56 protein-coding genes, 1 other RNA gene and 2 riboswitches (1 of these 59 running past the window's edge) are annotated in these 57,671 nt (G+C 46.6%); of the genes, 40 read left to right on the top strand and 17 right to left on the bottom strand.

What is annotated here, in order from left to right:
• The coding region annotated (locus tag ASL11_RS38240) for a carboxypeptidase regulatory-like domain-containing protein (RefSeq protein ID WP_442953099.1) crosses the window boundary (this coding region is incomplete at its 3' end): on the bottom strand, window positions 1-428 show 428 of its 1,889 nt. 1,461 nt of the annotated region lie to the left of the window's left edge.
• Window positions 429-638: 210 nt separating this feature from the next.
• Window positions 639-2,837, bottom strand: coding sequence for a YhgE/Pip family protein (locus ASL11_RS27780; protein ID WP_235550599.1), 2,199 nt, complete (start codon window positions 2,835-2,837; stop codon window positions 639-641).
• Window positions 2,838-3,033: 196 nt separating this feature from the next.
• Between ASL11_RS27780 and ASL11_RS27775 the strand changes: the two genes are divergently transcribed.
• Entirely contained in the window at window positions 3,034-3,924 is an 891-nt protein-coding gene (locus tag ASL11_RS27775) for a LysR family transcriptional regulator (protein ID WP_056622059.1), read from the top strand.
• Here the strand turns inward: ASL11_RS27775 and ASL11_RS27770 are convergent.
• Genes ASL11_RS27770 through ASL11_RS27760 form a run of 3 tightly spaced genes read right to left on the bottom strand, consistent with a single transcriptional unit; the run spans window position 3,884 to window position 5,599 of the window.
• The gene (locus ASL11_RS27770) at window positions 3,884-4,897 is read right to left on the bottom strand and encodes an NAD(P)-dependent alcohol dehydrogenase (RefSeq protein ID WP_056622056.1); all 1,014 of its coding nucleotides are present in this window, start codon (window positions 4,895-4,897) and stop codon (window positions 3,884-3,886) included. The genes ASL11_RS27775 and ASL11_RS27770 overlap by 41 nt on opposite strands.
• A 32-nt stretch (window positions 4,898-4,929) precedes the next feature.
• Window positions 4,930-5,151, bottom strand: a complete 222-nt coding sequence (locus ASL11_RS27765) for a helix-turn-helix transcriptional regulator (protein ID WP_056622054.1) — start codon at window positions 5,149-5,151, stop codon at window positions 4,930-4,932.
• Between the two features lies 1 nt (window position 5,152).
• Window positions 5,153-5,599: a hypothetical protein gene (locus ASL11_RS27760; protein WP_056622052.1), complete on the bottom strand. Its 447-nt coding sequence runs from the start codon at window positions 5,597-5,599 to the stop codon at window positions 5,153-5,155.
• A 174-nt stretch (window positions 5,600-5,773) separates the two neighbouring features.
• Between ASL11_RS27760 and ASL11_RS27755 the strand changes: the two genes are divergently transcribed.
• From ASL11_RS27755 to ASL11_RS27725, 6 genes are all read left to right on the top strand, one after another.
• A complete protein-coding gene (locus ASL11_RS27755) occupies window positions 5,774-7,345 on the top strand; it encodes an ABC-F family ATP-binding cassette domain-containing protein (protein WP_056622049.1) in 1,572 nt (523 codons plus the stop codon).
• A gap of 14 nt (window positions 7,346-7,359) precedes the next feature.
• A complete protein-coding gene (locus tag ASL11_RS27750) occupies window positions 7,360-7,803 on the top strand; it encodes an SRPBCC family protein (protein WP_056622047.1) in 444 nt (147 codons plus the stop codon).
• A 561-nt stretch (window positions 7,804-8,364) separates the two neighbouring features.
• A complete protein-coding gene (locus ASL11_RS27740; protein ID WP_056622044.1) occupies window positions 8,365-8,952 on the top strand; it encodes a hypothetical protein in 588 nt (195 codons plus the stop codon).
• A gap of 42 nt (window positions 8,953-8,994) precedes the next feature.
• Window positions 8,995-11,433, top strand: coding sequence for an S-layer homology domain-containing protein (locus ASL11_RS27735; RefSeq protein WP_056622041.1), 2,439 nt, complete (start codon window positions 8,995-8,997; stop codon window positions 11,431-11,433).
• Window positions 11,434-11,507: 74 nt separating this feature from the next.
• The gene (locus tag ASL11_RS35490) at window positions 11,508-12,734 is read left to right on the top strand and encodes a redoxin domain-containing protein (protein ID WP_063795705.1); all 1,227 of its coding nucleotides are present in this window, start codon (window positions 11,508-11,510) and stop codon (window positions 12,732-12,734) included.
• 87 nt (window positions 12,735-12,821) lie between these two features.
• Window positions 12,822-13,214, top strand: a complete 393-nt coding sequence (locus tag ASL11_RS27725; protein WP_056622039.1) for a VOC family protein — start codon at window positions 12,822-12,824, stop codon at window positions 13,212-13,214.
• Between the two features lie 7 nt (window positions 13,215-13,221).
• Here ASL11_RS27725 and ASL11_RS27720 read toward each other — a convergent pair whose 3' ends face one another.
• The 3 genes from ASL11_RS27720 to ASL11_RS27710 all read right to left on the bottom strand — a co-directional run bounded on the left by ASL11_RS27720 (window position 13,222) and on the right by ASL11_RS27710 (window position 15,390).
• Window positions 13,222-13,746: a hypothetical protein gene (locus ASL11_RS27720; protein ID WP_056622037.1), complete on the bottom strand. Its 525-nt coding sequence runs from the start codon at window positions 13,744-13,746 to the stop codon at window positions 13,222-13,224.
• 93 nt (window positions 13,747-13,839) lie between these two features.
• Entirely contained in the window at window positions 13,840-14,496 is a 657-nt protein-coding gene (locus ASL11_RS27715; protein WP_056622035.1) for a DUF2306 domain-containing protein, read from the bottom strand.
• A gap of 135 nt (window positions 14,497-14,631) precedes the next feature.
• Window positions 14,632-15,390 (bottom strand): exodeoxyribonuclease III, encoded by a 759-nt coding sequence (locus ASL11_RS27710; RefSeq protein WP_056622034.1) that lies wholly within the window; start codon window positions 15,388-15,390, stop codon window positions 14,632-14,634.
• Between the two features lie 533 nt (window positions 15,391-15,923).
• On the opposite strand from ASL11_RS27710, the gene cysK reads away from it, so the two are divergent.
• The 6 genes from cysK (at window position 15,924) to ASL11_RS27680 (ending at window position 20,880) form a co-directional block, all read left to right on the top strand.
• Window positions 15,924-16,862, top strand: coding sequence for a cysteine synthase A (gene cysK, locus ASL11_RS27705; protein ID WP_056622032.1), 939 nt, complete (start codon window positions 15,924-15,926; stop codon window positions 16,860-16,862).
• A gap of 194 nt (window positions 16,863-17,056) precedes the next feature.
• Entirely contained in the window at window positions 17,057-18,049 is a 993-nt protein-coding gene (locus ASL11_RS27700; RefSeq protein WP_056622031.1) for a helical backbone metal receptor, read from the top strand.
• A gap of 18 nt (window positions 18,050-18,067) precedes the next feature.
• Window positions 18,068-19,069 (top strand): FecCD family ABC transporter permease, encoded by a 1,002-nt coding sequence (locus ASL11_RS27695; protein WP_056622029.1) that lies wholly within the window; start codon window positions 18,068-18,070, stop codon window positions 19,067-19,069.
• A complete protein-coding gene (locus ASL11_RS27690) occupies window positions 19,062-19,850 on the top strand; it encodes an ABC transporter ATP-binding protein (RefSeq protein WP_056622027.1) in 789 nt (262 codons plus the stop codon). Before ASL11_RS27695 ends, ASL11_RS27690 begins: the two co-directional genes overlap by 8 nt.
• Window positions 19,850-20,359, top strand: coding sequence for a HugZ family pyridoxamine 5'-phosphate oxidase (locus ASL11_RS27685; RefSeq protein ID WP_056622025.1), 510 nt, complete (start codon window positions 19,850-19,852; stop codon window positions 20,357-20,359). The genes ASL11_RS27690 and ASL11_RS27685 overlap by 1 nt, the downstream gene beginning before the upstream one ends.
• Window positions 20,360-20,391: 32 nt before the next feature.
• On the top strand, window positions 20,392-20,880 hold the full coding sequence (locus ASL11_RS27680) for a DinB family protein (RefSeq protein ID WP_056622023.1): 489 nt from the start codon (window positions 20,392-20,394) through the stop codon (window positions 20,878-20,880).
• 49 nt (window positions 20,881-20,929) lie between these two features.
• On the opposite strand, the gene ASL11_RS27675 is transcribed toward ASL11_RS27680, so the two are convergent.
• Window positions 20,930-21,712 carry a lipase family protein gene (locus tag ASL11_RS27675; RefSeq protein WP_056622021.1) on the bottom strand — a complete coding sequence of 261 codons (783 nt, stop codon included), beginning with the start codon at window positions 21,710-21,712 and terminating at the stop codon, window positions 20,930-20,932.
• Between the two features lie 175 nt (window positions 21,713-21,887).
• Here ASL11_RS27675 and ASL11_RS27670 point away from each other — a divergent pair, with 175 nt between their 5' ends.
• The 6 genes from ASL11_RS27670 to ASL11_RS27650 all read left to right on the top strand — a co-directional run bounded on the left by ASL11_RS27670 (window position 21,888) and on the right by ASL11_RS27650 (window position 28,163).
• Window positions 21,888-23,603, top strand: a complete 1,716-nt coding sequence (locus ASL11_RS27670; protein WP_056622019.1) for an ABC transporter ATP-binding protein — start codon at window positions 21,888-21,890, stop codon at window positions 23,601-23,603.
• 149 nt (window positions 23,604-23,752) lie between these two features.
• On the top strand, window positions 23,753-24,829 hold the full coding sequence (locus tag ASL11_RS27665) for an ABC transporter permease subunit (RefSeq protein ID WP_056622017.1): 1,077 nt from the start codon (window positions 23,753-23,755) through the stop codon (window positions 24,827-24,829).
• Window positions 24,826-25,782 carry an ABC transporter permease subunit gene (locus ASL11_RS27660; protein ID WP_056622015.1) on the top strand — a complete coding sequence of 319 codons (957 nt, stop codon included), beginning with the start codon at window positions 24,826-24,828 and terminating at the stop codon, window positions 25,780-25,782. Before ASL11_RS27665 ends, ASL11_RS27660 begins: the two co-directional genes overlap by 4 nt.
• A 79-nt stretch (window positions 25,783-25,861) precedes the next feature.
• Entirely contained in the window at window positions 25,862-26,008 is a 147-nt protein-coding gene (locus ASL11_RS36785) for a hypothetical protein (protein WP_157257079.1), read from the top strand.
• Window positions 26,009-26,770: 762 nt separating this feature from the next.
• Window positions 26,771-27,664 (top strand): methyltransferase domain-containing protein, encoded by an 894-nt coding sequence (locus ASL11_RS27655; RefSeq protein ID WP_056622013.1) that lies wholly within the window; start codon window positions 26,771-26,773, stop codon window positions 27,662-27,664.
• A gap of 49 nt (window positions 27,665-27,713) precedes the next feature.
• A complete protein-coding gene (locus tag ASL11_RS27650) occupies window positions 27,714-28,163 on the top strand; it encodes a YdeI/OmpD-associated family protein (protein WP_056622010.1) in 450 nt (149 codons plus the stop codon).
• A 14-nt stretch (window positions 28,164-28,177) separates the two neighbouring features.
• Here ASL11_RS27650 and sugE read toward each other — a convergent pair whose 3' ends face one another.
• From sugE to ASL11_RS27625, 5 genes are all read right to left on the bottom strand, one after another.
• A complete protein-coding gene (gene sugE / locus ASL11_RS27645) occupies window positions 28,178-28,498 on the bottom strand; it encodes a quaternary ammonium compound efflux SMR transporter SugE (RefSeq protein ID WP_056622008.1) in 321 nt (106 codons plus the stop codon).
• 87 nt (window positions 28,499-28,585) lie between these two features.
• Window positions 28,586-28,688, bottom strand: a riboswitch (guanidine-I (ykkC/yxkD leader).
• A 70-nt stretch (window positions 28,689-28,758) separates the two neighbouring features.
• Window positions 28,759-29,370 carry an MSMEG_1061 family FMN-dependent PPOX-type flavoprotein gene (locus ASL11_RS27640; RefSeq protein WP_056621999.1) on the bottom strand — a complete coding sequence of 204 codons (612 nt, stop codon included), beginning with the start codon at window positions 29,368-29,370 and terminating at the stop codon, window positions 28,759-28,761.
• A gap of 235 nt (window positions 29,371-29,605) precedes the next feature.
• Window positions 29,606-30,076, bottom strand: a complete 471-nt coding sequence (locus tag ASL11_RS27635; RefSeq protein WP_056621996.1) for a C40 family peptidase — start codon at window positions 30,074-30,076, stop codon at window positions 29,606-29,608.
• A 3-nt stretch (window positions 30,077-30,079) separates the two neighbouring features.
• A riboswitch (cyclic di-AMP (ydaO/yuaA leader) is annotated at window positions 30,080-30,218 on the bottom strand.
• Window positions 30,219-30,385: 167 nt separating this feature from the next.
• On the bottom strand, window positions 30,386-31,204 hold the full coding sequence (locus ASL11_RS27630) for a hypothetical protein (RefSeq protein WP_056621994.1): 819 nt from the start codon (window positions 31,202-31,204) through the stop codon (window positions 30,386-30,388).
• Between the two features lie 85 nt (window positions 31,205-31,289).
• Window positions 31,290-33,290 (bottom strand): M1 family metallopeptidase, encoded by a 2,001-nt coding sequence (locus ASL11_RS27625; RefSeq protein ID WP_235550598.1) that lies wholly within the window; start codon window positions 33,288-33,290, stop codon window positions 31,290-31,292.
• Between the two features lie 304 nt (window positions 33,291-33,594).
• Here ASL11_RS27625 and ASL11_RS27620 point away from each other — a divergent pair, with 304 nt between their 5' ends.
• Complete coding sequence (locus ASL11_RS27620) at window positions 33,595-34,086, top strand: YwhD family protein (RefSeq protein ID WP_056621992.1); 492 nt, start codon at window positions 33,595-33,597, stop codon at window positions 34,084-34,086.
• Between the two features lie 172 nt (window positions 34,087-34,258).
• On the opposite strand, the gene ASL11_RS27615 is transcribed toward ASL11_RS27620, so the two are convergent.
• Window positions 34,259-36,373: a transglycosylase domain-containing protein gene (locus tag ASL11_RS27615; RefSeq protein ID WP_056621987.1), complete on the bottom strand. Its 2,115-nt coding sequence runs from the start codon at window positions 36,371-36,373 to the stop codon at window positions 34,259-34,261.
• Between the two features lie 285 nt (window positions 36,374-36,658).
• On the opposite strand from ASL11_RS27615, the gene speE reads away from it, so the two are divergent.
• Window positions 36,659-37,486: a polyamine aminopropyltransferase gene (speE, locus tag ASL11_RS27610; RefSeq protein ID WP_056621986.1), complete on the top strand. Its 828-nt coding sequence runs from the start codon at window positions 36,659-36,661 to the stop codon at window positions 37,484-37,486.
• Here the strand turns inward: speE and ASL11_RS27605 are convergent.
• Window positions 37,479-37,661 (bottom strand): hypothetical protein, encoded by a 183-nt coding sequence (locus ASL11_RS27605; RefSeq protein ID WP_056621984.1) that lies wholly within the window; start codon window positions 37,659-37,661, stop codon window positions 37,479-37,481. The two genes, speE and ASL11_RS27605, sit on opposite strands and share 8 nt — an antisense overlap.
• 229 nt (window positions 37,662-37,890) lie before the next feature.
• Here ASL11_RS27605 and ASL11_RS27600 point away from each other — a divergent pair, with 229 nt between their 5' ends.
• From ASL11_RS27600 to argS, 3 genes are all read left to right on the top strand, one after another.
• A complete protein-coding gene (locus tag ASL11_RS27600) occupies window positions 37,891-38,394 on the top strand; it encodes a DinB family protein (protein ID WP_056621982.1) in 504 nt (167 codons plus the stop codon).
• 202 nt (window positions 38,395-38,596) lie between these two features.
• A complete protein-coding gene (locus ASL11_RS27595; RefSeq protein WP_056621981.1) occupies window positions 38,597-39,007 on the top strand; it encodes a DUF1934 domain-containing protein in 411 nt (136 codons plus the stop codon).
• Between the two features lie 5 nt (window positions 39,008-39,012).
• Window positions 39,013-40,686 (top strand): arginine--tRNA ligase, encoded by a 1,674-nt coding sequence (argS, locus tag ASL11_RS27590; protein ID WP_056621978.1) that lies wholly within the window; start codon window positions 39,013-39,015, stop codon window positions 40,684-40,686.
• Between the two features lie 121 nt (window positions 40,687-40,807).
• Here the strand turns inward: argS and ASL11_RS27585 are convergent, their stop codons facing one another.
• The gene (locus ASL11_RS27585) at window positions 40,808-41,974 is read right to left on the bottom strand and encodes a S8 family peptidase (protein WP_056621976.1); all 1,167 of its coding nucleotides are present in this window, start codon (window positions 41,972-41,974) and stop codon (window positions 40,808-40,810) included.
• Window positions 41,975-42,647: 673 nt separating this feature from the next.
• Here ASL11_RS27585 and rpoE point away from each other — a divergent pair.
• The 16 genes from rpoE to ASL11_RS27510 all read left to right on the top strand — a co-directional run bounded on the left by rpoE (window position 42,648) and on the right by ASL11_RS27510 (window position 57,389).
• Complete coding sequence (rpoE, locus tag ASL11_RS27580) at window positions 42,648-43,229, top strand: DNA-directed RNA polymerase subunit delta (RefSeq protein WP_056621973.1); 582 nt, start codon at window positions 42,648-42,650, stop codon at window positions 43,227-43,229.
• 331 nt (window positions 43,230-43,560) lie between these two features.
• Window positions 43,561-45,162 carry a CTP synthase gene (locus tag ASL11_RS27575; protein ID WP_056621971.1) on the top strand — a complete coding sequence of 534 codons (1,602 nt, stop codon included), beginning with the start codon at window positions 43,561-43,563 and terminating at the stop codon, window positions 45,160-45,162.
• Window positions 45,163-45,325: 163 nt separating this feature from the next.
• Window positions 45,326-45,718, top strand: coding sequence for a response regulator (locus tag ASL11_RS27570; RefSeq protein ID WP_056621969.1), 393 nt, complete (start codon window positions 45,326-45,328; stop codon window positions 45,716-45,718).
• A gap of 133 nt (window positions 45,719-45,851) precedes the next feature.
• Window positions 45,852-46,706 (top strand): class II fructose-1,6-bisphosphate aldolase, encoded by an 855-nt coding sequence (gene fba, locus ASL11_RS27565; RefSeq protein ID WP_056621967.1) that lies wholly within the window; start codon window positions 45,852-45,854, stop codon window positions 46,704-46,706.
• A gap of 234 nt (window positions 46,707-46,940) precedes the next feature.
• Window positions 46,941-48,200 (top strand): UDP-N-acetylglucosamine 1-carboxyvinyltransferase, encoded by a 1,260-nt coding sequence (locus ASL11_RS27560; protein WP_056622721.1) that lies wholly within the window; start codon window positions 46,941-46,943, stop codon window positions 48,198-48,200.
• A gap of 62 nt (window positions 48,201-48,262) precedes the next feature.
• Window positions 48,263-49,561, top strand: a complete 1,299-nt coding sequence (rho, locus tag ASL11_RS27555) for a transcription termination factor Rho (RefSeq protein WP_056621965.1) — start codon at window positions 48,263-48,265, stop codon at window positions 49,559-49,561.
• 73 nt (window positions 49,562-49,634) lie between these two features.
• Window positions 49,635-50,909 carry a radical SAM protein gene (locus tag ASL11_RS27550; protein ID WP_056621963.1) on the top strand — a complete coding sequence of 425 codons (1,275 nt, stop codon included), beginning with the start codon at window positions 49,635-49,637 and terminating at the stop codon, window positions 50,907-50,909.
• A gap of 129 nt (window positions 50,910-51,038) precedes the next feature.
• Complete coding sequence (rpmE, locus tag ASL11_RS27545) at window positions 51,039-51,236, top strand: 50S ribosomal protein L31 (RefSeq protein ID WP_056621960.1); 198 nt, start codon at window positions 51,039-51,041, stop codon at window positions 51,234-51,236.
• Window positions 51,237-51,327: 91 nt separating this feature from the next.
• The gene (locus ASL11_RS27540) at window positions 51,328-51,738 is read left to right on the top strand and encodes a hypothetical protein (RefSeq protein WP_056621958.1); all 411 of its coding nucleotides are present in this window, start codon (window positions 51,328-51,330) and stop codon (window positions 51,736-51,738) included.
• A gap of 164 nt (window positions 51,739-51,902) precedes the next feature.
• Window positions 51,903-52,166: signal recognition particle sRNA large type (gene ffs / locus ASL11_RS35485), an RNA gene on the top strand.
• Window positions 52,167-52,491: 325 nt separating this feature from the next.
• On the top strand, window positions 52,492-53,928 hold the full coding sequence (locus ASL11_RS27535) for an ATP-binding protein (RefSeq protein ID WP_157257078.1): 1,437 nt from the start codon (window positions 52,492-52,494) through the stop codon (window positions 53,926-53,928).
• A gap of 78 nt (window positions 53,929-54,006) precedes the next feature.
• The gene (gene dnaX / locus ASL11_RS27530; RefSeq protein ID WP_056621955.1) at window positions 54,007-55,734 is read left to right on the top strand and encodes a DNA polymerase III subunit gamma/tau; all 1,728 of its coding nucleotides are present in this window, start codon (window positions 54,007-54,009) and stop codon (window positions 55,732-55,734) included.
• Between the two features lie 20 nt (window positions 55,735-55,754).
• Window positions 55,755-56,066, top strand: coding sequence for a YbaB/EbfC family nucleoid-associated protein (locus ASL11_RS27525; RefSeq protein WP_028555044.1), 312 nt, complete (start codon window positions 55,755-55,757; stop codon window positions 56,064-56,066).
• Between the two features lie 45 nt (window positions 56,067-56,111).
• Window positions 56,112-56,708, top strand: coding sequence for a recombination mediator RecR (gene recR, locus ASL11_RS27520; RefSeq protein ID WP_056621953.1), 597 nt, complete (start codon window positions 56,112-56,114; stop codon window positions 56,706-56,708).
• A 123-nt stretch (window positions 56,709-56,831) separates the two neighbouring features.
• Complete coding sequence (locus ASL11_RS27515; RefSeq protein ID WP_063795704.1) at window positions 56,832-57,116, top strand: DUF2508 family protein; 285 nt, start codon at window positions 56,832-56,834, stop codon at window positions 57,114-57,116.
• A gap of 3 nt (window positions 57,117-57,119) precedes the next feature.
• On the top strand, window positions 57,120-57,389 hold the full coding sequence (locus ASL11_RS27510; protein WP_056621951.1) for a pro-sigmaK processing inhibitor BofA family protein: 270 nt from the start codon (window positions 57,120-57,122) through the stop codon (window positions 57,387-57,389).
• Window positions 57,390-57,671: the final 282 nt, after the last annotated feature.

The following is a 57,671-nucleotide window of genomic DNA, read 5'->3' as shown; positions in this document are numbered from 1 at the left end:
TTAAAAACCCCAGAAACAGTCGGGTCGTAACCTTCCTTTGTTACTTCAACTGTCATCTGAAAAGTAGTAGGGACATCGTAGAATTGAAAATGACCGGATGCATCTGTCAACATGCTCAAGTCGGTCCCAAGAAGCTTGATCTGAGCATCACTAACCGCGGCCCCAGTCTCATCCGTGACGTAGCCTGTGATTGTCCCAAGAACAGCCTTCTGGTTATCAGGCTGAATTTGGCTTAACAGATTTTGAATATCCGATGGAACGAATGTATTATTGCCAGTAATAGCGTTAGCTCCTTGGCTGATGGCTTTCACCACATCCTGAATATCAATTCCTTTATCACCTTGATCCAGTGTATAGCTGGCCAATACCGATGTTGGCAAAGTGCTAGACAGTAAACAAATACTTATAAAAATCTTTAACTTTCTCATTATGTACATCTCTCCTACAGAAATCTGTTCCAGACCCATTAATAGTTCATTAGATACACAAATCGTATCATATGTCGGGAGTTTTTTGTTGGTTTTTGGCGATTTTTATTAGAAACTAATGGAAAGTTGCTCCTCAATAGATTATGAGTATATATAAAAACAAAAAGGGCTAAGAATCACGCAAATGGTGACTCCTAGCCCTTTTATTATTTACACTGTAACAGGCATCAACTGCTCATGTTCATCGTCAGTACTTTCCGTCTTTTTACGAGAAAGAAAGTAAACACTTGTTAAGATCAAGGAAGCTACTAAGTAGATACTCAAGTAGCCCACTTGGTGCCACATCTCAGCGTACTGACCACTGGAAATCACATACCGGAATCCTTGAATCGCATAGGTCATTGGCAGCCAAGGATGAAGGGCTTGAGCCCAATTAGGCAGCAACTCCAGCGGATAGGTCCCAGCGCTTGAAGCTAATTGAAGGATCATTAGCAGCAGAACAACGAATCGACCTGGTTGATCCAGCCATGTGACGAACATTTGGATAATCAGCATGAAGGTTAAGCCGACGACGAAGGTAAAGACATAGAACAACGGAATACTCTGGACCTTCAAATCTAGCACATAGGTGAGGACGGTCGTTGCAATCAAAGCTTGGAAAGTACTCATTAGACTAAAAGTAAGCAGCTTGCTTACCAGTAATCGAAGCCCCCGTGCTCCTGGTGTGGATGTGCTTCTGGCTGCATAGATGGTTGTGAACACCAGCGAGCCTGCAAATAACGCCATGGATATGAAGTAAGGAGCAATGCCGTTCGCATAAATCGCAACCTTGCGGTCGTCATTAGCTGTAATCTTCACGGGCTCTGCCAGCATTTTGATCGTATTGTCATCCGCTTTGACGGCTGCGGTTTGCTTCGCGGCATCGTTCAATTTCGCAGCCAGTTGTCCGCTACCATCGACCAACTTCGGTGCACCAGTGTCAAGCGCAGTCGCTCCTTCATTTAGCTGCGCCGCGCCGCTGGCTACTTTGTGGATACCCGCGGTCATTTGCGTCATGCCGCTGGCCAGATCTCCAGCTCCGGTGCTGACTTGCGCCGCGCCGCTTTGCAGCTTGGTGCCACCAGCGGATAGCTGTGGCAAGTTCGAATTGAAGGTGTGCAAGCCATCAGCCAGTTGCTGCCCACCTGTCTGCAGTTGCGTTGCGCCGGCAACGAGTTGCTTGTTGCCGTCACGGAGCTTCTCGGCACCAGTGACAAGCTTTTCCGTGCCAGAAGCGACAGCCTGCCCTCCTGTGAGGAGTTTCTTCTCCGCGTCATGCAGCTTCTTGTTTCCTTCTGCGACATCCTTGCTGGCTGCAAGGAGCTTGGTTACTGTTGCATTCGAGGCGAGGTCAGGATGCGCCGCGACGAATGCTTCAAGACCTGAGGCGAGCTGTGCGGAGCCGTCTTCTAATTTATCGCTAGCGCTTAGGGCTGACGTAAGGCCTTCTACTAATTGTGTGCTTCCTTTGGAAGATGAGGCTAGACCGGAGGCCAATTGATCGGCTCCCGTTTGGGAAGCTTGCAATCCCGAGACTAGGGAAGATGCGCCTGCTGCTGATTTTTGAGCACCTTGTTCCAGCTGAGTGCCTGCGTTTTGCAATTGGTTCACCCCGCCAGCAAGGGTAGCGGCACCTTTGCTTACTTCTAATGCGCCTGCGCTTAGGCTGCCGGCCCCTTTTTGCAACAAGCCAGCACTGTCGTCCAATTGCTTGGTGCCATCTGCAAGAATAACCAAATTGGTTTTTACCTCATGAATCCCGTCACTTAAGGTCTGTGCGCCAGCCTGAAGATCGGAGGCACCTTTTCCTGCTTCGCTGAGCCCGTTCGAAATGGTTTCGAATTCGGAGAGAATACTCGTTGAATAGGCTTCTGTCAGCGTTTTGGATAATTTATTTTTTAACTCCTTCGTTGCGCTTTCTCCGATTTGACCGGCAACAAAGTTGTAATAACTGTTTGATTCGAAAATGATTTCCGCCTGTTTCGGTGTCGTGCTTGTAATCGATGCGGCATCTGTTGAAAAGGTTGGGGGAACCGTGATAGTCGCGTAATAATGGTTATTTCTCATTCCCTGTGCAGCTTCTTCTGCACTCATAAACCCCCACGAAAAGCTGTTGTTTTCCTTCAGCTCATCGATAAACTCATTGCCTACATTTCGTGACTCACCTTCAAAATCAGCACCCTGATCCAAATTGACGACGGCGATAGGGAGTTTCTCCAGTTGGCCGTAGGGGTCCCAAGTTCCTTTTAGCAAGAATCCACTATATAAAATAGGAACTAAGGCGACAGCTACGAAAGTAATGATCATCATAGGGTTCCTAATAAAGCGGCAAAATTCAGATGCAAATACGTTTAAAATGTTTTTTTTCAATTGCAATGCTCCTTTACGTGTGACAATCGTCGTTAATGATGTTCCCTTTTTCCAAGCAATTATTCGAAAGATGTAAGATTCCATCTAGGGTGACTCGGCAATGTGAATAGGATTATTGTATAATACCACTAACAAATGATAAAATATATTTAAGTTTAATTTATTTACCTAAACAAATAATTAAGGATGAGTGACATTGAATATTATACAGCTCCAATATTTCGTTGATTCGGCGGAGTCGGGCTCGTTTACAGAAACGTCCAAAAAGCACGGAATTACCGTACCCGCCGTTAGTCAATCCATCAGTCAGCTAGAGAATGAATTAGAAGCTACGCTTTTTACCCGTTCCAAAAAAGGGATTGCTCTTACACAGGATGGGTTTAAAGCTATGAAATATGCACGTACCATATTAACTAACGTCCGAAATATGAGAAATGAGCTCTCAAAGTCCAATCGAATCAACACAGGGAATATCGTAATCGCCACCATTCCTGGCATGGTTTCGTTGGTGACGGACACCACGATTACCTTTATGGGGATCTATCCTCATATTAATGTTCAACTTTTGGAGGGCGATAATACAGCGGTTATGAATCAGGTGATGAAGGGGGAAGCGGATATGGGGTTCGTCTCCTTGTCGCGCGAGAGTCAAGACGACTCCTTCACGTGGGAGCCTGTGATTCGCGGGGAAGCGGTCATTGTGGTGAATAAGCAATCCCCTTTGCGGTTTTTAACAGCGATAACAAGCTCCGAATTACACAATGAAGTATTGGTTATTTATAAAGATGCTTATATTGAGAGGATTGCAGCGGAATTGATTGCAGGAGATTCTGGCAACCGAATTGCATTGACGACCAATAACACCCAAGCCATCATGCAAATGGTTAGCCGCGGTAATGCGATCACCATCGCGACGGATTACATTGTGAATACGATGCCAGAGAAATTCAAAAACGGGGTCGTCTCGATACCGATTGGAAAATATAAAAAATATCCGAACTATCTATGGCGAATTACAAAGAAGGATGTTGAAGTGTCTGCGATCATTAAGGAGTATACGCAACATTTGTATGCGAATTTGGAGTGAATGGATGTCCCCCAAACGTAATAATCACATTCCCCTTCTTACGCCCTGTTTCCACATACCTATGAGCCTCAACCATCTGTTCTAGCGGATAGCGTTTATCAATCACGGCTTTCATCTGACCCGCCTCAAAAAGCTCCGCGAGAAACGCGAGATTTTCTTTCTTCTGCTGTAAACCCGAAGCTGTGAATTTGGCTTTTTTGCTGCCGATCTTAGATGTCCATAGCATCTGAAGCATAATGCCCAGCGATGGAACGGTCGTGAGATAGACGCCATTTGCAGAGAGCGAGCCTCTACATTGTGTGAATGAACGTTTGCCTACCGCATCGAAAATAACATCATAAGTCCGGCTGCTTTTTGTGAAATCTTCCTGCGTATAATCAATAACCCGATCTGCCCCCAGCGATTTCACGAATGAGGCATTCGTGGAACTGCACACACCCGTCACTTCTGCTCCGAAGTACTTCGCCAGTTGTACCGCGTAAGCCCCTACGGATCCGGAGGCGCCGTTGATCAAGATCTTGTGTCCCCGTTGAAGTCGTGCCGTATCTCGGAGAAATATCAATGCTGTTAAGCCGCCATCACAGAGACCAGCAGCCTCTTCATAGCTCGCGTGAACTGGAAGCTTAGCCAGTGTGCCAGCTTCAGGCAGACAGACGTACTCCGCATAGGCCCCGAAAGTAGTCGGACTTATTCCAGAAACGCGATCGCCAACTTGGAAGGCCGTGACGCTTTTACCCACTGCATCAATTTCACCTGCGAACTCCACGCCGAGTATCGTATGTTTGGGTCTGTGCAGACCATACATCAATCGGATGATGAAAGGGTCAGCCTTGCGAAAAGCACAATCCGAAGGGGTGACAATGGCCGCGTGCAGTTTAATCCTTACTTCATTGTCTTTGGGTTCAGGTTTATCTACCTCTTTCAGTTGAAGCACATCAGGTGACCCGTAGGTGGTACATACAATCGCTCTCATGGGAACCCCTCCTGGATAGAAATTGATCTTTCTCACACCTGCTCATCCTCGATAAAGAAAACATCCTCCAACGGTAACTTAAAGACTCGTGAAATACGAAATGCCAATTCCAAAGAAGGGGAGTATTTGCCCTGTTCGAGGGCGACGATGGTTTGTCTGGTTACCCCAACTTTATCTGCCAACTGCTGTTGCGTCATTTCATCCTGATTAAATCGTAATTTCCTTATGTGATTGCTGATCAGACTTTTGCCCATCTTAAACTCCTTTCCGATAATGATAGAGCGTTGTGAACACGCTGGCCATTTCTGACAAAAACCCTGAGAAGATCAGAATGATGAACATCGTGGTAGGCGTCATATCCAACACCAGTGATCCCATGGCCAGAAGAAAGCCAAGCGTAAACACATAGTGCGAATTTCTTGTCGCTTTCAAATCAATGAGTTTGTCGAGTTCATCGGAGAAAGAAGGCTCCACTTCTTTGGTCGTAATGCGATAAATGATATTGAAAATGATAGCAATAATGATTTTAGCTACAATGGATACCGGGATTAAGATTAAGATAGCTGCGGCCCAAAAGCGGAGAGTTTCCGTCGTATCCATATTCGTATCCTGAACCTTTTGAAAGACATACCAACAATAGAAACCAAAAATGAACACCGTGCTTATAAATGAGACGATATGCTTTTTCTCTTGATAGGACATTTCTTCTATGCCTCCTGTATGTTCATTTTTACCTTTTGTAAAATATTATATACACAATGTAACTTATACTATACATGAAGTCAACTGTACAATACACCATTTAATTAAAATGTCGTGATCCCAAACATGATATAATCAGCCTAGAATGAATGATGCAGGTCAAAGGGGATAGCCATGAGTGTAATTCGGTTGGAGAACGTTACGAAGAAATATGAGGACGCGATGATTTTTCGCGATATTTATTTTAAGGTGAGTCAAGGTGAGCGAATTGGCTTAATTGGGCGGAATGGTGCGGGGAAATCGACGGTTTTTAGACTGATCATGGGGAAAGAAGAGCCCACATCAGGCAAGGTAGAAGTTGATCCTCTGGTTAAAATAGGGTATTTCTCGCAATTCTCGGAAATGACCGGAAGCTTGTCCGTTCAGCAAGAGTTGGAAATGTGCTTTGAGCAGGTTGCGTTGATCGAACGCGAGTTGCAGGAAGTTGGTGAGAAGCTCGGTACGGTCACGGATGACGGCGAGATGGATAAGCTGCTGACGAGGCAAGCTGAGCTATTTGAGCAAATGGAACATTTGGACGGATGGAACGTTTCTGTAGAGATCAACACCGTTCTAACGAAGCTTGGGTTTAATGAGCGGTCGCGGCATCAGCCTGTCGATGAATTGTCCGGGGGGTGGAGAAATCGTGCGGCGCTTGCCAAAATGCTCATAGAGCAACCTGACGTTGTCCTGCTGGACGAGCCGACCAATTACTTAGATATCGAAGGGATCGCTTGGTTGGAGCAGTGGCTGTATCGGTTTAAAGGCGCGATGATTCTGATTTCTCATGACCGGGAATTTATTGACAAGGTCGTCACGCAAGTGATCGAGATCGAGAACTATCGCTTTCAGGATTATGAGGGGAATTATACCGACTATATCCGCAAAAAGAAGATGCGCAAAAAGGAGCTCGACCGCCAATTTGAGTGGGAAGAAGAGCTGCTCCTCATGGAGTCGGAGGCTATCGAAAGCCGCGCCAGCAAGAAAATGTCCAAGGACCGTCTCTCGCGTCAGCTCGCAGATAACAAGAAACGGATCGAACCGCACCCCGTCAACGTACTGATCACGGATATTTACGAGCGTCTACGGTTCCCGGATAAGCTGTGTGAAGTGAAAGGGATCGGTCAGACCTACGAGGATCGGACGATCTTTCAGAATGTTAGCTTCGATATTCAAAAGGAAGACCGACTAGTCATCGTAGGCCCGAACGGAAGCGGGAAATCCACGCTCATTAAGGTGCTTACGGGACAGGAGAAGCCGGAGTCCGGCGAGGTGATCTGGGAGAAAGGCGTCAGCTACGCGTACTTTAACCGAATGTGGGAGGAGCTTAATCCTAAGGATACCGTTAGCCATGCGGTGAATACGTACGGCCTCGGACTGGATGCGCCGCGGAAAAAGGTGAACAAATTCCTCGCCATGCTGCAATTTTCGGAGATGGACCTCAGCAAGTTTATTGGCAACTTGTCCGGTGGTCAGAAGGCGCGGGTCGCGCTAGCGAAGTGTCTCCTCTCCGGCGCCGCGGTCATCATCTTGGATGAGCCGACGAACCATCTCGATCTCATGAGTATTCAAGTCATGGAGCAGGCTCTGATTCATTTCCCTGGTGCAGTCATTACGGTCAGCCACGATCGGTTCTTTATTGATAAAATCGGCACGAAAATGCTGACGTTTGACCCGGCGACGGGGGTAACTGAGCAGAATTTATAGGAGGAGAGGTTGGTATGGAACAGTTTACAGTTGTCCAAAGTATTTGGATTCAGGCTTCGCTGGAGCGTGCATGGCAAGCCGTGACGGAAGGTGAGCAGCTTACGGAGTGGTACTCGCCAGGTTCGCCATGGGACGTCTTGGAGCTTGCGCCGGGGGCTGAGGTTTACTTTCACCATTCACCGAATGAGTACCACGCGGGGACGGAGGTTGTTAGCTTGCGAGCCATCATCGAGGAAGTTGAACCTCAGCAACGCTTCGCGTTGCGTTGGGAGTTTAGTGTACCAGATTCGGAGATGATCACGACATTTCTCACTGTGGAGGAAGGTGACGGCACACGTGTGACGATCACAGAGACGGGCTATGAGACCGAAGAGCAGGCGAAGCCGACCGAAGAGGGGTACGCGATGTCGTTGGACAATTTGAAGGCTTACTTAGAGGGGCATGAGTTGCCTTATTAGAAGCGAGATCCTCAGCATCGTGAGCTTGGGTTCACCTAACTGGCTCACATACAGTTAATTCCGCTCGATTTAAGCGCTTTTGTTTAATTAACTGGAAAAAGCGCAGTTAATTTCAAGGCTAGCTGCCATAAACGGAAGAATGCGAAAAATTAACTGTGCGTTTTCCATCTATCGCGGATAAATATCTGATTCACGTCAAAATAGATGGAGCTTTTCCAGTTAATGAGTTGGCGGAATTAGGTGGCCGCCGCCGCATTTACAGGCGAATTCATTAATCCCGATAAAACCTATAGGAATTATTTAAAAAATCATTGACATATATCGCCATGCCATTTAAGATAGGTTTACATTGAGATTCACACATGTCGTATGCATCTCAACAGATATCGAACATGATCTACTGGACAGCCAGAGATTCAACAGGAGCAGATGTAATTGCTCTTCGTTGTGTCTCTTTTTTTTATCTTCTAAACAACCACAAGGAGGGTGACAGCGAAGAAGCAAGTCGGCATGGTGGCAATTGCAAGGAATTAAACCTCAAATGGAAAGGGATGTTCAAACATGGCTAACATTGGACTATCAAAATTTAAATTATTGGCAATACTCGCAGCGATTGCTGTACTTATTGTCATCTATGCGGTCACTGTATCCGCTTCGAAGAGCACAGATAATAATGGAACGACGGCTGTTGTGACAACAACACAAGCTCCATCAGCAACACCGAAAGTGGAGACTCCACCTCAAGCTACGGTAGCCGCAGTTGCTGAAACTAAGCCGCAAGCAGCTGCAACACCAGCTGTGGAAGCGACACAGACGCAAACTGCTGCTGCAACACCAGCAGCCACAACTGCGCCTACAACGAACACTGCGCCAACCACTGCCGTGAATACGAAAGCACCAGAAGTTAAGACAGCGGCAGTAACTACTGCGACTGAAACGAAAAAAGCAGAAGTCGTCACAAAAGCGGAAGAGCCTAAACCAACAGCTGAACCAGTGAAGAAAGAAGAGCCCAAAGCTGCCGTGGCTGAGAATCCACAGCCTGCTCAAGTGAAGCCAGCAGCTACACCGGCGCCTGCCAAAGCGGCTGCAACTCCTGCGCCTGCTGCCCAAGATGAAGAGAACTGCGACATCGAAGAAGAGGGTTGCTAATCGGAGCAATAAGCTAACGAAACTAACACAGAGGAGAATACCATGACTAAATCATCGACTACGAATAAAGCATTAACGTTGCTCCTGGCTGCTACGCTAGTTTTACCTTTTTTACATACGAACCAAGCAAGCGCCGCAACGTCATCAGCCCCAATCAACAGCACTTATACCAGTTATTTCAACCAAAAATATGATAATCTCGTTGACGATAAGAACGTTTTTAAAACAACAACCTATCATGAACTTGATTATTTACTAGACTCCGAAGGAACTTATGTCTTCCTATTCGGTGGTGCTTGGAGTAAAGATACACAAGCCGTTGTAGGATACATTAATGAGGTAGCACAAGCGAAGGGAATTAAGTCCGTCTATAACTTTGATACGCGATTAGATGGTGCAAACCCAGCTACGGATATCGCAGATTCCGCCAACAATCCAATATCGAGACGTTATGTCGATCTGGTTAATAAGTATTTAACCAATCTCAGCACACAAATCAAGGGTTCGGAAAGTGTCACATACAGCAATGATGTAACGTCAGGCAAAGCGCCTAATCTCGTTACCAAAACCCTGACAGGTACAGCTCAAAAGATTCAAACCCCGTTCTTGTTCGTTTACAACAAAAATAACAAAAGTGGCGCTGCCAACGCACCGATTATTTCTTCGGTAGAGGGAATCGACGCACTTTTAACCAATGGTGTTGTGGATAAAGCCAAAGTGGATGCGTATAAAGCAAAAGTCAGCGCGGCATTTGATGCTGTTCCAGCTAATCTGAAAGCAGGCTTGCAAGCCGATCAAAATAACAACAACTATATTGCATCCTCCTATAACGAATTCGCGGGAGAAACGATTTTTGGCGAAGCGGATAAAGACATCGTGCTTGATCCAGTAACCTATGACGAGCTTAATGGTGTGTTGAAAAGCGAAGGGAACTATGTTTTCCTATTCGGATGCTCTTGGTGCCCTAATACACGGGCAGTTGCGAAGTATGTCAATGAATATGCCAAGAAATACAATGTAACCAAAGTGTACAACTGGGATACGAAGCTGGATGGAGGTATTGGCGGGACGCCAGATGTGCCTGTAGGAACGGATAGCAGCAATTTCCTTCAAATCCGTGCAACTGGTGCTCTATTTTCCGATCGTTACGTAGATCTGGTTAATACATATTTAACGAATATCGAAACTCTTTATGCGAAAGCAAGCAATAATGTCAGCTACAAGGATGCAAACGGGGTTGAACATGTAGCCAACAAGCTGCAGGTCCCTTACTTCTTTATTTACAACAAGGATCATAAAGATGCGCAAGGCAAACCAGCCCCAATTCTTGATCATGTTGAGTTAATGTACACGTGGAAGGATATTCAACCTGACTATGAACTGAATGGTAAAAAAGGTGTCAATTACAACAACTACATTGAGGCTCTAGATCGTGCTTTCTCAGAACTGCAGGGTGCGGCTGAGCAAGCGGCTCCAACAGGACTAACAGGGAAGGCTCCGAAGTCAGACACGAGCAAAGATGGTCAAATCAGCGGTACGTCTACAGCTCTTGAGTACAAACGTGCAGAAGACAAAGCTTATGCACCAGTAACAAGCACTTCCCTTACAGGACTTACGCAAGGTACTTATTACGTAAGGACTGCAGCTAAAGCAGGTTTCAAGCCAAGTCCATCCACGATCATTGACTTGAATTTGGAGCAACCGGCAGCACCATCTGGGCTTGGCACTGCAGCAGCAACAACTTCGTTGAGTCTGGATGGAAAAATCACAGGCACAACTGCGCAGTTGGAATATAAGCTTTCCGGAACTACCAAATACACAGCAGCCAAAGCCACTGAAACGACAGGATTATCCACAGGTACCTATCAAGTTAGATATGCAGCCAAATATGGGTATAACCCAAGTCCAGCAACAGATGTTGTGATCGCGTACACCAAATCTGCGTTTGTAGATGTGCCAGAGTCAGCGTGGCATCATCAAGCGGTTAACTTCTTAGCAGCCAATAAGATTGCTGGCGGCACGGATGAGACTCATTTCAGTCCGAATGACAAGCTGACAAGAGGACAGTTCATTACGCTCCTCTTAAAAGCATACGGGATAGCGCCGGAAGAGAACGCGAAAGACAATTTCGCGGATGCAGGCAATACGTATTACACGCCTTATTTGGCGGCTGCTAAACGTCTAAACATTGCCGGTGGTGTTGGCGACAACCAATTCGCGCCGAATCAAAGCATCTCTCGTGAGGAGCTGTTCACACTATTACATCGCTCGTTAGGTGTACTGAATAAGCTTCCAAAAGGGAATGAGGCAGCTACATTATCTAGTTTCACGGATGCTAACCAAATTGCAGGATTTGCACAAGAAGCATTCAAGTCACTTGTTGAGAGCGGGATCCTAACAGGGGATAACGCTAAGCTCAACCCGCAAAACCTATCCACAAGAGCTGAAGCTGCTCAAGTGTTATACAACTTACTTAAATAAGAGGTGAAATGGGTAGCCGCAAGGCTGCCCATTTTGCACATTTTGGTTAAAACGATTATTGGAGGAGAACCGATTTGGATTTCATCTTGGCATTTTCAGCGGGGCTGCTTTCATTCATATCCCCTTGCGTTCTTCCGCTCATTCCTGTGTATTTCAGCTATATTGTAGGCTCGTCCTTAACCGATCTGGTTGCAAATAAAGGGAAGAGTCAAGTCGTCTATAAATCCTTATTCTTTATATTGGGGTTCTCCCTTGTGTTTATAGGCTTAGGTATTTCCGTAAGCTCGATCAGCAAATTATTTGCGTCCAATTTATCCATTTTCAGACAGATTGGCGGCGTAGTTATTATCCTTTTTGGGCTACATATGACAGGGGTATTTAAGATTAAATGGTTGTATTCCGAAAAAAGGTTCTTAACCAGCGGCCCATCTGTGAAAAAAACAGGTCCATTCCTGGTAGGCATGGCCTTCGCAGTGGGCTGGACGCCTTGTATCGGTCCGATGCTCTCTACGATTCTTATTTACGCTGGCAGTATGGAAACCATCCAAAAGGGAGTTCTTCTGCTCACGGCTTACTCGCTAGGTATGGCAGTGCCTTTTGTGCTTTCGGCCTTTTTAGTTGAACATTTATCCCGATTGTTGAAAAAGGTTTCTAAATACTTACCTATTTTTTCCGTTGTCAGCGGCGTCATTATGATCTTTATGGGCTTTCTTGTTTTCACGAATCGGATGGAGATGATTAATCAGACCTTTTCCTTTTTAGAAAGCCCGTACAGCGTTAGTGAAGAGGCGGTAGTGCAAACTTCCAGCTTGCAGACAGTGGATGCGAATACGGAGAGCATAGAGGGAGCAAAAGCGCCTAATACGCTATTACTCCATGCTCAGGAGCGGGAGAGCGCGATCGATTTCACAGTAACAGACTTACAAGGCCAGCGGGTAACACTAAGCGATCTGAAAGGCAAGAACGTGTATATCAACTTTTGGGCGACTTGGTGCAAGTGGTGTATTAAGGAAATGCCGGATATGGAGAAGGTCTATCACGATTATAAAGATGATAATATCGTCATTCTGGCTATTGATGTCGGTGAAAGTCAGGATAAGGTAAACGAATATTTGAAAGAACATCCCTATTCCTTCCGAGTGTTGCTTGATCCTGATAAAAAGGTCACGCAAGCGTACAAACTCCGGTCTATTCCGGTTTCCATTTTTGTAGATAAGCAAGGACGGGTTGCCTACAACCGGGTAGGCACATTAACAGAAGATCAGATGAGGACCGTTATTAAGGGACTGTTGGTCGAGTAGGAGTTTTGCAAAATAAGAACACTTGATCCCACTCGGTTTTGCGTGTTACACTTTTAGGAAATAGACAAGAAACGGTGGGATTGCACGATGAGAATTCAATTAGAAGGCATCACGATGTTATCAAAGGATGTTGCACGACTAGCTCGTTTTTATCGGGAAGTGCTTGGTTTTCGAATTGTGGTGGAAGAAGCGGATTATGTTGAATTCGACAATAGCGGCGTTCGTCTAGCCATTTTCACGACTCCCCTCATGGCGGATAATACGAATGATCATCCTTCGTTTTTGGAAGAGCGCAAAGGGCAAGCCTTTGAGTTTAATTTTCAATGTGACTCACCAGAAGACGTGCACGCTCTTTATAAGGAGTACGTCTCCAAAGGGGCTACGGCGATTATGGAGCCAAAGGTGAAGTCATGGGGACACGTAACGGCCTTCTTCGCTGATCCGGATGGGAATATCCATTCACTTTTCGCAGTTAACTAACCCAGAATCAACGTAATGTCACAAACGCATCAGGATAGTTTCGGATGTAGGTCGCTATACCTTGTTGAGTGATCTCTGCAGCATCTAGCAAATCTGCGTATAGCGGTCTGACCTCCGACATCAGTTTGGGATCTTGCTCGAGATCCGTTGCACAAATATCAAAGTTGGTGATATTCCTCGGGTGATCTCGTTTCCGGAGAAGCGACTCCATTTGCTCAACAAGAGGCAACGTGGAGATGTCTTCGAAAAAGCGCAGCGCGCTTTGTAGACCCGACCATCTCGCCGGCTGCGCCAAGAAATAGGCACTCCACCAATAGAAATCAGCCTGTGATTTGATGGCATGGGTATGATAGACCCAGAAAGCGAACAGGGCTTGTTGGCCTGGAGTAAGCTCTTGGAATAGCCCAGAGGTGAAATCTTCACCTCGCGTTTGTATCTCTTTATAAGCTTGAATGATTGGCTGGAAGCAGGCTGCTATAAGTGCATCGTCGCCGGAAGTATGGAAGATGTCTTGCCTCATTTTCACTAGCACGGACGTATCACTCCTTCTCTTATAGTATACAGGAGGATTACGAGGAAATAACCCCATTCTAACTCGAAGGGGGTTCATGTGCAGCATGCTAATCTAAGCGTTTAAAGGATTTGAAATTCTGCCAATCCCAGCGCGAATGATCATCTCCGCTAGGAGTAAATTCGGCAACCAACAGATCCAAGCAATGACGCCGAACGTATCATTCGTATTTGTGAGGCCCCAGAACACACCGGCTAATGGCGTCATTACACGGAGAGATATCGCTGCGCAGGACAAGGCGTAATTTCGCAGCATCCATTGACCGTGCACGCGCGGATTGCGATCGGCAATAATGCTTTTCAAGCTTTGGTAAAGCGTGTACAACCACATGAGAGATAGAGCTCCAAAGCCAAGCTGAGCGCTCAAACCACCGCTCGTGTAATAAGCCATGTAGAGACCTGTCACACCTGCTACTGTAATCATCGTTGCATAGGCATAGCCAATCGCGCGATGGACATTCGGTGTTCGGAGGCGAATCCTCTTGATGAATTGCAGCCAACCAATGCCGAGCGCAATGCCGCCAGAAACAGCGTGGAACCACAGAACGGTATACCATAGATCAGGCATGGTACCTTTCTCGGTAACGAAGCCTTGATCTTTGATATCGTCCGGGTTCCCATACAGTAACAAGGCATAAGCCGCGATCCCAATGGCTAGGAAAGCTAGAATACCAAACACCCAATTCCGTCGTCGTCTTCGGTTTCTTTTCATTTTGCATCCCTCACAGCTCATCGAATTCTTGTTGATTCGATCTTACCATTCAGGGAGTTATTTCCAGAAGCGACCATGGTCGGAGCAGGTGCTCCTCCTTAGGTCGGGGATTGGATCAGCCAGGTGCCAAGTGCTTTAGGCTAACTCTAACTCCAAAACCACCGGACAATGATCGCTTCCCAAGATATCACAGGCAATAGATGCCTCTGTGATCTTAGGTGCTAATCGCGCTGAGGCGAGGAAGTAGTCAATTCGCCAGCCCACATTCCGTGCACGAACGCCTGGCATATTGGACCACCACGAATACACGTCAGTTCTCTCCGGGTATAGGTGCCGGAACGTATCGAGAAAGCCTGCTGCCAATAAGTCCGTCATTTTGCCACGCTCTTCGAGGGTGAAGCCGGAGTTGTTGTGGTTGCCTTTGGCATTTTTTAAGTCGATCTCGTTATGGGCAACGTTCAAATCTCCGCAAATCAGCACAGGCTTAATCGCATCCAATCCGAGTAAATACTCACGGAACCGATCCTCCCACTCTAACCGATAGGGTAATCTGGATAGATCACGCTTCGCATTGGGCGTATACACAGTCACGAGGTAGAAATTCTCGAACTCTAGCGTCAGGATGCGACCTTCAGGCTCGGAATCTTCTTCGATGCCATATCGGACAGAAAGTGGCTCTACTTTCGAGAAAACGGCGGTACCGGAATACCCTTTTTTCTCCGCATAGTTCCAATATTGCTTATATCCGTCTCCCAGATCGAGGTCAATCTGCCCCTCCTGCAGCTTCGTTTCTTGCAAGCAGAATAGATCCGCATCCACCTCTTTAAAATAATCCGTAAACCCTTTATTCACACAGGCTCTCAAGCCATTTACATTCCAAGATACCAGTTTCATTGTGGATTCCCCTTGCTCTCTTATGATTTTTATCATCTGAAAATCAGTGTACCATATGTACGCGTCATAGTTCTCTTCTAATCCATACTGACTTGCATCGAATTTTGCCTAATGTGCTTCAGAGTCGAACTAGATGGATTTTATGATGTTAATTTCGCCGCATTTTCCTAATTCATCGCAATAAATGGATTTTGTACAGTTAATTTTGACCGAGGAGGCTGTAAAGGTAAGTTCGGCTATTATTAACTGTAGATTTTCCATTTAAATCCGATTTTCCCGAGAAATCACGGGAATTAGCTGTAGTTTATACAGGTAAAGCTTCTCATTATCATTACCAATACGGTGACATCACCACCCTTCAGCCACATGGGGGGGCGCAACGGCCCGTCGCCTAAATCCCGCAATATAAGAAAATACCACACTTCTTCATCAGGATTATTGATTTAAGTTCCCTCGAAACAGGTGCTATACTTTATACATATCCCACTAAACGTATCGGTTTAATATTACACCTGCGAAAGCGAGGGTCCTCCATGACCAAAATATATAATAATTTAACAGAACTCATCGGAAATACACCGTTGCTTGAGCTCTGGAATTTCAATAAAAGGCAAGGGATTGAAGCTCGCATTGTCGCGAAGCTGGAGTATTTCAATCCGGCGGGCAGCGTAAAGGATCGTATTGGCTATGCCATGCTGAAGGATGCAGAACGCAAGTGGAAGATCAATCAGGATACCGTCATTATCGAGCCGACGAGTGGGAATACGGGCATAGGTCTGGCTTTTGCTGCAGCAGCTTTAGGCTATCGGTTGATCATTATTTTACCGGACTCGTTCAGTGAGGAGCGCCGCAAAATTGTAAGAGCCCTTGGCGCAGAACTTGTGCTCACACCAGCTGCTGAAGGCATGCAGGGCGCTATTCGCAAAGCCAAGGAATTAGCTGCTGGGCTGCCCAATTCCTATATCCCGCAGCAGTTCAGCAATCCAGCCAACCCTGAGGTTCATCGGAAGACCACAGCAGAAGAAATTTGGCGAGATACAGGTGGGAAAGTTGATATTTTTGTAGCAGGCGTAGGTTCAGGAGGTACGATTACAGGTGTTGGAGAGATTCTGAAGCAGCGACATTCCGATGTTCAAATTGTGGCCGTTGAACCTACGGATTCTCCCGTGCTGTCCGGCGGCACACGCGGTGTGCATCAGATCCAAGGGATCGGCGCAGGTTTTGTGCCGGATAACTTTAACCGAGCCGTCGTGGATGAAATCCTCACGGTTAGTAATGAAGAGGCGATTGAGACGGCGCGTCAATTAGCCAAAAGCGAGGGACTTCTCGTCGGGATATCGTCTGGGGCTGCAGCCTTTGCGGCCGTTCAACTGGCAAAGCGACCTGAGAATAAAGGGAAGACAATCGTCGTTATTCTGCCGGATACCGGGGAGCGATATTTGTCATCGGCGCTTTTTGCAGAGCTCGAATAGGCTCACTTACAAAGACCAATAGACCGTGAAAGGTAGCGAAATCGCACCTTTCACGGTTTTTTTGCATGCAGAAGTCTAGTCAAATTCCCCCTACGCAATACGACATAAAAATTCTTATTGAAAACAATTATCATTATCACTATAATAAGAATGAAAATCATTATCAATTACATAATAGGGGGATTCAACATACTATGAAACAGGCATCCATAAAAATAGGTATGGCCGTACTTCTACTCTCCTTGACGGCTGCTTGCGGTCAAGGGACTTCAACTGAGACAGCTGCAACACCAGCAGCAAGTGCTGAAGCGAAAGCAGCCGCAACCCCAGCACCAACAGCAGCACCTAAGGTTGCGATTGATGAAGCTAAGGCGACTGAGCTTCTTGCGCAGTTCAAAACACCAAACCCTGCGAAAGTCGTTACTGTCTCTGTAGGGATCTCTGAAATTCTCAATGAGCTTGGCGTTATGCCAGTTGGTGTACCAACGACAACGAGCAAGATGCCAGCAGCTTATGCGAACGTGACGAAAATCGGCAGCTCCCATGCACCTGATTTGGAGCAAATTGCTAAGTTAACGCCTGATGTCATTGTTTCACCTGCCTCCATTAAAGATAGTCTAGAGAAGAAATTCCAACCGGCTAAACTACCCTCTGCCTACATTCCAGTAGATTCCTTAGAAGAGTTGAAGCTTTCTACAGTGGTCTTAGGTAGATTATTCAAGCAAGAAGCGAAAGCAACAGCATTACTTGAGAAAACAACAACCGAAGAAACAGCAGCACGTGAGCTTGGCAAAGGGAAAGCAGCACCGAAGGTCCTTATTCTTTTCGGATCCGCTGAGTCTCTGATGTTCATGAACGAGAACACGTTCACAGGCAGCTTGGTGAAACAACTTGGAGCTTCCAATGTAGTTTCCGATGTACTCAAGCTAAAAGAAGCGTATGTGCCTCTGAACATGGAAAGCATTGTTGCTACGAATCCGGATGTGATTTTGCTAGTAGCTCATGGCGACCCTGCAGCTGTATCCAAGAAGTTAGAAGAAGACCTGAAGAAGAACGGCTCATGGGAGAAGTTGAACGCGTTCAAGAACGGTAAATTCAAACCGCTAGATTATAATCTTTTCGGGATTGCATCCATCGTCAATGCACCTGCAGCATTCAAAGATCTAGCGCAAGTTTTGTATAAATAAGCACGGGGGAATGCATTCGTGGTCGAGAAGCAGAAAAGAAAAGTCACGTATATAGGGATCGCATGTGTGCTGCTTCTCGTAGGCACATTGCTTTCCATCGGCCTGGGCAGTGTCCGTATCTCACCAATGGATACACTCCTCACCGTATTTGGTCAGGGGAGTGAGTCCAATGTAACCATTCTGTGGGATATTCGTATCCCCAGAGTTTTTCTAGCTCTAGTAATTGGGGCTAATCTAGCAGCTTCCGGTGCATTACTCCAAGCTGTCCTGCTCAATCCGCTTGCAGATCCTGGATTGACAGGCGTTTCGAGTGGTGCAGCGGTTGCTGTATTGCTTATTTTATTGGCCTTTCCTACCTTGTACTCCTTAGTTCCGTTAGCCGCCATCATTGGAGGCTCCGTAGCTGCTATCATGGTCTATGTATGGGCATGGAGTAAAAGAACCGGCTTCGCACCAATCCGGGTTATTCTATCCGGCGTTGCCGTGAATGCCGTCTTCGGCGGAGTGATTGGACTGCTTTCTATTCTCTATAGCGACAAGCTTCCGACAGCGCTTCAATGGCTGAACGGCAGCCTATCTGGGAAGGGAATGGATAGTGTTACAACAATTCTCCCTTACTCCCTCGTGGGGTGGATAGCTGCACTTCTGTGTATTCGCCAAGCGAATATATTGCGTCTAGGCGAACAGGCAGCGCATAGCTTAGGTCAGAACCTGACGCGCATTCGTTTCACCCTATCTTTTGTTGCTGTTTACTTGGCTGCCATTTCGGTATCGACAGTGGGGCTTGTCGGATTCGTGGGACTCGTCGTCCCGCACATCGCACGCATGCTGATTGGTTCCGATTATCGCGTTATGCTGCCGCTGAGTGTCGTGCTCGGAGCACTCGTGCTGCTGATTGCAGACACGCTCGGACGCACCGTATTTGCTCCTTTAGAAATCCCCTCCGGCATTGTTATGGCGATGGTTGGGGGTCCTTATTTCCTGTATCTGATGCGAAAGGGGGAATCAGCCCGTGCTTGATGTACAGTCCTTAACGATTCGATATGGGGAAAGAACAATCGTCAACGATTTCTCGCTGGATGTGAAAGAAGGAGAAATCGTTTCGATTATCGGACCAAATGGTTCTGGGAAATCGACGATTCTCAAAGGTGTGTCCAGGCTCATTCCATGTGAGAGCGGTCGCGTGTGCATCGCACAGCAAGAGCTGCAATCGCTCAGCACGAAGCAGGTATCGCGTATCATGTGCATGTTGTGTCAATCTAACACAAGTCCAGCTGACATGACGATTGAAGAGCTTGTTGGCTATGGCCGGATGCCGCACAAGAAATGGTTTGAACGCTTTAATGGGGAAGATTACGACATCATTAACTGGGCAATGGAACAAACGGGGCTGCTCACCTACAAGGACCGTCTGGTGAACTCCTTATCTGGCGGCGAAGCACAGCGTGCTTGGATCGCCATGGCACTAGCGCAGCGTCCTAAGGTATTACTATTGGATGAGCCAACAACCTATCTGGACATCGCGCACCAATTGGATGTGCTGGAACTCGTTCGTAAGTTAAATCGCGAGCTTAACCTTACGGTGGTTATGGTTCTGCATGATTTAAATCATGCGAGTGCGTATAGCGATAACATTTGTGTGCTGAAGAATGGGCAGCGGTATCAATATGGCACACCGCAAGATGTGCTGACGAGTGATCTGCTCCGACATGTTTACGAGGTAGAAACTGACATTCAATATGGCGATCACGGTGTGGGTCCCCGCATACATATTCTAAAGAAAAGTAGGAGTGTGTCCTAATGAAACAACCAGATCTAGAAAGCAGCAAGCTGCAATATTTGAAGTTTTCCGAAGGCTTGAAAACGTTAATGCTAAGCACCGTAGATGATAAAGGTAAGCCATTCACGTCCTATGCTCCTTTTGTAAAGAAAGAGGGAAAGCTGTATATCTTTATTAGCCGGATCGCCAACCACTTCCGTTATATGGAGAGCAATCCTTCGGTTGATGTGATGTTAATTGAAGATGAAGCTTCCACAGAGAATCTATTTGCAAGACAACGTGCTCGTTTCTTATGTACGGCTGCTAATATCGGGAATGAAGATAAAGAAGATATTTTCGAACTGTTTGGTGAGCGTTTTGGGAAGCAAATGATTAATGTATTGAAAACGCTGGATTTTTCCTTATTCGAGCTTTCGACGACGGAAGGCCGCTATGTAGCTGGTTTTGGTCAAGCCTACGATATTGATTTGGCAGCGACGAAGTTTGAACATGTAGCTAGAGACGGTCATCAACCAGCTAAAACGTCCTGATAAGATCCTAAATCTCAAAGGAGTGTCTACATATGAGTTTTGAAACGGTATTGCCAATTTGGAACGCGATCCAAGGTCGTTTTCATAAAACAGTCCAAAAGCTCCCTGAAGCTGATTTGACCCTTGAATTAGGTTCAGCTTCAATTGGTTATATGCTTCGTCATAATGCTGAGGTTGAATATATGTTTGCGAACTGGTTCTTCGGTGTGAAAATTCCAGCAGGTATTAAGCTGTATACAGCAGGCGGTCCTAATGGCCCGAAGGTAAAACCTGCGTTCACCAACTTGCAAGAACTAGTCGATGATCTGACAGCTTCAAATGATTTTCTAATTGAAGCGATGCGTAACCTGCCTCATGAGGCTTGGACTGTGCCGGTTGAATCCCCTATGGGACCATCGACGCCGCTGGAAGCAGTTGGAAGATTGATGTATCACACAGGCATTCATTCTGGTCAAATTTCGTTGATTCAAAAGCATTTCCCTGTAAAAGAGAATGCGGCAGAAGCCCCAGCGCAGCATTAATAGACATATATGGTGAAAAGAGACTATGGGGACCTTCCCATAGTCTCTTTCAATTCGGGCAGAAGCCCGGCGTCTTGGCACAGAGGAGCTTCGCATATTTCGGATCGAGCTTAGCCAGCTCTGCGAAATAGCTGCTAACGGCATGATTACCAGCGAATGACCCGGTTGGAAAGTCGAGCTCCACGGCTTTTTTAACATGGATATAGTGATAGAGGTCACCCGTACGGGGCGATTTGTAAACGAGAGGCGGCAGCGAAGGAACCATATCATTGCGATTATACACGCGATAATGGGGACCTGTTTTACGATTAAATTGACCCGCGAATGTCGTATTGCCGACACGGGGCGAACCGAAAGTGTAGACCGACGGGTCTCTAAACTTTGTGTTGGTTGCCAAATCTGCTGCACATAAAGTAGCCAACGAGCCGCCGAGACTATGCCCTGTGAGGTAGAGTTGTTTGTGAGGGGATAGCTTACTCATTGCAGTTACAATTTGTTTGCGGGCGGATTCGTAAATGTCCAGAAACCCCTGGTGCACGAGACCGCCATCTTTGGCATAGGGGAAATTAGTCTGTCTAGCAATGGCATCTGAGATCCAGTCCGATGTAGTGGATGTGCCCCGAAATACAATTACTATTTGACTATCGGATTCGGCAATAAAGCCAAATAACTCACGCCCGCCAAAAGCGGAATTCGCCGCGATTGAAGTCACAATACGATAGGCAGCGGGTAAGATAACGCTTTCCGTACCTTGTTCTAGTTGTGTATAACTTTGACCGCACATCGCTGCGAGGCGAAGAGCAGTTCGCGTATCCATAGAGTTGTTGAACATGATGACATGCCTCCACAGCCAGGATAAGATATACCTATTCATATGAAAATATTGGATACATGTCCTCCGACAACTGCCTATTTGTGGAGGTTTTCAGGTATAATAGGCAATGTTGCAGCCATTACGTATGCGAGGCCACGGAGGTTGTCAACGATACGAAAGGTGGAATAGACACATGTTGAAAAGGTTTTTTTCATACTATCGACCCTACAAGCACTTATTTATTTTGGATTTCACTTGTGCGGTGGTTGCTGGGTTGCTGGAACTGGGGTTCCCGCTGGCCGTCAATCAGGTTATCGATAAATTGCTTCCTGCAGGGAATTGGGCTTGGATTATTTGGGCGTGTGTGGGGTTGTTGGCCGTCTATGTGCTGAATACACTGCTGAACTTCGTCGTTACTTATTGGGGGCACATGCTGGGGATTAACATTGAAACGGATATGCGGAAAAAGCTGTTCACTCATCTGCAGAAGCTGAGCTTCCGATTCTATGACAACAATAAAACAGGGCAGCTCATGTCGCGGATGTCGAATGATTTGCTTGAAATCGGCGAGGTCGCGCATCATGGTCCGGAGGATCTATTTATCGCTGTGATGACACTGATTGGCGCGCTGATACTTATGCTGCAAATTAATGTGAAGTTGGCGTTGCTAACGTTCGTCATTGTGCCGTTTCTTCTATGGATTGCCGTGTATTTTAATCAGAAAATGACCAAAACCTTCCGTCGCATGATGGGCGATCTCGCGGATATTAATGCAAGAGTTGAAGATAACATCGGCGGTATTCGTGTCGTACAAGCGTTCGCGAACGAAGCTCATGAGAAGAAATTGTTCGAGGTGAATAATGGCCGATTCCGATTGACGAAGCTGGCTTCTTATAAAATCATGGCGTGGAACATTTCCTTGAGCTACATCTTAATGCGTTCTGTGACGGTATTCGTACTGATCTGTGGCACATGGTTTGTTATCGATAAGCAAATTAGCTATGGCGAGTTCATTGCCTTTGTTCTATTAACGAATGTATTCTTAGGTCCAATTCAGAAAATTAATAACGTCATTGAGAGCTATCCGAAGGGGATCGCTGGCTTCAAGCGCTACGTAGAGGTCATCGACACCGAGCCGGAGGTTGCCAATCATCCGAATGCTCGGAAGGTGGATCATCTCGATGGCCAAATCAAATTCAACAACGTGTCCTTCGGGTATGGGGACGAGGCTCGTGTTTTGAATAACATCTCCCTGTCCATTCGCGCAGGGGAGACCGTTGCATTCGTCGGTCCTTCAGGCGCAGGCAAAACGACGATCTGCTCCCTGCTGCCTCGTTTCTACGATGTCAGCGAGGGCAGCATTGCCATTGACGGTCTCGATATTCGCCATATCGAGCTGGAATCGCTGCGCCGCCAAATCGGCATCGTGCAGCAGGATGTATTCCTGTTCTCTGGCACGATGCGGGAGAACATTGCGTACGGCAAGCTAGGCGCGACGGATGAGGAGATCTGGGACGCTGCGCGCCGCGCGCAGCTGCAAGGCTATATCCAGTCCCAGCCGAAGGGACTGGATACGGTGATCGGAGAGCGCGGCGTCAAGCTCTCCGGTGGGCAGAAGCAGCGCCTCGCGATTGCGCGCATGTTCTTGAAGAATCCGCCGATTCTCATCTTAGATGAGGCGACATCGGCGCTGGATACCGAGACCGAAGCGGCGATCCAGCAGTCTTTGGCGGAGCTGTCGAAGGGCCGCACGACGCTCGTCATTGCGCATCGACTCGCGACGATCAAGAACGCGGACCGCATTGTCGTTGTGACGGAAGAGGGCATCACCGAGCAAGGCGCGCATGAGGAGCTCATCGCTGTCGGCGGTGTGTACAGCCGCCTGCATCAGGCGCAGTTCAGTTCTTAAGAAGCTTTCACCTCCCTGTTAGTTAGGGGAGGTGGAGGCTTTTTCTTTTTTCTAGAGAATAGACTAGTCCTGCCCAAAACCTTCGTGATAAACTATGACCATACAATGACTATTTTACCTAAGGTGAATTATAAAAGAGGTGGCACGGAGTGAAGTCAATAGGACGATGGCTATTGCTGGGTGCGATCACGCTGATCGGTATTTTTTTGCTGAGTAATATTAGGCAAATGTTCTTATCCGTCCAGCCCGATCAGATCAAAGTGACCGTTAATTCGAGCATTAGCATGCAGAAGCTAAGTGAGATGCTGCCTGGCAGTAAGATTTTGAATGAGAAAAATGGTCTGCTAGAAGTCCCATACGGCAAGTTCTGGGAGTACCAAGGCACAGCCATGACAATCAAAGGTGTCCTGCGATCCTCGGTCATACCGCTAGAGAAGCCAATTATTTCGTGGCGCTACTATGGCTACACCGTCAAAGATCAGCTTAAGGGCTTCTTGCATGGCGATTTTGGGAAATATCGTGATCCTTATACGCGTAAGGAAGTTGCGATGACGACAGCGATTCCTAAGATGCTGCTCAAAACCTGCACCTATTTCATACCTGGCTTGCTGCTCGCTATCCTGCTCAGTATGCTAGTTGCTCTGTGGGCGTCGATATCAAGGCGAATTGGCATCGTGCTGGATGGTACTCATGCGCTGCTTGTTGGATTACCAGACTTTTTCCTGATTGTGCTGATTCAATTGGCGGCGATTTACGCGACTAAGCTCCTTGGTCACTATGTGCTGCTGATCGTTCAAGTGGGTGACAGAACGCCATTCCTTATTCCATTTCTGACGATTGCGTTGATTCCGTCGGTGACGATCTATGGGACACTGCGTGTCGCCATTGCACGTGAGCTGGGACAGGATTACGTTGTCACTGCACTAGCCAAAGGATTGACGCGACGTGAGGTGCTCTTCTCGCATGTGCTGCGAAATGTGATGGAGGATGTGTTGGCTATTTTGCCAAGAGCTACGACATTGGCCCTTGCTAGTATGGCAGTTGCGGAGGCGATTTGTGGCATTGGAGGTTTAGGTGGCTTCATCATTCTGCCGATCTACCAGGGGATTACTTCGATGTCTGCGATCTGTGTGGTGCTTGGAGTAGTTGCCATGGCTTTTCATATCCTGTATGCGCTGCTGCGGAAGCGGTTCGTGGTCCGTGCGGAGGAGGTGGCTAGACCATGAGAAAACGGCCTTCTACTGCCTTTTATATATCCATCGCAATCTTGGCGCTATTCCTGCTGGTGATGGTGTTCGGGTCCTGGTTGAAGCCGCATGGCATTTCGCCAGAGGACAAAATCAACATGATCCAATATCAAGAAGATGGGAAAACTAGGTACGCAATCCCGCCGTACGCACCCAATAGCACTTTCCTGCTTGGAACCGATCACCGTGGGTTCGACATGCTCAGCTTATTATTGAACGGATTAAAATACACATTAGGCACGGCGCTCGGTCTGACTTTGCTTCGTTTTGCGGTGGCGTTGCCTTGGGGATTAGGGAGCGGAATGACAGGCAGGGGAAGAGGGCTGCTCCGCTCTTTACAGTGGGCGGTTGCCGCAGTGCCGGCATTTATTTTCCTCTATCCTCCGCTAGCGGGGATGTATTACGGGCTAAGGCTCGACTTTGGGGCCAAAGCGGATCCACACAACAAGCTGTTGTTCAGCATCACCTTTATCATCTTAATTACACTAATTGGCATATTCCCGTTGGCACATCAGATCGCAGATCGGACACGCTATTATAGTGGCAAAATGTTTATTGAAGCATCCCGGCTCATGGGAGGTTCGTTCTGGCATCGGACGCTTCGGCACATTTTCCCTTCGATGCGTAATGAAATGATGTTCATCTTCTTAAGCGAGTTCATGCAGGTGCTATTCCTGCTGGGGCAGCTAGCCGTATTCAATATCGTGCTCGGTGGTACAGAGACGATCGGCGACGAGGAAGCCGGCTTCCAGATCACGATCAGTACCTCTGGGGAATGGCTTTCGCTGATCGCTTACGGCGCACGGTATATCCGTCTGCACCCATGGATCATACTCAGCGCCGGGACAAGCTTTGCGTTGTTATTCCTTTCATTGCAATTTTTCTTAAATCAGCTCAAGCGCCGCTATGGCGAGGAACGTCAGCTGATGTAACAGAGTCGAGCGTCCATCCGAAGGGTGGGGCTCGGCTTTTTTATTGTTCGAAGCGGGTGCCGCGCTAGGGGGAGTAGTGTTGAATCGGTTGAGGGGCTGGGCGCGTCGTTTAAATGGGGAAGTTACAGCGAATTTCACGATTTTCGAGTGCGAATCGCAATTAGCTGGAAAAAAGGTAGTTATTTTTCTCGTTCTCGGGACTTCAGCTGAAATCAGGCGGAATTAACTACATATTTTCCAGGTATTCCACTGCAGATAGGGAATTCCGTAGATTTAACTGTACGTTTTCCATCAAAACTTTAACAACGTATTCCTACCTTGCAACGATCACTCGTACAAACTAGCTAGGTTGTTTGCCCATCATCCAGCCTACTCAACACTGATCCACCTTAGCAGCTACAGTAACAATTTAATAAGTCATTCACTGAAGAAACTCCTCCCTAACTCGCTAGCAATACCAATACCAATACCAATACCAATACCAATCTCAACCTCAATCTCAACCTCAACCTCAACCTCAACCTCAATCTCAATCTCAATCTCAACTCTACCAACCTCAATCCAATCTCAATCCTATCTCAACTCACCCCATCTCCATTGGAATTATCCAGTGTAATTCTATTTTCGGGAGATGAAATAGCTGTTTCATTGGATTTATACAGTAGCCCCTCCCGAAATCAAGCTATTCAGTGCGAAATTCAAGTATTTGAGTGGATAGGTCCAATCAAAGTTATTTTTTGGATGGCGAAAACGGGAATCTACTGTATATATCCAATGGGGAGCGCGGTAGAGTCAGATTGTAAGAAAAGATGGATAGTAGATTAGTATAAGAAAGTCGGTTAATTGGCCGCTGATGCTGTTTAAGTAGAATGGTGTTTATATGAGGGAAGGGTTGGATGCCAGCGCACCCACTTTAATTACACAACATAATAAGTGTTAACATGGTACATATTATGTGTTATTATTCAATAAAAGGAGGCGACTAACCATGGAGGACAAGCAAGACAAAACGAAACGACTCTCGGTTTATTTGCCTGAGAAAGTGAAATCCGAGCTAGAAGAGATGGCGGATGCCACGGGACTATCGATGACACAGCTGATCGTCATGGCTACGCAGGGGCTGCTTGCGAATTATGCCGCGCAGGGTGGCGCGATTTTTGCGGATTTACTGTCGGCGAGACATCGTATCCTGCACGAAGTGAAGGAGAAGCAGACGCTTCTGGACAAGGAAAAGATGAGCATGCAAGCCTACTACGGCGCTCGGGCAGAGGAGTATGAACGGATTTATCACCGCGAGGATGCGGAGTATCAACAAGAATTGGCCATGCTATCTGGTATCCTGAAGAAGCAGGTGGAGGGACGCCGTGTGCTGGAAATTGCCTGCGGCACAGGCTATTGGACACACATTGCCGCAGAAACAGCGGCGCAACTTGTTGGCGTCGACATTCGCCCAGAGGTGCTGCGCATCGCGGAGTCGAAGTCATGGCCGAAGGGGAATGCGTCCTTTAAGGAAGGAGATGCGTATGAGCTCTCCGAGATAAAGGGGGAGTTCGATTACGGCCTAGCGAACTTCTGGTTCTCGCATACTCCGCGGAATCGGATCGACAGCTTTTTACAAGGCTTCCATGAACGATTGGGCAGCGGAGCGCAGGTTTTTATCGCAGATAATGTGTATGTGCCTGGCAGAGGCGGCGAGCTCATCACTCATGAGGATAGCGAAGACACCTACAAAAGACGCGAGCTAGCCGACGGCTCCAAGCATGAAATACTTAAGAACTATTTTACCTACGAAGAGTTGAATGACATTTTTCGCCCCTTGTCACAGCATTTGCGCATATTTGTGGGGGGCAGCTTCTGGTATGTGAGCTACACAATTAAATAGCTAATCAAAGGTGCTATCTTCCAGGACGAAAATAGAGGATGCCATAACCATGAGTGTAACGTTCCATACGACTGTGATGAAAGCTCAGAATAAGAATGCCACCGGGATTTCCATACCCGAAGAGGTTATGACGACGTTAGCGGGAGGCAAAAAGCCCAGCGTGTCCGTAACCCTAAACGGTTATACATATCGGACACCCATCGCAGTCATGGGTGGCGAATACCTCATCCCGCTCAGTGAAGCCCGTAGACAAGCCTCCGGCTTGAAGGCGGATGACCCCGTCGAAGTGACGTTGGCGTTGGATCTTGCCCCTCGAACGGTGGAAGTCCCAGCAGACTTACACACAGCGCTATATGAACAAGAGGGCGCCGTAGAACGCTTCGAGGCCCTCGCTTTCTCCAAGCGCAAAGAATTCGTCCGCCAAGTCGAGGACGCGAAGACACAAGAGACACGCCTGCGCCGGATTGCCAATGTGGTCACGCAGATAAGTGGCGTGTAAGCGAACAATGCTCCCTAGTGCCCTGATGTAAATTTCAGTCCGAGCACACCGACCAGAATCAAGACCATAAACAAGATGCGAACTAGGCTGATTGGTTCATCTAGAAAAAGAGTGCCAATGATAATCGCGCCAACAGCGCCGATGCCAGTCCAAGCCGCATAGGCCGTTCCGATCGGAAGAGTTTTCGTTGCTGCAGCTAAGAAATAGAAGCTAACGATCATACCTAGAATCGTCACAATTGACGGGACCAGTCGCGTAAAGCCATTGGAAAATTTCAATGAGATGGCCCATACGACCTCAAATACACCTGCAATAGCTAGAAATAACCATGCCATAATGAACACTCCTTCATGAGGGGATTTACGATGTCAGTGCCACAAAATAAACAGAGAAAAGCCCGGGAATATCGCACTGTTGCGATAGACTCCCGGGCTTTTCTCCCTCCGTGACCACAGCATATTTGCTGTGTGTTTTCCCTTGGACCAGCCGGCGGTGTAACGCCGCGGAACCCTAGAAAACGACATGCCGTAATTATAGGCTCGCTAACATGCCATGTCAAGTTACACTTTTTGGCTGCTGCCTAGTTAGCTTATCCTTATTCCTCTAGCGCAATGTTGTTCAATGCCAGATGTGCACGGAACATAGCCATAGTATCCGGCTGTTCCTGTTCGGGCACCCACGTTGCGGTATCCCATATTTTGGATAGTTTAAGGGCGCGACTGCAGTGCACGAAGCATTCCTGCACCTCGATGCCAACAGCGGCGATCGGTGATTTCCCGTTAAGCTGCATAGTCGCAAGGAGCTCTTCATCATTCGTCAGCCAAGCGCGTCCGTTGACGCGGAGCACCGTCTCGACACCAGGGATGATGAAGATAAGTCCCACCTGCGGGTTGGCCAGTAAATTATACATAGAATCTATACGACGATTTCCGAGTCTTTCCGGATAAATCAAGCGGTGATTATCGAGAACGCGAACGAAGCCTGGGCTATCGCCGCGGGGGGAAACATCACACAATCCATTCGCACCCGATGTAGATAAGAAGAATAAAGATGATTTGGCGATGAACGCTTGGGCGTGTTCGTCAATTTGATTGATTACTTTATTTTGTACCGCAGGATGAGGCTCTCCAATCATATCTCTAATTTCATCAATGGATCGAACGATGCCGGGAAATGGGGGTGATGTACGGTCTTGTATGTTGTCCATGCGTTCTTTTCCTTCCTCGAGGCCAAGGGGCCATTATTCAAAATACCAATTTATATGCGGAACATAATAATTTGGCTGTATTTCTTCATAAACACTGTGAGAAGTCCTCGAATGACGGCGTAGCCGTTTATTTTGTACGTTGTAGTATACGCCGATAGCCTCGTTCAAATGAATGAAGCCCTACAAACCGCTCTTACGAGCAAAGCTTGCAGGGCTTCATTCTGTGCCGAGAATATTACTTGGATTCAGCAGTTAGTTGATTGTAGATATCATCCCATAGAACACGTCTGGCTGATACGTACCGCTTCGCATAATAGGATTCGCTCAACTTATTCTTAACAACACCTTGATTAGTAGCGGAGTGAACGAATTCACCATTACCGAGGTACATCCCTACGTGAGAGATGCCGCTGCCATCTGTGTTGAAAAATACAAGATCGCCCTTACGAAGATCACTTTTGTCAACCCAGTAGCCTTCACCGTTTTGTGATTTGGAGCTGTGTGGAAGGTCGATGCCGAACTCGTCGAACAAGTAGGACGTGAAACCAGAGCAATCGAATCCTTTGGTTGTCGTTCCTGCCCATTTGTAAGGAGTTCCAACAAGCTCGTCTACCGCTTTATCCATATTGGATGCTGCGAAAACGCTTCCTACACTTACGCTCAAAAACAAAACAAGACTAAAAATAAGACCAACAACTTTCTTCAACTGCTTGTCTCCTTCCGGTGCCTACGAGGTTAGCTGGAGGGTTCGGTTGAAGGTTCCCTATGATCCCTGTCTTGCAAGATCAATTCACCCGGAGTGGTTCCCCCGTTTCCCCATAAACTGAGGAATTCGGCATGAAATATTTGGTTTTCTGATGCTAGTTCTTTTATTTCGTCATAAAGTTTGAATTTCCTCTTTTATGGTTACATAATAGGCAAAAAATTAAGTGCAATTATTCAAAAAATAGACAAAAAAACCCCTTTCTCAAAGAGAAGGGGAGAACGCTTAAGCTATTCGCTGTTTTGCTGGATATTAATTGGATATTTTGGCAGAAAGAAGCTGATATTGGGAAGAAATGCCCCAAATTTGGATGAAAATGTGGAAGAGAGGATACAGTTGGTAAATGATTAGGGCTACCAGTCCTGCCCATAGGTAAGTGGCCGTGATTGTGACCCCTGCCAAAAGTCCTGTGAATAGTAATAGGATAATGGCAAGTCCGATAATCGGGAGCGAGTGTCGAAAGAAAGAGAAAATGGTAGATAGGATACCCAACTTGGCCGCGATGGCGAATTGCACATGCATAAACAGAAGCTGTAGGAGAAAACCGTAGAGCATTAAACTGAGTATCCAAGGAAGAAGCTTGATAATGATCTGCTCGTAGGAGCTGCTATGCCCTAGAATATAAGTGGCTTTGGGAATAAGCCAGATGAGTGGGAAGAGCGTAAGTGCGATGCGAATCAGATACACGAGCAGGAAGGGGAGCATGAGCTCCTTCATCCCGCGAAAGAAACGATATCCCGCATTCTGGTGAGCGTGAGTGAGTGAATAGTAGACGCCGCCATTTAAGAGAGGCGTCAGCAGCATGCGAGCACATAATAGTATAGCAAGCCACCATAGATAGGAATGGCTGAGATCTGTTTTAATTAACTGAAACTGGCCCTCAGCTAGGAAAATCTGCAATGCCTGCTTGGGTTGCTCAGCGCCAGGGAACCGATGCATGAGGGGGACTAGAATACCTTGTACGAGCTTATACAGGAGAATACCCCAGCCCATCTGATATAGGAATAAAATGATCGTGGCAAAGGGCTGCGCCATGGCTGCCCGGAAGCCTGCTTTGATATAGGTGGCCAACGAGGGTTCCTCCTTAAAGTTTTCTTTAGAAAACTAGCATCGTAAGGATACGCTCAGAGTTTGTCATGAGACGTAAGCCAAGTCCTTACCAGGCGACTGAGCCAAATATGGCTTGCAGGAATTGAATAATACCGAGATTCCACCGAATTTGCCACTTCGTATTTAATTGCGTTTGATAGAAGTTGTTGATGTGCTTATTTTCGAGTATAAGTGTGTACTTAGGATCGACTCGCACCCAGTCGACAGGGGAGGCATGTGATAATTTGAAGTCAATGCTGCCTTCCTTGCCATCCCATGTTTTATCTAGCGTCGTACCATCTGCGAAGTGGAACTGAATCGGCACTTCCGGTGAGTTGCCGCCAAGCTTAATGATGCGGACCGTGCTCTCATAAGTCTCGGATCCCTTGGTACCCTGAGGTTTTACATGAACACTTTCGACCGCGTAATCCATCATCAGATTGCCATAGACATACTGATTAAAGAAGTCATCCCAATCTGTTTTACTAATCTCCTCCACGACCTGTTGGAAATCATTCGTAGACGGATGTTTAAACTGCCACTTTTGGAAATAGGATTTCATGATACGATCCATTGTCTTAGTGCCGACTTGCTGCTCAATTGCTTTGAGTACGAGCTTGCCACGCGTGTACACATTTTCAGCATATTGATCATGTCCTGTGTAAGCCCATGCATCTTTCTGAAGTCCATTTGGTGAGGTGATATAACTAGATTCGACAGGCAAATTAGGTGCATCACCGTATTCGGCTTCCATCACTTTATCCTCTGCATAAGAGGTGAAGCCTTCGTCGAGCCATGCTTCCTCGAATTCATTGCTGGCAACGAGCCCATAGAAAAATTGGTGACCGATCTCATGGACGACGACGCGTTCCAGTTCTAAGTCTGGATCTTTGTCGCTAGCTCCCCATGCGGTGACTAAGGTTGGATATTCCATGCCGCCGGCGCCATTCCCACCAGGAGGGGGGACGACGATCGAGAGGGTAGAGTACGGATACGTTCCGTACCACTGACTGTAACGGGATAGTGCTTTTTTGGCTGCATACATGTAACGATCTTTTAAATCTTGATGATTAGGATCCAGATACAGTTTAATTTTTACCCCTGGAACTTGTGGTGCAGAGAAGGGCTCTTCCACATAGACGAAATGAGGAGAGGCTGACCAGGCGAAGTCATGCACATCCTCGGCATAGAATTGGTATGTCTTCGTGCCCTTGTCCGTCACAGCAGGTTTAACAGGAAATCCAGTCGCTGCCACAATGTAATTCGCAGGCACCTGGATTTTCACATCGTACATGCCAAAATCCGCATAGAACTCGGAATTTCCGTGGTATTGGTGGAGATCCCAGCCAGGCTCAGCTCGTCCCCTAGTTCCCTTGCGCTCATAGGCAGCAACCTTCGGAAACCATTGACCAGCCATAACGAAGTCACCGACATACCCCATTCTGGCAAAAGCTGCAGGCAGCTTAACAAGGAATTCGGTTGTGATGGTTACACTTTCTCCAGGTCCAACAGGCTTGGATAACGGTATTTTGAGCAGCGTGTGGTCATCCTTATTGCCGTCATCCGGTTGTACGAATGACATCCGCTTGGTGAGATCATCACCCGTATCTGATTTCACGGAAAGCAGTTCCATACTGCCGCTACTCTCATCTTTCGCTTCGTCGTCCCGCAGCTTCCCACCAGATTCGCGCATAAATGTCGTTTTCTTCGAAGCGAACGCATTCGGATAGAGGTGAAGATACATGTCTTGTACAGGAACTGAGCCAGGATTTTCCCATGTGAGTGTTTGTTGTCCTTGGAGCTGTTGGGTTTCTGGTGTGTAGGCAACATTCATGTGATATTCGGCAATACGATAACTAAGTGGTGTTGAGGTTTCTAACGGTTTGCCATTATCTGCAGGCTGCATGTCCGGTGTCTGAACATGGGGAACATCTTTAGAGACGACAGGAACAGTCCCTCTTGGAGTGGAGGGGAGCAAGGTGTTCGTTATTAACACTGCGCCGGCAGCAAGGAGCATGACAGCAAACCACTGTACCTTGCGGCTATTGAATAGAGCATTCATATCCATGAGATTCACCCCGCCTAAACAAGCATCTACAGCATGTATATGTAGACAACCTAGGGAATATTTCTGCGAGGTGAAAGAAATGTGAGAAAACCCCAAACGAGGCAACTCAAGGATGAGCGACCGCGTTCAAGGAGGAAGGTTTTATCGCCAATTAGAAAGACGTTTTCGGCAGCCGAAAACTTATACTTTCTAATGTGGAGAGAAATGTCCAGGGGAGCCCGCCGCCACTTGTTCTACTGGGAGACTTTCGCTACAATGAAAGCATGTCGTCATATTAACCTAATGTAGAGTGGAAGGTGCCCTTATGGAAGCGGATAAGAAGAAGCTGGCCTTAAATATAGTAAGTTCGAAAGTGAATCACAAAGGCTTCGGTGCAGGAGCTATTGATCTAAGTAACGTCTCCGGCATCATTATTGATGGGGATGAAGCGTATTTGGATGAAGGAACTCTTCATGCGAAGAGTAAGATCGAGAAAGGGATTAAGTTCTCCACGAACAAGGAGGATGTCCCGAATGGCCGTAAAGCATGGATCGTGTGGGTAGCGGTTGATCGGACAGAAGAGGGCGCGTACTATGCGGGGATGTCCGCTTGCGAAATGCTAGTCGATACCGAAGCGCGCCGCGGATGGAAGATTCTTGCGGAGCACGTGAACAAAATGGACGGCGCAATGAAACGTAAATTCATCCTAGAGGGCTTGTCTGACAGTGAGCGAACAGCCCTTCGAAACTGCCTGATTGCGCACAATGAAGACTGGTGGAACCGCTCGGATCAAAGCCTCAAGGACGCACTCTCCTAAGCTTTAAGCGGCGAATATGGAGAATATGAACATTATGTGTCATCCATTGTTCCGCAATGTCGAAGCGGGTATACTATACCCTAGTGTATGTTACCTCATATACTAGGACAGCAAAAAGGCAGGACTAAGACGCGCTTAGTACTGCCTTTTTGTGTTTTTATTTAGTGGAATGTTAGTCGTTCCACCAACGTTTTAGATCGTTCCACCAAGAGCCGTTATCGCCTTTGGAACCGGCTTTTTGACCGCCTGCCGCATCTGGATTAGCAGGTTTACCTGTACAATATGTCGTGGGTTCAGTACCTGTAAGGAAAGCCTCCATTTTGGCATTCGGACAGTCTTCATTAGACAATTTGCCGCTTAGCGGATCAATGTAAACCGTCGTCACACCTTCAGGGATCGGGAACAGCTTCGGCGGAATCGCATCCAAAGTCTGTTCGGTGAAATCCGCGAAGATCGGTGAGGCGAGATGGGATTCCACCGTTGTGATATTGCGGCTCTTGTCATAGCCCACCCAGACTGCAGTGGAAAGCTCCGGCGTGAAGCCGACGAGCCAGGCATCCGTATCAGTTGTACCCGTTTTGCCGGCGATTGGCCGCTTAATCGTACTGGCTACACGGTTCCCCGTTCCACCCTCTTCGAACACGCTCTCCATGAGATTCGTCATCACGTAGGCAACAGCAGGTGGTATTACTTGCTCCTCCTTAGGTGTTGCTTCATATAAGACTCGCCCATTGGCATCCTCGATTCGCAATATCGCGGTCGTTTCATGATGCACACCCTGATTCGCAATAGAGGCAAAGGCCGAAGCCATTTCCAGCGGACTCACGGGGAAGGAGCCTAGCGCTAAGGAAGGCAGCGGCTTCATTGGCGAAGCAACCCCGAGCTTACGTGCGAAGTCTATGACCTTTTGTGGACCCACCTCGAGAATCGTGTGCACCGCATAGATATTATCTGACTTCGAAATCGCCTGCCGCATATCAATATTCCCGTTGGTATACTGGTCATTGAAATTTCTTGGCGTATATTGCTGGCGCCCTTCATCATAGGTAAATACAGTCGGTTCACTCTTGACCATGGAGACAGGTGTGAAGCCATTCATGAGTGCGACCATATACACGAATGGTTTAAAAGAAGACCCTGGCTGTCGTGTATTCGAGAGCACGCGGTTGAACTGATTTTCCGCGTAGTCGCGTCCGCCAACCATGGCTTTGATTTCACCCGTGCGCGGATCTACCGCGACCAAGGCGGCTTGCAACTCGGGCTTGCCTTCAAGCTGCTTCGTGATAACATTCTCCGCAATTTCCTGAGCATTTTTATCCAGTGTGGTATAGATGCGAATGCCGCCTTCATCGAATTGTTCTTCTGTAATGCCGAGCTTTTCCGTCGCTAGGTTACGTACATAATCCCTGAAATAAGGCGCAGCGGAAGGCTTCTTTTTCGTTAACGGCAGAATCGTTAGTTTTTCCTTGCCTGCCGCATCAGCGGCGCTTTGAGTAATAAAGCCGCTGTTCACCATCGTCTGGAGAACGACCTTTTGCCGATCCATCGCATTTTGCAAATCATAATAAGGGGAATAGTAACGCGGTCCTTTCGGCACCCCAGCGATCATTGCGCTCTCTGCTAAGGTTAACTCACTTGCATGCTTGCCGAAGAAAAGCTCAGACGCAGTCTCAATGCCGTAGGTCGAATGCCCATAATAGATTTGATTCAAATAATCAGCAAGGATATCATCTTTACTGAGCTGCATTTCCATTTGAATGGCGTACACGGTTTCTTTGATTTTACGGGTCCACGTACGATCATGAGTTAAGTATAAATTACGAGCTAACTGCTGCGTGATCGTGCCAGCTCCTTGCACCTTGGCCATCGCTTGAACATTCACAATGGCTGCGCGTGCTACCGCTTTAATATCCACGCCGAAATGATCGTAGAAATGTTGATCCTCCACGGCGAGCGTTGCATGTATTAAGTAAGGTGAGATGTCACTTAATGAAACCACCTGCCGATTTTCCCCTGAATAAAAGGTATCAATTACCTCGCCGTGTACATCATACATCTGGGAGGTTTGCATCGTTTTGGTGACGGGAAGTGTTTGGGAGCGCAAATAAACTAGAAAGGCAGCGGCCACGATGAGCATCAATAGGCTGCAGGTAAAGAAGAACGAAAAGGTCTTCTTGATTCGTCTCATCCACCGCATGGAAGCAGGAATATCATCTTTCCGTCTGGCCGATTGTGTTTCTGGTGTTTGTTGGCGTGGCTTCTCATTCGTATTCTCATTGTCGGACATGCTTCGCTTGCCTCCTTTCTCCTTGCCCAAAGGCGCTATTACCCAGTATGGAAAAGCATGGCAGTCCGTATTCAACGAATTGTAAATATTTTTTGTTAATTGGCCAAAAGATTGAGGAAAATATTGCATTTTGGGGGTAATGAACTATAATACAATTTGTGCGTGTGAGAGGACTGGGAAATACAACTCAAACTCGTATGACTTTTCCAACTGGTGGAACACTGTTAGTGATAACGAATGTCTGGAATTATTCATCCAAATAGAGAAGCGAAAGAAGGGTTACATATGGAATTATGGTACACAGAGAAACAAACCGATAGCTTCGGTATTACAGCGAAAGTCACGGAGACTTACGTCAGAGAGCAAACGGATTTCCAAGATCTTTCCATGATTGAAACCGAAGAGTGGGGCACGATGCTTACACTAGACGGCATGGTTATGACAACAGTGAGAGACGAGTTCGTTTATCACGAAATGGTTGCTCATCCAGCGCTCGTTACTCACCCGAACCCAGAATACGTACTCGTAGTAGGCGGCGGCGATGGCGGTGTAATTCGTGAAATCATGAAGCACCCGAAAGTGAAGAAAGCCGTTCTTGTTGATATCGATGGCAAAGTTATCGAGTACTCCAAGAAATACCTGCCAACAATCGCTGGCGAATTGGACAACCCGCGCGTTGAAGTTATCGTTAATGATGGTTACATGCACATCCACGATCACAAAAACACCTACGATGTCATCATGGTTGATTCCACAGAGCCTGTAGGCCCAGCTGTTGAGCTGTTCTCCAAAGGCTTCTACCAAGGCATCTTCGATGCGTTAAAAGAAGACGGAATCTTCGTGGCTCAAACGGATAACCCATGGTTCAAAGCAGATTTGATCCAAACGGTAAATCGCGACGTGAAAGAAATTTTCCCGATCGTTCGTGTATACAGTGCGAATATCCCTACGTACCCAAGTGGTTTGTGGACATTCACAATGGGCAGCAAAAAGCACGATCCTCTTCAAGTAGAAGAATCAGCAATCCCAGAATTCCCAACGAAATACTACACACCACGCTTGCACAAAGCAGCGTTCGTGCTGCCTAAATTCGTTGAAGATTTGATTAAATAAGCTGCGGTATCGGGTATCGCGGATAAATAGGATTTGAACAGAAGAGGGAGCCAATTTGTTGGCTTCCTTTTTTGCGTGTTGTCCACGGACCCAAATCCAATAACCAATAGTTACTCACTGACGCACTACGTTCAGCTGCTTTTGAGTCAAATGGCGCACTGACGTTCCCTTTCATGCCCTCGGCGCTCCCCCAACTCAACTAACCTCTGTTACGTTCCTTCAAGTAACAATTCTCCCTTAAACAAATTTCAAACACTGCCATACAGCTGTCAGTAGCACCTAGCTATACTGTAAACATAAGGACAGGACATGAATCGCACTAGCGCGAGCAGCAGCACGAGCACTAGCACTAGCACCAAGTACAAGCGAGCCTGTACCACCACTACCCCTAGGAGGTTTTATATATGTTTACAACGATTGAGAGCTTTATCCAAGAATACCAAATGGAATCGGCTACAACCCAGCAGCTGCTGGATACATTAACAGATGAGTCCCTAAACCAAATTCAAGCCGAAGGCTACCGTCCTCTTGGTTATATTGCCTGGCATCTGGTCCACGCAGAACGCGGTATGCTATACGGGACGGGGTTGAAATTCGAATCGCCCGCTGCTATAAGTGCCCCACCTGCTCAGGCAGCAGTCATTGCAGACGCGTATCGAACAACGACACAGAACATACTTAACGCGATTCGCACGCAATGGACGGACGAGAATTTGCAAGATGTTGTTACGATGTTCGGGATGCCTTGGACGATCGGCACAACACTATACAGCTTCTTGAAGCATGAAATTCACCATCGTGGTCAGTTGACGATTCTGATGCGTCAGGCAGGACTTTCGGTTATCGGCGCCTATGGACCAGCCAAAGAGCAATGGGCAGCTATCGGTAGACCAGTTCCAACGTTATAACACATGAGCCTCCAAGTCCGTTTTCTAACGGATCAGGAGGCTTTTTTCATATTGTCACAATCACGAACTCGTCTCCTAGCCGTTCAATCCCCCTCCATGCATTGAATTTACTTATCCTTTCATATAAACTATTAGCTAACATGCCTACGTTGTGACACGAGTTGTCATTCGTAGCAACAGAAGAAGAGGGGATTATCGAATCATGACGGACAAGCAGCGGGTGCGGATTCGAATCGAAAGTCGAAGCGGGAGTGAGACCACGGTGCAGAAGGCGCGCGGGGATCTTTATCGCAAAGGCGATCATACCTATATCCGCTATGAAGAAGAGCCGAACGAGCTTGGACGGACCGTGACGATCATTAAGCTCGAAGACAATCAGATCCGTATTATTCGCCAAGGGGATGTACAGGCGGAGCAAACCTTCGTTCCTGGAGAGAAGCGGACGGGCTTTTATCACACACCACAGCTCCGAATGGAACTGGAAATTGAGACGCACAAGCTGACTTCGGAAGCCATCCATGGGATTGGTATTACGAGGTGGAGCTATGATCTATATGCATCAGGCACACATACAGGAGCCTATCGAATCAAGTTGTTAATTCAGGAGGAGTAAGACAAATGGATGTTCTTAACGAAGTGAAAGCGAAAGTGAAGCAAGCAATTAAAGAGGCTGTTCTAGCGGCGGGTATCGTCTCCGAAGAGCAGTTGCCAGAAATCATTCTGGAAGTACCGAAAGAGAAGACACATGGCGATTTCGCGACGAATGTAGCGATGCAGCTGACGCGTATTGCGAAGCAGAATCCGAGACAAATTGCCGAGCAAATCATCGCCAACCTGAATAAGGATGCAGCGAGTATTGCGCAAGCGGAAATTGCGGGCCCGGGCTTTATCAATTTTAAAATGAATCAAGTCTACCTCTACCCGGTGATTGCTGATGTGGCGAAGCTTGGTGAACGCTATGGAGAATCAAACGTAGGACAAGGGCTCAAAGTGCAAGTAGAGTTCGTTAGCGCGAATCCTACAGGTTCCCTCCACTTGGGACATGCCCGTGGCGCAGCCGTAGGCGACGTGCTATGTAACGTACTGGATCTTGCTGGCTACAACGTATCTCGTGAATACTACATCAATGATGCGGGTAATCAAGTCGTCAATTTGGCAAAATCCATTGAAGCACGTTATCTACAAGCGCTTGGTCAAGAAGCAGAAATGCCAGAGGATGGCTACTTTGGTGAAGATATCAAAGGCTTTGCAACGGAACTTGCAGCTACAGAAGGCGACCGTCTACTGAGTTTGTCGGATGAAGAGCGTCGTGCTTATTTCCGTACGTATGGACTTGAGAAAGAGCTCGATAAAATCAAACGCGACTTAGGCCGCTTTGGTGTTCATTTTGACCATTGGTTCTCCGAGACGTCCATCTATGAAGACAACCTTATCCCGCCTGTGCTTCAAGAGCTGCGAGATAATGGTCATATCTATGAAGAAGAGGGCGCAACGTGGTTGAATACGACGCCGCTTGGGGATGACAAGAACCGTGTTCTGATTAAGAACGACGGATCCTTCACCTACCTTACGCCAGATATCGCTTATCACCGTAATAAATTCGGACGCGGCTACGACCGCTTAATTAATATTTGGGGAGCTGATCACCATGGCTACATTCCGCGGATGAAGGCGGCTATGACAGCTCTTGGCTTTGAAGCAGACCGTCTTGTCGTGCTGATCGCCCAAATGGTGAGCCTATTCCAGAATGGTGAAAAGGTCAAAATGTCCAAACGTACCGGCAAAGCCGTTACGATGGAAGACTTGATGGACGAAGTCGGTGTGGACCCGATTCGTTATTTCTTCGCTATGCGGAGTATGGACTCGCATTTGGATTTTGACATGGACTTGGCCGTTTCCCAGTCCAATGAAAACCCCGTGTTCTATGTGCAATATGCCCACGCACGGATTTGCAGCATCTTCCGCCAGGCGGAAGAGCAAGGAGTTCAAGTGCTTCCACTGGAACAAGTGGACCTGTCCCAGCTGTCTTCGGAAGCCGAGTTCGACTTGCTGCGCAAGATCGGCGAGCTTCCGGAAGAGATCGCCATTGCGGCTGAGCAGTATGCGCCGCACCGCTTGATCCGCTATGTGTACGAACTGGCAAGCCAGTTCCATAGCTACTATAGAGGCCACTACGTCATTACAGATGACGCAGCCTTGACCCAAGCACGCCTCGCCTTGCTCGGCGCGCTGCGCACGACCCTAGCCAACACGCTTCGCATGGTTGGCGTATCCGCCCCTGAGCGGATGTAACACCCGCTCAAACAAAGAAGAAGCTCCCCTTGACCACTGGTCAAAAGGGGAGCTTCTTCTTTTTCTAAGCGCAGGAGGTACGCTCTGCGCTTAAACTGGCTAGGCGCTGCGGCAGCGCCAGCTATTCTTGCCCCGCCGCGCGGATCGCCCGCTGGGCGTTCAATTGCCCGGGCTGCCACCGGGCGTTCGGGCGCTTGCTCAGCGGGAACGCGCAGCGGCGCAGCGCGTTTTTGATCTGCTGCGGCGACATGGCGCGCATGGCAAGCATTAAGGCGATAACGCCGCTTACATGCGCCGTCGCCATCGACGTGCCGCTGAGCTCGTTATATTTGCCGCCGATCCAAGCCGAATACACGCGCTCACCAGGCGCATAGATGTCGATTTGTGCTCCGCGATTGCTGAAAGGAGCAATCCGCCCTGTTCGAGTTGTGGCGCCTACGGAGACAACGTGGGGAAACCGAGCAGGGTAATCAATGGTTTTCTTCCGGCCATCATTACCAGAGGAGGCTACAATAACCTTCCCTCGGTAGTAAGCGTTCAAAACCGCTTGCTCCAGAGCAGGATTGTACGTCTTCATACCGAAACTCATATTAATAATATCAAGGTCGTTTTGGACGCACCAATCTATACCGGCGATAATATCAGATACATAGGCGCTTCCATTTTGATCAAAAGCTTTAACGGGATGAATAATCGCTCGGGGAGCTACACCAATAATACCGGAATTACGGCCTGTTGCCGCGATGGTGCCCGCGATGTGTGTGCCATGCCCGTTATCATCATGGGGCATGAGCCTGCGATTTAATAAGTTGATGCCATGGGAGATCGAGTTTTGCAAATCAGGGTGCTTATAGTCGATACCAGTATCGATGACGCCGATGTGAATATTTTTTCCGACAGATTTGCTCCAGATCTCAGGAGCACCGATTTGATCAACTCCCCAAGGAATGGTGCGTGTACGTGAGTTGGATAGAATAGTAGCTCGTTTCGGTACAGTCTTTCTACCTTTAAGTTTATTTATGATTAATTTCGTATCCGCTTCGATACGTGTGGTGCTTGAAAAGCTTCTGAGTTTTGTATCCGGACACAATGTACAAGAAAAGGCGTAGATAATGTCTAGAGGCAGAACCAGGGATAGTCTGGGGAGTTCAGACGTCAAGCGTAGGAGCTCTGATTTGCAGGCAAAGTAATCTGTCTTTGAGGTGAAATGGATAAGGTGCTTTCTAGCTGTTTGTTTAGTAAGACCTAGATCTTCATGAAGCAGATGAAGAAAGGTGGCTGTATCCATCGTGCCATCCCCCCGTTACAGCATATAATCATTATCTCCCCTATCTTATGTACAGGTCATCGTACTTGACCGTGTCATCGCCTTTATAGAGGTTGTCAAAAAGTCCAATTTTGATCACGAAGTAGTCCAAGATGCGTATTCGACATCAAATATTGAATTCAGCCGGAAATTCCGGTGCTCACGTAGCTTTTACTACGTTCCGCTCCTCATTCCCTAGCTTCTTTCAATCTTCTCGGTGCTGAAATACAGACTTTTTAAAACGCACTTATAGAAATAAATGGGTGCAGGGCCGTGTCAGATGCGTAGGTTCAACATAGGATACATAGAGAGGCGCGGGCAGGAGTGTCTCTTTCTCAGGTAGTGGAAACGACTGCTGTTCATCAGCAAGCGGTTCCTTTGGGTACAGTCGCAGGCGAAGGGGGACCTTCGCCTGTATTCCTTTTTATGGGGTGTTTTTAGATACTAGGCAGCCGTTTAGTGTGAAATATAGAATTTAGATGTTTTACATACGAATTCGCCTATATTTTTGGATAAACGCATCCGTCCAAGCCGGCCGGAATAGACGTTTATTGTGGGGTAGTTGCAATTTTAGAAAAAATAGGTTTTACTTAATGGAGATATTGGTTATGGTAGATAACGTAGTCAAGAAATGATCGAAAAGGATGTGCCTTAGATGAGCAGCGAATATACACTCAAAATCACCACAGAGCAAGCACGCGAAATGCCCATGGTGGATTTGGCGTTCGAATTGCTGAAGTCGGCGAATACGCCGTTTTACTACCGAGAACTTATGGCTGAAATTGCTAAAATAAAAGGGCTTTCTGAAGATAATGTCATGAATGTGATTGCCCAACTATATACGGAAATCAACATCGATGGTCGTTTTGCTTGTGTAGGTACGAACCTATGGGGCTTGAAGCGTTGGTATCCAGTTGAGAAATCCGACGATGCGGTTGGGAATGCGAAGCGTCCTAGAATTATCAACGATGAAGATGATGATCTGGATGAAGACGTCTATGCGGAAGAAGAAGATACATACGCAGAAGAAGACGAGTACGATGCATTTGGTACCGAAACCGAAGAGGAAGAAGAAGCGGAAGAGGATACTGAATTCTTCGAAGATGAAGAAATCGAAGAGGATCTCGGCGAAGCGGGTATTGAAGAGAGCGATGATACTGAGGATGACGCAGATGATTTGGATTCCGATGAGGATGAAGAAGATTTGGATGAAGACGACGAAGACGACGACAAATAACTTGTCTTGACAGTCCCTATACGTTCAGAGTAAACTATTGCATGGGCTTTAAAAGAATCTTAACAATTCGCGCATGCGTTCAAAAAGTGCCCCGTCACTACGGGTGTCACTTTTTTTGTTTTTTTGCGCTTTTTTTTTGTGATTTGTTCATGAAAACACTTATTTAGCAGAAGCTAATGCTATTACACCTTTGTTCTGGCGACACCCAAGAGCTTATGCTGATGAAGCCAGTTTTCTAGCACCTTTTTACACTTATCTTCATGTTATAACGATGCCAGTAGCCTGGCGAAAATCTAAAGCGGATGCTTACAACTATAAGGAGGCGTACATAGTGACAAAATACATTTTCGTTACGGGAGGCGTAGTTTCATCCCTTGGCAAAGGAATTACCGCAGCTTCCTTAGGAAGACTGCTCAAGAACAGAGGTTTGAAAGTTACGATCCAGAAGTTCGATCCTTACATTAACGTGGACCCAGGAACCATGAGTCCTTACCAACATGGGGAAGTTTTCGTAACCGATGATGGTGCAGAAACGGATTTGGATTTGGGTCATTATGAGCGTTTTATCGACATTAACTTGTCCAAAAGCTCGAACGTGACATCAGGGAAAGTGTATTCCTCTGTTATTACCAAAGAGCGCAGAGGCGAATACCTAGGCGGAACTGTACAGGTTATCCCTCACATTACGAATGAAATTAAAGAACGTGTTATTCGCGCAGGTCGTGAAGCTGGGTCCGATGTGGTTATCACTGAGATCGGTGGTACTGTCGGGGATATCGAGAGTTTGCCATTCCTAGAAGCGATTCGTCAAATGAAAAATGATATCGGTCGCGAGAATGTTATGTACATTCACGTTACGTTGATTCCTTATATCAAAGCTGCTGGTGAAGTCAAAACAAAACCAACGCAGCATAGCGTTAAAGAACTACGCGGCCTTGGTATTCAACCGCATGTGATTGTTTGTCGTACGGAACATTCTTTGACAGAAGATATGAAGCGAAAGCTCGCTTTGTTCTGTGATATCGATCCAGCTGCTGTTATTGAATGTAAAGATGCGGAGACGTTGTATGAAGTACCAATGATGCTTCGTGAGCAAGGTCTTGATGATTATGTCGTGAATCACTTGAAGCTTTCAACGAATCAACCCGATATGACAGAATGGGAAAGTCTTGTTCGCAAGGTGAAATCCTTAACGAAGAAGACCGAGATCGCCATCGTAGGGAAGTACGTAGCGCTTCATGATGCTTATCTTAGTATTGTTGAAGCACTTGGACACGCAGGTATCGACAATGACTCTGAAATTGATATCCGTTGGGTCAATGCAGAAGACATCTACGATCATAATGTGCATTCACTGCTTTCTGGTGTACAAGGTATCCTTGTACCAGGTGGATTTGGTGATCGCGGGATTGAAGGGAAAGTAGCTGCAATTCGTTATGCGCGTGAGAAAGAAATTCCGTTCTTCGGTATTTGTTTGGGGATGCAGGTCGCTGTTATCGAGTACGCACGTTCTGTTTGTGGATTGGACGGCGCGAATAGTTCCGAGATTAATCCAACAACAGCATATCCAGTAATTGATCTATTGCCAGAGCAGAAGGATATTGAGAATCTAGGCGGAACGATGCGTTTAGGTCTATACCCTTGTAAATTGACGCCTGGTTCACTTGCTGCGACTACGTATAATGATGAGTTAGTTTACGAAAGACATCGTCACCGGTACGAATTTAATAATGAATACCGCGAATTGGTTGAATCTGCTGGTCTGCGTATTTCTGGTACATCACCAGATGGGCGTCTGGTTGAAATGGTGGAGCTTCCTGGACACCCTTGGTTCTTGGCTGTACAATTCCACCCGGAATTTACGTCCCGTCCGAACCGTCCGCAGCCACTTTTCCGTGAATTCGTGAAAGCTGCACAATTGATCGCTCGTTAAAATTTCACGTTGCGGATGCAGGAATCTCTCTCCTGATAATCAACTTTTATGTAAAACTTTTCAAAATAAATGCTCTCCTCGGAAGGAATACGAAAATGAATAGCGAATATCTTGACTTATAGGTTTGGAACTTGTTATTCGTTTTCGGGAGGGGACTTGGCTGATGAAGAAAAAAGTGTTGGTAGTGGATGATCAAAATGGAATTCGTGTACTCCTCATGGAAGTGTTCAGTAACGAAGGGTATGATACCTATCAAGCCTCCAATGGCAAGTTGGCCTTGGAAATCGTGAGAAATGTTTCGCCTGATCTCATACTACTGGACATGAAGATTCCTGGTATGGACGGACTTGATATTTTGAAACATGTGAAAGAAATTGATGTTTCAATCAAAGTCATCATGATGACGGCTTATGGTGAGCTAGATATGATCAAAGAAGCGACAGATTTAGGTGCGATCATGCATTTTACGAAGCCATTTGATATTGATGAGCTGCGCTTGGCTGTGAATATGCAATTAAATAATGAATCCAGCAGTGGTTTCGCAGTAGGATCCTAGTCATAGGGTCTTTTTTTGTTTTGGAAAAATGAAGGCTTGGTTATCATTTGAAAAGTTATGTGCTATAATAACTCAGGTATGAACAGAGAGCGGTATGCGCATCTACTAAAGAGGTTCTAGGAGGAAGAGAAACATGGCATTGGTTTCAATGAATGAATTTTTACCTAAGGCAAAAGCAGGGAAATACGCGGTTGGTCAATTTAACATGAACAATCTTGAGTTTGCTCAAGCGATTGTGGAAGCAGCAATCGAACTGAACTCCCCGTTCATTTATGGTGTTAGCGAAGGCGCACTGAAATATATGGGCATCGAGTTTACAGTAGCTATTGCAGAAGCAGCAGCTAAGAAATCCGGTCTTCCGATCGCATTGCACTTAGACCATGGTAGTTCGTTTGAAGTAGCAATGAAATGTATCCGTGCAGGATTCAGCTCCGTTATGTTCGATGGTTCCCACTATTCTTTCGAAGAAAACATTCGTTTGACGAAAGAAGTTGTTAAAGCTGCTCGTGCTATGGGCGTATCCGTTGAGGGTGAGCTTGGAACAATCGGTGGCGTTGAGGATGACATTTCCGTTGATGAAGAGCACGCTAACCTTGCAAAACCAGAAGAAGCAATTCGTTTCTACGAAGAAACAGGCGTGGATTGTTTGGCAATCGCAGTAGGTACTGCACATGGTATGTACGCAGGCGAGCCTAACATTCACTTTGATATTATTGAAGCAGTTTCCAAAGCGATCCCAGTTCCAGTTGTATTGCACGGCGGATCCGGCGTTCCAGACGAAATGATCCGTAAATCAATTGCAGCAGGCGTTGGCAAAATCAACGTGAACACAGAGAACCAAGTGGCATGCACAGAAAGCATCCGCGCAGCTCTGAATAAAGATGCTAAAATTTATGATCCTCGTAAATATCTAACCCCAGCTCGTAGCGCTATGATCGAAGTAGTAAAATCCAAAATTCAATTGTTCGGAAGCAGCAACCAAGCTTAATTCCAAATTGTATAGACAGGATAGGAAATGCAGTAATACACAGATGGATGGTCGACAATCGTTGCCGTCTGTCTGTGTCATTGCGGGCGTTTCCTTCTTCTATTTGTTGTATTTTACCTCGCACTCATCATTTACTTCCTTATTTTGTGGATTTTCGTCGAATAGTTGTGTGATTTAGTCGGATTTGTTGATTAACGTTAGTGAGAAGGCACCTGGTTTAGGGGGAGAAGTATGTTGGAGAAATTAATGGTGGTTGGTGGACGCCCACTACGGGGAACGGTTCAGATTAGTGGAGCAAAGAATAGTGCCATTGCACTTATTCCAGCCGCAGTACTTGCAGAAACACCAGTAACGTTGGATAATCTTCCACATTTAAGCGATGTGGCTATATATACAGAAATTTTGACTGATTTAGGAGCAACAATTGATTGGAATGAAGATCGGATGACGATTGATCCGACTCATATGAAACCTATGGCTATGCCGAATGGCAAAGTGAAGAAGCTCCGCGCTTCCTATTATTTGATGGGTGCTCTTCTGGGTAGATTTGGTGAGGCAACGATTGGTCTTCCAGGTGGTTGTAATTTCGAACCGCGTCCGATCGATCTTCACATTAAAGGATTTGAAGCACTAGGCGCTGTGGTAAGTAACGAAAACGGAGCCCTTCATATTCGTGCTAAGGAACTTCGTGGCGCTAAGATTTACTTAGATATGGCAAGCGTAGGCGCTACGATTAATATTATGCTGGCTGCTTCACGTGCTAAGGGATTAACTACAATTGAAAATGCGGCGAAAGAGCCTGAAATTATAGATGTGGCAACACTTTTGAATTCGATGGGTGCGAAAATCAAGGGAGCTGGTACGGATACGATCCGTATAGAAGGGGTTTCTGAGCTTCATGGCTGCCGCCACTCCATTATCCCTGACCGTATTCAAGCGGGAACCTACATGATTGCTGCAGCGGCGACGCGCGGCGATGTTACGGTAGATAATGTGATTCCGAAGCACCTGGAAGCATTGACTGCAAAGTTGCAAGAAATGGGCGTTCATGTTTATGAAATGGATGAATCCATTCGCATTGTCGGTCAGCCTATCTATGAAAGTGTAGATGTGAAAGCATTAATTTACCCTGGGTTTGCAACGGATCTGCAGTCTCCAATGGCTAGTTTATTGTGCCAAGCCAAAGGTGTTAGTATTCTAACTGACCATGTATATAGCAATCGTTTTAAGCATATTCCAGAGCTTGTACGCATGGGTGCGAAAATGAAGGTTGAAGGACGTTCCGCCATCATTGAAGGCTCGCAGTTGAGCTCGGCAAAAGTAAGGGCAACGGATCTTCGCGCAGGAGCTTCTCTGGTAATTGCAGGTTTGAGTGTTATGACAGGCGGAATTACGGAAGTGTCGGGTGTAGAGTTCATTGATCGCGGATACGAGAATTTAGTATTCAATCTATCTTCCCTAGGAGCCGAAGTTTGGCGTGAGAACGAGGAATAAAGTACCAGACAACAGGCAATGCTAGAATCCAATTGAAAATTTAATAGTTTGGTGGTTGAAACATGAGCATGCAGCTTGCTGAGCTTGAAGTACTCAAGCTTACTGAATTATATAAACTAGCCAAGAAACATCAGATTCCTTATTACGGTACGTTGAAGAAAAGAGAACTCATTTTTGCCATTTTACGTGCACAAGCAGCAGAGAGTGGATTCTTGTTCATGCAAGGTGTTCTGGAAATTTTGCAGGAAGGATTTGGATTCTTGCGTCCAATTAATTACCTTCCTAGCTCAGAGGATATCTATATTTCAGCCTCTCAAATTCGAAAATTTGATTTGCGCTCAGGTGATATTGTATCTGGGAAATGTCGACCGCCTAAGGAGAATGAGCGTTACTATGGACTTCTCCAAGTCGAAGCAGTCAATGGCGAGAAGCCTGAAACGGCTGCAGAACGCTTGCATTTCCCCGCATTAACGCCGTTATATCCGGATACTCGGATTACTCTTGAAACCGAGCCTACCAAGATTTCAATGCGGATTATGGATTTGCTTGCCCCTGTCGGATTGGGTCAGCGCGGACTTGTTGTGGCACCTCCTAAAGCGGGTAAAACATTGTTGCTCAAAGAAATCGCAAACAGTATTTCTACGAATTATCCCGAGATTGAGCTATTTGTTCTGTTGATTGACGAGCGTCCCGAGGAAGTTACGGATATGCAGCGTTCGGTCAAAGGTGAAGTCGTGGCGTCAACTTTCGATGAGCTTCCAGAGAATCATATTAAAGTCGCCGAGCTTGTCCTAGAACGGGCTATGCGTTTAGTTGAACATAAGAAAGATGTCGTTATCCTACTCGATAGTATTACGCGCTTAGCAAGAGCGTATAACCTCGTAGTACCGCCTTCAGGCCGGACGTTGTCCGGTGGTGTTGATCCCGCTGCTTTCCACCGTCCTAAGCGTTTTTTCGGAGCTGCTCGTAACATTGAAGAGGGCGGCAGCTTAACTATTCTTGCTACAGCACTTGTCGAAACCGGTTCACGTATGGATGACGTCATTTATGAAGAATTTAAAGGGACAGGCAATCTGGAACTTCATCTTGATCGCAAAATGGCGGAGCGCCGTATCTTCCCTGCTATTGACATTCGTCGTTCAGGGACTCGCCGTGAGGAAGCATTGCTCAGCAAAGATGAGCTCGAGAAAGTATGGGCACTTCGCAAAGGCATGAATGATTCACATGAATATACCGAAGCCTTTATTAAGAAGCTTGCGGATACGAAGACGAATCAAGAGTTTTTGGACTCATTGGCCTCTCCAGGGGCGGGAGCGTCATCCCAGCAGCATAAAGGCAAAGTCAAAAACTCAGCATCTTAAGCTTTAGTTAAACGACACTTAGTAAGAAAGTTTGCGTGTTCGTTTACTTTAACGTACAAAGAGGAGTACCGTTATGAACTTGGTTTATTCAGATTCACAAGGAAATGTATTCGATCATCCTGATTATTTCGCGCTTGGTCGAAATGCAGAAATGATCACCGAAATATTAGAAGAAGAACTGATCCCTCTGCCTGAGGGCTCAACACTCGTGAGTCTACCCTTCACGCGTCCTGTTGGCATTGATGCGGCAACGGGTGAAATGAAGCTGGTAGAGGGTGATTATCACGCGGTGGGAGCGTTGCTTCCACAAGGCTTCACACGACTGCTTCTCCCAGGGTATGTGAAATCCGATAAGACGAAGGCGTTGCCTTTGTTCGGTTATACCGCTGTCGTGTGGAAAGAAGACGGCTTCTACGTAGCCGCGCGTCTGACCGACAACCCGTACTTCTGGAATCCGATTCATTGCGATCCGGATGAGCTCGAGGTTGAAGTCAAACGGCTAGTCGCCAAGTACCCGGAGAATCGCTTGTATGCCCATTTGTCGAATTGTGCATTAGGCTACGAGTGCTTGACCGCTTCGAACACGTTCCTACAACGCTGGGAAGGGGCTGTCCCTGTTTCCTACTCCTGTAATGCAGGATGCTTTGGATGTATCTCGGAGCAGCCAGACGAGAGCGGCTTTGTTGCTCCGCAGACGCGGATGAACTTTAAGCCGAAGGTCGAAGAAATTACGGAGATCATGTTGGAACATCTGCGTACACCGGAGAGCATTATTTCCTTCGGGCAAGGCTGTGAAGGGGAACCAAGCACGCAGGCCGTCATTATTATTGATGCCATCAAGCGGGTGCGTGAGCAAACGAAGATGGGCTACATCAATATCAATACGAATGCGGGCCTTACAGACCATATTCGCGGCATTGTTGATGCAGGTCTTGATCTGATGCGTGTAAGTACGATCAGCGCTTTGGATGATCACTATAACGCCTATTACAAGCCAAGAGCTTATACACTTAAAAATGTCGAAAAATCCCTTCGCTATGCAACCGATAAAGGGGTTATCACATCGATCAACTATCTCGTATTCCCTGGTGTTACCGATCGGGAAGAAGAGATCGAAGCGATGATCGAATTTGTACGCAGAACGGGATTGAAATTGATTCAATTGCGCAACCTGAATATTGACCCCGAGAGCTATCTAAGCATTATTCCTAAGGCTCAGGGAGAATTGCTAGGTATGAAGCAAATGATCGAAATTTTTGAGCAAGAATTGCCAGATGTTGTCATTGGTTCGTACTCCCACACGCCGAAGTTTTACACGAGTGATCGTACGCTCACAACGGTGTTATAAACCATCTTGGTGGAAGTATTACCCGATCGATTTTCCATTGCATCTAGACTTGCGAATATGCTACAATGCAATAGTACGTCCATTAACTCTGTTTCAGCAAATGATTCAGGGCGGAAAGAGGTGAACCAAATGAAAGCAGGAATTCATCCTACTTATCATGCAACCACAGTGACTTGCGCTTGTGGTAACGTGTTCGAAACGGGTTCAATCAAGCCAAATCTTCGTGTTGAGATTTGCTCCAATTGCCATCCTTTCTACACAGGTAAACAAAAGTTTATCGATGTAGGCGGCCGTGTCGACAAGTTCAAAAAGAAATACGGAATCTAATTGGCATCATTTGCTTGATTGCCAATCAGCATAAGACAACCTCTCTTGGTCATCCTAAGCTTAGGCTTAGAGTCCAATGGGAGGTGTTTTTATGTTCAAGGGTCTAGTTAAGCTTACAGGAGCTGCTATCCTTATAGCGAGTTTAGTAGGTTGTGGCATGTGGACGGGGAATAATAAGAAAACGAATGATGACTCTACGTATAAAGTTCAGAATTATAAGCAAGACGGTATGTTGGGTATCACAAGTGTTAACCCGAACGATCCGCTGAATCCGACCTACCATCATTACGAGGATGATACCAATCTCATGAAGGCGGTGCTTGCTCAACTGCCGGGCATAGAGAAGACCAATATCTCGATCAACGGCCCTTCAGCCAACGTGAAAATTAAACCTCAAGCAGCTTTGACGGCGTCCCAAATTGAAGAACTACGGTCGCAGGCCCAAATGGCATTAGAGACGAATATGCCGCGGTATAAGATACAAGTAAGAATGGTTCATTAATCAGAGAGACTTTAGCTAACGCTAAAGATCCCAAAGCAGAGAGACTTTAGCTAACGCTAAAGATCCCAAAGCAGAGAGACTTTAGCTAACTCTAAAGATCCCTATATATGGTACTTTTTCCCCTCAGGTTGCTATTTGGCAGTGAATCAGCTATACTATTTTTACTGTGCTAGACGGGGAGGTAGCGGTGCCCTGTAACTCGCAATCCGCTGTAGCGAGGTTGAATTCCTGTTAGAGGTACTGTGATGTGAGGTCTGGCTCTTACACGTGGTGTTGAGAGTTGGGTCCTTCGCAATGGATGCTCATGAACCCGGTCAGGTCTGGAAGGAAGCAGCCGTAAGTGAGATGTTTCATGTGCCGAGGGGCTGCCTGATTTGAGCCAACGATAAGAGTTCGCTTGTATCACTTTATCAATAACAGGTGCACGGTGTAATCATACCGTATATGTAAGAACACATAACCGAAACGCCAGCAATTAGGGCGTTTTTTCTTTTGCATTAGCAGGAAAAATATGACTTTATAGAGAATCTTTATACAATACCTACATAGACTGATGCCGCTCGAAGATGTTCGATGAAAAAACCTCTTCGAGGCTATTCAAAGATGTGCGACCGCTATTCTACCCCACAAAGTGACGATAATCTTCGTGGGGACCCCGAGAGATGAAGGTTTTATGGCCAAATAGGAAGAGTTTTCGGGATACGAAAACTTATACTTTCTATTGTGGTAAGAGAAAGTGAAGGAGCTGTTGACATGCCCATTCATTCGCCTCAGATGTACTCGGTATCGATGAACGAACTGCGCAAACTGTTCAATCACAGCATACAAATTGGTATGGTCATGGTTGATGAAGATGAGAAGTTGTTGCTCGTCACGGATCAGCTCTTGAAAGTTTCAGGATATTCAGCAGATGAAATTACCGGTGTTCCCTGCCCTCAATTTTTTAAGATGAGGGCTACTTTACGTGAGCTATACGAATTTCATTTTAGGGATGAAGCGGATGTTGGGGAGTGGCCCCATGGTTTTCTACTAGGGAAGAATGGAGAAATGATCTATTTTCAGTTCTCCATGCTCAAGCTCCAATGTGAGGATAGAAGTATATACCTATTATCATTGAAAAATAAAGAAGAAAGAACAGTGTTAAACTTGCTGCAGCGCTTTTCGGATGCCTTTTTGAAAGACATCAATTTAGGCGTGTTATTAATAGATATGGATTACCGACTTGCTGACATTAGTGATCGCGCCTGCCAAATGCTGGCTATGGAGAAAGAGCATATTCGCAACAAGTCGCTGGATGAAATTTTTGCCACAGTTCCGAGTCAGCACCAGCTCGTGCAGCGAACGATTCTGAATGGAGCGATAGTCCGCAATCACGCCGTTTCCTGGACGAACAATCAAGAACGCTTTGATTTGCTGCTTGATTCTAATGTTTTGAAGGATAGTCAGGGGAACATTGTTGGGGCTTACATTATTTTTAAAGATGTCACGAATATGCGCTCCTTGGAACAAATGGTTCAGCGAAGCGATCGTCTAGCGATGATCGGGCAAATTGCTGCAGGAACAGCGCATGAAATCCGTAACCCACTAACGTCAATCAAAGGCTTCTTACAGATGCTGCGTCGCACATTCGGTGACCGTGGCATGGACAAAGAACAGAACTTTACAGATGTCATGCTGGGAGAGATTGATCGGATTAATGCACTAGTGAATGAATTTCTTATGTTGAGCAAGCCCAAGCATGTGGCCTATGAGCGTATTGGTGTGACAGAAGTCCTGCGTGGCATCGTACCGGTTATTCAGAATGAGGCGATCCTCTATAATGTTCAACTTCACTATGAGGCTTCCACCCACCTCCCTGAGGTAACGGCAGATATTGAGCTATTGAAGCAAGTTTTCTTGAATGTTTGCAAAAATGGAATCGAAGCTATGCCCGATGGTGGGATATTGACGATTTCGGAGCGTGTAGACACGACAGAGCGAAATGTGTGTGTGGATATTCATGACACAGGTACGGGGATTCCGATGTTCGTCGTTGATAAAATCTTTGATCCATTCTTCACAACGAAGGATACGGGCACGGGGCTAGGGCTCTCTGTATGCCAACGTATCATTCATGATATGGGCGGGACGATTCGCGTAGCTTCCAAAGGCTTTGGAACGACATTTACCATCACGATCCCCTATATGTGATCCTCTATTTCATCCCTTGGAGCGTTATAGTATAATGGATACAGTCAATCCACGCAGGGATTATTGGAGAGGAACACTATGGCACACATTGCTTTGTATCGTACATGGAGGTCGCAGACGTTTCGTGATGTTGTCGGACAGCGGCATATCACACAAACACTGCAGAATTCTTTGCGGGAAAATCGCCTTACCCATGCTTATTTGTTTAACGGTCCCCGTGGAACGGGTAAAACAAGTACAGCCAAAATTTTAGCCAAAGCCATCAACTGTTTAAACGGCCCCTCGGAAGAGCCATGCAACCAATGTTCTGCCTGTGAGCGTATTACGGACGGCGCAGTTATGGACGTTGTAGAGATCGATGCGGCATCCAACCGCGGTGTAGAAGAAATTCGTGATATCCGAGATAAAGTTAAATACGCACCGACCGAAGTTAGGCAGAAAGTGTACATTATTGATGAAGTGCATATGCTAACGACGGAAGCATTTAATGCCTTATTGAAGACATTGGAAGAGCCGCCGGCGCATGTTATGTTTATTTTAGCGACAACAGAGCCTCATAAGATTCCCGCAACCATTATTTCTCGGTGTCAGCGCTTCGATTTCCGTCGCGTTTCTATGGAGGATGAGGTAGGGCGTCTACAGTATGTTTGTGATCAAGAGCGCATTTCGATTGATAAAGAAGCTCTTCACTATATAGCAAGATTGTCCGACGGCGGGATGCGGGATGCGTTAAGTCTGTTGGATCAGGCGGCATCGTTTGCAACAGGAGAAATACAGCTAGCTGATATTTTGTCGATCACAGGCGGTATTGCTTCCGATCAATTTAAGAGACTAGTCACGTATATCAAGGAACAGAATTTGGGGGCTGCCCTAGAGTTAATTGATACCTTCATGCAAGAGGGTAAGAGCGCAGACAAATGTATCGAGAATTTGATTCACTATTTCCGCGATTTGCTGATGGTGCGCATGGTGCCGAATTCACCTGTGATCGCTGAACGCGTATTTGATATGGCAGAGCTCAGGGAGATCGCGAGTCACTTCACGCCAAGTGAGATGATGAGTATGATTGAAATGCTGAACCATTATCAGAGTGAGATGAAATATTCAGTACAACCGCAAACCTTATTAGAAATCGCTATTATGAAAATAAGTGGTGGCCATCGAGGATCGGACGGCTCAGTGGAAGTAGGGGCGCGTCAACCGCAGGGTGATCTTTTTGCTCAGATGACCCAAAGAATGAAACAACTTGAAGATCAACTAGCAGTACTGGTAAAATCGGGAGTGAGTGTTGCTTCGGGTGAAAGTGCTAAGCAAGCGCCTGCGGCGAAAGTAGCCGTGGCCTCAGCACCTTCTAAGAAGTCAGGTCTTAAGCTTGATCCATACTTGAAGGCTTCTGAGAGTCCAGATACGAAGACGGCACTGATGAAGTGGAGTCAAGTGTTAGGTGATGTCAAAGAGAAGAAAATAACCGTTCATGCCTGGTTTGTTAATGGTGATTTGGTGGCTATGCTAGATGATGTTGTTCTTGTCGCATTTAAGAATGATATGCATCGAAATACAACGGAGAAGCCAGAGAATAAAGTCATTATTGAACAAGTGCTTTCTTCTGTATTTGGTAAGCCAATGCGTTTGTTGACCTTAATGCGTAAGGAATGGGATGATGCGAAGAGTGATGCGACGCACGCCCCGCCTGAAGAGATGGAATTAGTCGCAGAGGATGGTCGCGGAAACGCGGTCAAAGAAGAATGGATATCCGAAGCCATCCAATTGTTTGGTGAAGATCTAGTGACGATTAAAGAAGACTAACGATAAGGGAGCGATCTATAATGAATAACATGAACCAAATGATGAAGCAAGTGAAGAAAATGCAAGAGCAAATGATGAAGGCACAAGAAGAACTAGGCACGAAAATGATTGAAGGAACAGCAGGCGGCGGTGTAGTAACGTGTATCATCAACGGACATAAGAAGGTACAAAGCATCACGATCAAACCAGAAGCAGTAGATCCAGACGATGTTGAAATGCTGCAAGATCTTGTGTTGACTGCAGTTAACGATGCAATGTCCAAAGCCGAAGAGATCGCTAACAAAGATATGGGCAAATTCACAGGCGGTATGAATATCCCTGGCTTGTTCTAAGACAACCAAGAATCAACGACTCTGTACCATGAAGGAGTACTTCCTTTGTATTACCCCGAACCGATAGCGAAGTTAATCGATGCCTTCTCCCGCTTGCCGGGAGTAGGTCCCAAGACAGCGGGGCGCTTAGCCTTTCACGTCCTTCGAATGAAAGAGGAAGATGTGATTGATTTTGCTAAATCGCTTGTTAATGTAAAACGGAACCTGCATTATTGCTCCGTGTGTTGCAATATTACCGATGTGGATCCTTGTCGTATTTGTCAGGATAAAAGTCGTGATAATTCCGTCATCTGCGTTGTGCAGGAACCGAAGGATTTGGTTGCGCTGGAGCGTACCAAAGAATTTGAAGGCTATTATCATGTGCTGCATGGTGCGATATCTCCTATGGAGGGGATTGGACCTGATCAAATTCATATCGCGGAATTACTTAAGCGTTTGGGTGACGAGACGGTGCAAGAATTGATTCTGGCCACCAATCCGAACATTGAGGGCGAAGCCACAGCGATGTACTTATCTAGATTGATCAAACCGTTTGGTTTGCGTGTAACTCGTATTGCCCATGGCTTGCCGGTAGGCGGCGATTTGGAGTATGCGGATGAGGTAACCTTATCCAAAGCGATGGAAGGCCGCAGGGAATTATAAAAGCATACATTTTAAGGAGAGCTGAGAAGCTCTCTTTTTTTTCTGCCTAGAAAGTGTTCTGAAAATGCCATGATCCCCATAAGTATAGATCAACCCAATTGTGGGAGGAATGGAGGTTTGCCTATGAAACCGGCTCTATTAGGCATGCGTGGATTTAAGAGTCCGCGAGCGAAGACTGTTAAGGAAGAACTGAAACGGGACAAGATCATGTTGATTCAAGAGATACGTGCTGCGCATCAGACGTGGGTGGCGGCGCAAGCTCACTTTGAGTTCGCTTTGGACAAGGATCAGATCGACTATACAATTTACGCAATGGAAGCGGCAGAGAAGAGATTTGAAATGCTTATCAAACAAGCGAAGCGATTAGGGGTAAGCCTGATTGACAGCGATCATTTAATGGAGGTGTAAAGCATGATTCTTAAATATGCCATTTGGGGGGTGTTGATACTCTCCTCGCTTATGTTAGTGATGATTGTATTTCGAAGTCGAGGTGGCGGTAGACTAGTAGCATCATTAGGTTTAAACATCGTAGTCGCAGCTTTTCTGTTATACCTACTAAATCTATTGAGCGGATATACACACATAGAACTGCCTATTAATACGGCTACACTAGGGACGGCTACTATATTAGGGATCCCCGGAGTTATACTACTGATTGGTGTGAAATGGGCTTTGTTGTAATTGTAAATATAATACATCTGCCATTGGGTTGACTCGGCTGCGGCATCTGTGTTATCTTATAAAAGTTGCCGCTGAGACATGCGGAAATACAAAAGTAACTTAAGAAAAACAAGTTGCAAAAGAAAAGTAACTATGGTATATTGGTCTTCCGGCTTTCGAGAGAGAGCAGGTTGGACAAGAGTCATTGATCTTTGAAAACTGAACAACGAGTGAGTAAGCACAGTCGAGCAATCGACTATAAAAGAGATTGCAAAATCTCGCTAGCTTCAAATGAGCAATTAA

Source organism: Paenibacillus sp. Soil750, assembly GCF_001428045.1.
Taxonomy (GTDB): Bacteria; Bacillota; Bacilli; order Paenibacillales; family NBRC-103111; genus Paenibacillus_E; species Paenibacillus_E allorhizoplanae.
The sequence above is the reverse complement of the archived record's forward strand: the minus strand, read 5'-3'. Positions and strand labels throughout refer to the sequence as shown.

Excerpts from the sequence above, each read along its gene's own strand:
- ASL11_RS27625 (WP_235550598.1), bottom strand. The coding sequence starts at position 33,290 with ATGGATATGAATGCTCTATTCAATAGCCGCAAGGTACAGTGGTTTGCT.
- fba (WP_056621967.1), top strand. The coding sequence starts at position 45,852 with ATGGCATTGGTTTCAATGAATGAATTTTTACCTAAGGCAAAAGCAGGG.
- dnaX (WP_056621955.1), top strand. The coding sequence starts at position 54,007 with ATGGCACACATTGCTTTGTATCGTACATGGAGGTCGCAGACGTTTCGT.
- ASL11_RS27700 (WP_056622031.1), top strand. The coding sequence starts at position 17,057 with ATGAAACAGGCATCCATAAAAATAGGTATGGCCGTACTTCTACTCTCC.
- ASL11_RS27595 (WP_056621981.1), top strand. The coding sequence starts at position 38,597 with ATGACGGACAAGCAGCGGGTGCGGATTCGAATCGAAAGTCGAAGCGGG.
- ASL11_RS27715 (WP_056622035.1), bottom strand. The coding sequence starts at position 14,496 with ATGAAAAGAAACCGAAGACGACGACGGAATTGGGTGTTTGGTATTCTA.
- ASL11_RS27710 (WP_056622034.1), bottom strand. The coding sequence starts at position 15,390 with ATGAAACTGGTATCTTGGAATGTAAATGGCTTGAGAGCCTGTGTGAAT.
- ASL11_RS27640 (WP_056621999.1), bottom strand. The coding sequence starts at position 29,370 with ATGGACAACATACAAGACCGTACATCACCCCCATTTCCCGGCATCGTT.
- rpoE (WP_056621973.1), top strand. The coding sequence starts at position 42,648 with ATGAGCAGCGAATATACACTCAAAATCACCACAGAGCAAGCACGCGAA.
- ASL11_RS27570 (WP_056621969.1), top strand. The coding sequence starts at position 45,326 with ATGAAGAAAAAAGTGTTGGTAGTGGATGATCAAAATGGAATTCGTGTA.
- ASL11_RS27670 (WP_056622019.1), top strand. The coding sequence starts at position 21,888 with ATGTTGAAAAGGTTTTTTTCATACTATCGACCCTACAAGCACTTATTT.
- ASL11_RS27725 (WP_056622039.1), top strand. The coding sequence starts at position 12,822 with ATGAGAATTCAATTAGAAGGCATCACGATGTTATCAAAGGATGTTGCA.
- sugE (WP_056622008.1), bottom strand. The coding sequence starts at position 28,498 with ATGGCATGGTTATTTCTAGCTATTGCAGGTGTATTTGAGGTCGTATGG.
- ASL11_RS27675 (WP_056622021.1), bottom strand. The coding sequence starts at position 21,712 with ATGTTCAACAACTCTATGGATACGCGAACTGCTCTTCGCCTCGCAGCG.
- cysK (WP_056622032.1), top strand. The coding sequence starts at position 15,924 with ATGACCAAAATATATAATAATTTAACAGAACTCATCGGAAATACACCG.
- ASL11_RS27655 (WP_056622013.1), top strand. The coding sequence starts at position 26,771 with ATGGAGGACAAGCAAGACAAAACGAAACGACTCTCGGTTTATTTGCCT.
- ASL11_RS27540 (WP_056621958.1), top strand. The coding sequence starts at position 51,328 with ATGTTCAAGGGTCTAGTTAAGCTTACAGGAGCTGCTATCCTTATAGCG.
- ASL11_RS27755 (WP_056622049.1), top strand. The coding sequence starts at position 5,774 with ATGAGTGTAATTCGGTTGGAGAACGTTACGAAGAAATATGAGGACGCG.
- rho (WP_056621965.1), top strand. The coding sequence starts at position 48,263 with ATGAGCATGCAGCTTGCTGAGCTTGAAGTACTCAAGCTTACTGAATTA.
- ASL11_RS27620 (WP_056621992.1), top strand. The coding sequence starts at position 33,595 with ATGGAAGCGGATAAGAAGAAGCTGGCCTTAAATATAGTAAGTTCGAAA.
- ASL11_RS27760 (WP_056622052.1), bottom strand. The coding sequence starts at position 5,599 with ATGTCCTATCAAGAGAAAAAGCATATCGTCTCATTTATAAGCACGGTG.
- argS (WP_056621978.1), top strand. The coding sequence starts at position 39,013 with ATGGATGTTCTTAACGAAGTGAAAGCGAAAGTGAAGCAAGCAATTAAA.
- ASL11_RS27515 (WP_063795704.1), top strand. The coding sequence starts at position 56,832 with ATGAAACCGGCTCTATTAGGCATGCGTGGATTTAAGAGTCCGCGAGCG.
- ASL11_RS27525 (WP_028555044.1), top strand. The coding sequence starts at position 55,755 with ATGAATAACATGAACCAAATGATGAAGCAAGTGAAGAAAATGCAAGAG.
- rpmE (WP_056621960.1), top strand. The coding sequence starts at position 51,039 with ATGAAAGCAGGAATTCATCCTACTTATCATGCAACCACAGTGACTTGC.
- ASL11_RS27765 (WP_056622054.1), bottom strand. The coding sequence starts at position 5,151 with ATGGGCAAAAGTCTGATCAGCAATCACATAAGGAAATTACGATTTAAT.
- ASL11_RS27680 (WP_056622023.1), top strand. The coding sequence starts at position 20,392 with ATGAGTTTTGAAACGGTATTGCCAATTTGGAACGCGATCCAAGGTCGT.
- ASL11_RS27685 (WP_056622025.1), top strand. The coding sequence starts at position 19,850 with ATGAAACAACCAGATCTAGAAAGCAGCAAGCTGCAATATTTGAAGTTT.
- ASL11_RS27615 (WP_056621987.1), bottom strand. The coding sequence starts at position 36,373 with ATGTCCGACAATGAGAATACGAATGAGAAGCCACGCCAACAAACACCA.
- ASL11_RS27740 (WP_056622044.1), top strand. The coding sequence starts at position 8,365 with ATGGCTAACATTGGACTATCAAAATTTAAATTATTGGCAATACTCGCA.
- ASL11_RS27770 (WP_056622056.1), bottom strand. The coding sequence starts at position 4,897 with ATGAGAGCGATTGTATGTACCACCTACGGGTCACCTGATGTGCTTCAA.
- ASL11_RS27535 (WP_157257078.1), top strand. The coding sequence starts at position 52,492 with ATGCCCATTCATTCGCCTCAGATGTACTCGGTATCGATGAACGAACTG.
- ASL11_RS27510 (WP_056621951.1), top strand. The coding sequence starts at position 57,120 with ATGATTCTTAAATATGCCATTTGGGGGGTGTTGATACTCTCCTCGCTT.
- ASL11_RS27600 (WP_056621982.1), top strand. The coding sequence starts at position 37,891 with ATGTTTACAACGATTGAGAGCTTTATCCAAGAATACCAAATGGAATCG.
- ASL11_RS27605 (WP_056621984.1), bottom strand. The coding sequence starts at position 37,661 with ATGAAAGGGAACGTCAGTGCGCCATTTGACTCAAAAGCAGCTGAACGT.
- ASL11_RS27660 (WP_056622015.1), top strand. The coding sequence starts at position 24,826 with ATGAGAAAACGGCCTTCTACTGCCTTTTATATATCCATCGCAATCTTG.
- speE (WP_056621986.1), top strand. The coding sequence starts at position 36,659 with ATGGAATTATGGTACACAGAGAAACAAACCGATAGCTTCGGTATTACA.
- ASL11_RS27735 (WP_056622041.1), top strand. The coding sequence starts at position 8,995 with ATGACTAAATCATCGACTACGAATAAAGCATTAACGTTGCTCCTGGCT.
- ASL11_RS27750 (WP_056622047.1), top strand. The coding sequence starts at position 7,360 with ATGGAACAGTTTACAGTTGTCCAAAGTATTTGGATTCAGGCTTCGCTG.
- ASL11_RS27585 (WP_056621976.1), bottom strand. The coding sequence starts at position 41,974 with ATGGATACAGCCACCTTTCTTCATCTGCTTCATGAAGATCTAGGTCTT.
- ASL11_RS27550 (WP_056621963.1), top strand. The coding sequence starts at position 49,635 with ATGAACTTGGTTTATTCAGATTCACAAGGAAATGTATTCGATCATCCT.
- ASL11_RS27650 (WP_056622010.1), top strand. The coding sequence starts at position 27,714 with ATGAGTGTAACGTTCCATACGACTGTGATGAAAGCTCAGAATAAGAAT.